50 protein-coding genes (1 of these 50 running past the window's edge) are annotated in these 57,671 nt (G+C 45.8%); 16 read left to right on the forward strand and 34 right to left on the reverse strand.

Annotated features, from left to right (window positions below; all coding sequences use genetic code 11):
- Positions 1-277: ATP-binding protein (locus BUA12_RS07350; RefSeq protein ID WP_143146108.1), on the forward strand; the 277-nt coding region annotated here is incomplete at its 5' end.
- A 214-nt stretch (positions 278-491) separates the two neighbouring features.
- On the opposite strand, the gene BUA12_RS07355 is transcribed toward BUA12_RS07350, so the two are convergent.
- The 12 genes from BUA12_RS07355 to BUA12_RS07410 form a co-directional block, all read right to left on the reverse strand.
- Positions 492-1,634 (reverse strand): glycosyltransferase family 4 protein, encoded by a 1,143-nt coding sequence (locus tag BUA12_RS07355; protein ID WP_084670017.1) that lies wholly within the window; start codon positions 1,632-1,634, stop codon positions 492-494.
- A 15-nt stretch (positions 1,635-1,649) separates the two neighbouring features.
- The gene (locus BUA12_RS07360) at positions 1,650-2,576 is read right to left on the reverse strand and encodes a methionyl-tRNA formyltransferase (RefSeq protein ID WP_072709926.1); all 927 of its coding nucleotides are present in this window, start codon (positions 2,574-2,576) and stop codon (positions 1,650-1,652) included.
- Between the two features lie 34 nt (positions 2,577-2,610).
- Complete coding sequence (locus tag BUA12_RS07365; protein ID WP_072709927.1) at positions 2,611-3,231, reverse strand: sugar transferase; 621 nt, start codon at positions 3,229-3,231, stop codon at positions 2,611-2,613.
- The gene (locus BUA12_RS07370; RefSeq protein WP_245772774.1) at positions 3,231-4,460 is read right to left on the reverse strand and encodes a DegT/DnrJ/EryC1/StrS family aminotransferase; all 1,230 of its coding nucleotides are present in this window, start codon (positions 4,458-4,460) and stop codon (positions 3,231-3,233) included. The genes BUA12_RS07365 and BUA12_RS07370 overlap by 1 nt, the downstream gene beginning before the upstream one ends.
- Positions 4,461-4,471: 11 nt before the next feature.
- Positions 4,472-5,746: a nucleotide sugar dehydrogenase gene (locus BUA12_RS07375; protein WP_072709929.1), complete on the reverse strand. Its 1,275-nt coding sequence runs from the start codon at positions 5,744-5,746 to the stop codon at positions 4,472-4,474.
- An 18-nt stretch (positions 5,747-5,764) separates the two neighbouring features.
- Complete coding sequence (locus BUA12_RS07380; RefSeq protein ID WP_072709930.1) at positions 5,765-6,775, reverse strand: NAD-dependent epimerase; 1,011 nt, start codon at positions 6,773-6,775, stop codon at positions 5,765-5,767.
- 4 nt (positions 6,776-6,779) lie between these two features.
- Positions 6,780-7,814, reverse strand: coding sequence for a glycosyltransferase (locus tag BUA12_RS07385; protein ID WP_084670019.1), 1,035 nt, complete (start codon positions 7,812-7,814; stop codon positions 6,780-6,782).
- A gap of 34 nt (positions 7,815-7,848) precedes the next feature.
- Positions 7,849-8,973 carry a glycosyltransferase family 4 protein gene (locus tag BUA12_RS07390; protein WP_072709932.1) on the reverse strand — a complete coding sequence of 375 codons (1,125 nt, stop codon included), beginning with the start codon at positions 8,971-8,973 and terminating at the stop codon, positions 7,849-7,851.
- Positions 8,970-10,466, reverse strand: a complete 1,497-nt coding sequence (locus BUA12_RS07395) for a lipid II flippase MurJ (protein WP_072709933.1) — start codon at positions 10,464-10,466, stop codon at positions 8,970-8,972. The genes BUA12_RS07390 and BUA12_RS07395 overlap by 4 nt, the downstream gene beginning before the upstream one ends.
- Positions 10,453-11,688: an O-antigen ligase family protein gene (locus BUA12_RS07400; protein WP_072709934.1), complete on the reverse strand. Its 1,236-nt coding sequence runs from the start codon at positions 11,686-11,688 to the stop codon at positions 10,453-10,455. The genes BUA12_RS07395 and BUA12_RS07400 overlap by 14 nt, the downstream gene beginning before the upstream one ends.
- A complete protein-coding gene (locus tag BUA12_RS07405) occupies positions 11,681-13,480 on the reverse strand; it encodes a polysaccharide biosynthesis protein (protein ID WP_072709935.1) in 1,800 nt (599 codons plus the stop codon). The genes BUA12_RS07400 and BUA12_RS07405 overlap by 8 nt, the downstream gene beginning before the upstream one ends.
- A gap of 272 nt (positions 13,481-13,752) precedes the next feature.
- On the reverse strand, positions 13,753-15,270 hold the full coding sequence (locus tag BUA12_RS07410) for an SLC13 family permease (protein ID WP_072710063.1): 1,518 nt from the start codon (positions 15,268-15,270) through the stop codon (positions 13,753-13,755).
- 404 nt (positions 15,271-15,674) lie between these two features.
- Here BUA12_RS07410 and BUA12_RS07415 point away from each other — a divergent pair, with 404 nt between their 5' ends.
- Positions 15,675-16,859, forward strand: coding sequence for an amidohydrolase (locus tag BUA12_RS07415; RefSeq protein WP_072709937.1), 1,185 nt, complete (start codon positions 15,675-15,677; stop codon positions 16,857-16,859).
- 162 nt (positions 16,860-17,021) lie between these two features.
- On the opposite strand, the gene BUA12_RS07420 is transcribed toward BUA12_RS07415, so the two are convergent.
- From BUA12_RS07420 to BUA12_RS07430, 3 genes are read right to left on the reverse strand one after another with little or no spacing between them, the layout of a single operon-like run.
- On the reverse strand, positions 17,022-18,026 hold the full coding sequence (locus BUA12_RS07420; protein ID WP_072709939.1) for an LLM class flavin-dependent oxidoreductase: 1,005 nt from the start codon (positions 18,024-18,026) through the stop codon (positions 17,022-17,024).
- A 1-nt stretch (position 18,027) separates the two neighbouring features.
- Positions 18,028-18,354, reverse strand: coding sequence for a DUF3219 family protein (locus BUA12_RS07425; protein ID WP_072709941.1), 327 nt, complete (start codon positions 18,352-18,354; stop codon positions 18,028-18,030).
- Between the two features lie 17 nt (positions 18,355-18,371).
- A complete protein-coding gene (locus BUA12_RS07430; RefSeq protein WP_072709943.1) occupies positions 18,372-18,587 on the reverse strand; it encodes a hypothetical protein in 216 nt (71 codons plus the stop codon).
- Positions 18,588-18,852: 265 nt separating this feature from the next.
- Between BUA12_RS07430 and BUA12_RS07435 the strand changes: the two genes are divergently transcribed.
- From BUA12_RS07435 to BUA12_RS07445, 3 genes are all read left to right on the forward strand, one after another.
- Positions 18,853-20,886 carry a LysM peptidoglycan-binding domain-containing protein gene (locus tag BUA12_RS07435; protein ID WP_072709945.1) on the forward strand — a complete coding sequence of 678 codons (2,034 nt, stop codon included), beginning with the start codon at positions 18,853-18,855 and terminating at the stop codon, positions 20,884-20,886.
- A 132-nt stretch (positions 20,887-21,018) separates the two neighbouring features.
- Positions 21,019-21,483 carry a DUF6978 family protein gene (locus tag BUA12_RS13040; protein WP_072709947.1) on the forward strand — a complete coding sequence of 155 codons (465 nt, stop codon included), beginning with the start codon at positions 21,019-21,021 and terminating at the stop codon, positions 21,481-21,483.
- A gap of 11 nt (positions 21,484-21,494) precedes the next feature.
- Positions 21,495-22,298: a DUF1828 domain-containing protein gene (locus tag BUA12_RS07445; RefSeq protein WP_072709948.1), complete on the forward strand. Its 804-nt coding sequence runs from the start codon at positions 21,495-21,497 to the stop codon at positions 22,296-22,298.
- 174 nt (positions 22,299-22,472) lie between these two features.
- On the opposite strand, the gene BUA12_RS07450 is transcribed toward BUA12_RS07445, so the two are convergent.
- The 5 genes from BUA12_RS07450 to BUA12_RS07470 all read right to left on the reverse strand — a co-directional run bounded on the left by BUA12_RS07450 (position 22,473) and on the right by BUA12_RS07470 (position 26,816).
- Positions 22,473-23,537 carry a YkvI family membrane protein gene (locus tag BUA12_RS07450; RefSeq protein ID WP_072709949.1) on the reverse strand — a complete coding sequence of 355 codons (1,065 nt, stop codon included), beginning with the start codon at positions 23,535-23,537 and terminating at the stop codon, positions 22,473-22,475.
- 117 nt (positions 23,538-23,654) lie between these two features.
- Positions 23,655-23,987 carry a cupin domain-containing protein gene (locus BUA12_RS07455; RefSeq protein ID WP_072709950.1) on the reverse strand — a complete coding sequence of 111 codons (333 nt, stop codon included), beginning with the start codon at positions 23,985-23,987 and terminating at the stop codon, positions 23,655-23,657.
- Positions 23,988-23,997: 10 nt separating this feature from the next.
- The gene (locus BUA12_RS07460) at positions 23,998-25,281 is read right to left on the reverse strand and encodes a TRAP transporter large permease (protein WP_072709951.1); all 1,284 of its coding nucleotides are present in this window, start codon (positions 25,279-25,281) and stop codon (positions 23,998-24,000) included.
- Positions 25,278-25,748 carry a TRAP transporter small permease gene (locus BUA12_RS07465; protein WP_072709952.1) on the reverse strand — a complete coding sequence of 157 codons (471 nt, stop codon included), beginning with the start codon at positions 25,746-25,748 and terminating at the stop codon, positions 25,278-25,280. Before BUA12_RS07465 ends, BUA12_RS07460 begins: the two co-directional genes overlap by 4 nt.
- Before the next feature lie 36 nt (positions 25,749-25,784).
- Entirely contained in the window at positions 25,785-26,816 is a 1,032-nt protein-coding gene (locus BUA12_RS07470) for a DctP family TRAP transporter solute-binding subunit (RefSeq protein WP_245772775.1), read from the reverse strand.
- A 277-nt stretch (positions 26,817-27,093) separates the two neighbouring features.
- Between BUA12_RS07470 and BUA12_RS07475 the strand changes: the two genes are divergently transcribed.
- Positions 27,094-27,756: a GntR family transcriptional regulator gene (locus BUA12_RS07475; protein ID WP_072709953.1), complete on the forward strand. Its 663-nt coding sequence runs from the start codon at positions 27,094-27,096 to the stop codon at positions 27,754-27,756.
- Between the two features lie 12 nt (positions 27,757-27,768).
- Positions 27,769-29,358: a M20/M25/M40 family metallo-hydrolase gene (locus BUA12_RS07480; protein WP_072709954.1), complete on the forward strand. Its 1,590-nt coding sequence runs from the start codon at positions 27,769-27,771 to the stop codon at positions 29,356-29,358.
- A gap of 178 nt (positions 29,359-29,536) precedes the next feature.
- On the opposite strand, the gene BUA12_RS07485 is transcribed toward BUA12_RS07480, so the two are convergent.
- Positions 29,537-30,697 (reverse strand): Zn-dependent hydrolase, encoded by a 1,161-nt coding sequence (locus BUA12_RS07485; protein WP_072709955.1) that lies wholly within the window; start codon positions 30,695-30,697, stop codon positions 29,537-29,539.
- Between the two features lie 229 nt (positions 30,698-30,926).
- On the opposite strand from BUA12_RS07485, the gene BUA12_RS07490 reads away from it, so the two are divergent.
- The 4 genes from BUA12_RS07490 (at position 30,927) to BUA12_RS07505 (ending at position 33,910) form a co-directional block, all read left to right on the forward strand.
- The gene (locus BUA12_RS07490) at positions 30,927-32,027 is read left to right on the forward strand and encodes a YkvI family membrane protein (RefSeq protein WP_072709956.1); all 1,101 of its coding nucleotides are present in this window, start codon (positions 30,927-30,929) and stop codon (positions 32,025-32,027) included.
- Between the two features lie 132 nt (positions 32,028-32,159).
- Complete coding sequence (locus BUA12_RS07495; protein ID WP_072709958.1) at positions 32,160-32,510, forward strand: DoxX family protein; 351 nt, start codon at positions 32,160-32,162, stop codon at positions 32,508-32,510.
- Positions 32,511-32,640: 130 nt separating this feature from the next.
- Positions 32,641-33,447: a YsnF/AvaK domain-containing protein gene (locus BUA12_RS07500; protein WP_072709960.1), complete on the forward strand. Its 807-nt coding sequence runs from the start codon at positions 32,641-32,643 to the stop codon at positions 33,445-33,447.
- Positions 33,448-33,595: 148 nt separating this feature from the next.
- A complete protein-coding gene (locus BUA12_RS07505; RefSeq protein ID WP_072709962.1) occupies positions 33,596-33,910 on the forward strand; it encodes a general stress protein in 315 nt (104 codons plus the stop codon).
- Between the two features lie 180 nt (positions 33,911-34,090).
- On the opposite strand, the gene BUA12_RS07510 is transcribed toward BUA12_RS07505, so the two are convergent.
- Complete coding sequence (locus BUA12_RS07510) at positions 34,091-34,825, reverse strand: MBL fold metallo-hydrolase (protein WP_072709964.1); 735 nt, start codon at positions 34,823-34,825, stop codon at positions 34,091-34,093.
- A 142-nt stretch (positions 34,826-34,967) separates the two neighbouring features.
- Here BUA12_RS07510 and BUA12_RS07515 point away from each other — a divergent pair, with 142 nt between their 5' ends.
- Entirely contained in the window at positions 34,968-38,198 is a 3,231-nt protein-coding gene (locus tag BUA12_RS07515; protein WP_084670027.1) for a DEAD/DEAH box helicase, read from the forward strand.
- A 348-nt stretch (positions 38,199-38,546) separates the two neighbouring features.
- Here the strand turns inward: BUA12_RS07515 and BUA12_RS07520 are convergent, their stop codons facing one another.
- Positions 38,547-40,286 (reverse strand): DUF2207 domain-containing protein, encoded by a 1,740-nt coding sequence (locus BUA12_RS07520; RefSeq protein ID WP_084670029.1) that lies wholly within the window; start codon positions 40,284-40,286, stop codon positions 38,547-38,549.
- A gap of 140 nt (positions 40,287-40,426) precedes the next feature.
- A complete protein-coding gene (locus BUA12_RS13045) occupies positions 40,427-44,260 on the reverse strand; it encodes an LPXTG cell wall anchor domain-containing protein (protein WP_072709968.1) in 3,834 nt (1,277 codons plus the stop codon).
- Between the two features lie 174 nt (positions 44,261-44,434).
- On the opposite strand from BUA12_RS13045, the gene BUA12_RS07530 reads away from it, so the two are divergent.
- On the forward strand, positions 44,435-44,617 hold the full coding sequence (locus BUA12_RS07530) for a hypothetical protein (RefSeq protein WP_143146109.1): 183 nt from the start codon (positions 44,435-44,437) through the stop codon (positions 44,615-44,617).
- 54 nt (positions 44,618-44,671) lie between these two features.
- Here the strand turns inward: BUA12_RS07530 and BUA12_RS07535 are convergent, their stop codons facing one another.
- On the reverse strand, positions 44,672-45,622 hold the full coding sequence (locus BUA12_RS07535) for an LLM class oxidoreductase (RefSeq protein ID WP_331463072.1): 951 nt from the start codon (positions 45,620-45,622) through the stop codon (positions 44,672-44,674).
- A 140-nt stretch (positions 45,623-45,762) separates the two neighbouring features.
- Between BUA12_RS07535 and BUA12_RS07540 the strand changes: the two genes are divergently transcribed.
- Positions 45,763-46,191, forward strand: a complete 429-nt coding sequence (locus BUA12_RS07540) for a GNAT family N-acetyltransferase (RefSeq protein ID WP_072709973.1) — start codon at positions 45,763-45,765, stop codon at positions 46,189-46,191.
- A gap of 78 nt (positions 46,192-46,269) precedes the next feature.
- On the opposite strand, the gene BUA12_RS07545 is transcribed toward BUA12_RS07540, so the two are convergent.
- The 9 genes from BUA12_RS07545 to BUA12_RS07585 all read right to left on the reverse strand — a co-directional run bounded on the left by BUA12_RS07545 (position 46,270) and on the right by BUA12_RS07585 (position 55,362).
- Positions 46,270-46,782, reverse strand: coding sequence for a hypothetical protein (locus tag BUA12_RS07545; RefSeq protein WP_072709975.1), 513 nt, complete (start codon positions 46,780-46,782; stop codon positions 46,270-46,272).
- Positions 46,772-47,446 carry a hypothetical protein gene (locus BUA12_RS07550; RefSeq protein WP_072709976.1) on the reverse strand — a complete coding sequence of 225 codons (675 nt, stop codon included), beginning with the start codon at positions 47,444-47,446 and terminating at the stop codon, positions 46,772-46,774. Before BUA12_RS07550 ends, BUA12_RS07545 begins: the two co-directional genes overlap by 11 nt.
- Positions 47,447-47,588: 142 nt before the next feature.
- The gene (locus tag BUA12_RS07555; RefSeq protein ID WP_072709978.1) at positions 47,589-48,335 is read right to left on the reverse strand and encodes a sulfite exporter TauE/SafE family protein; all 747 of its coding nucleotides are present in this window, start codon (positions 48,333-48,335) and stop codon (positions 47,589-47,591) included.
- Between the two features lie 114 nt (positions 48,336-48,449).
- Complete coding sequence (locus BUA12_RS07560) at positions 48,450-48,881, reverse strand: pyridoxamine 5'-phosphate oxidase family protein (RefSeq protein WP_072709980.1); 432 nt, start codon at positions 48,879-48,881, stop codon at positions 48,450-48,452.
- A gap of 486 nt (positions 48,882-49,367) precedes the next feature.
- Positions 49,368-50,375: an LLM class flavin-dependent oxidoreductase gene (locus tag BUA12_RS07565; protein WP_072709981.1), complete on the reverse strand. Its 1,008-nt coding sequence runs from the start codon at positions 50,373-50,375 to the stop codon at positions 49,368-49,370.
- A 293-nt stretch (positions 50,376-50,668) separates the two neighbouring features.
- Positions 50,669-52,105 (reverse strand): sodium:solute symporter family protein, encoded by a 1,437-nt coding sequence (locus BUA12_RS07570; RefSeq protein WP_245772776.1) that lies wholly within the window; start codon positions 52,103-52,105, stop codon positions 50,669-50,671.
- Positions 52,106-52,287: 182 nt separating this feature from the next.
- Complete coding sequence (locus tag BUA12_RS07575) at positions 52,288-52,776, reverse strand: hypothetical protein (protein ID WP_072709983.1); 489 nt, start codon at positions 52,774-52,776, stop codon at positions 52,288-52,290.
- Between the two features lie 3 nt (positions 52,777-52,779).
- Complete coding sequence (locus BUA12_RS07580) at positions 52,780-53,868, reverse strand: zinc-binding dehydrogenase (RefSeq protein WP_072709984.1); 1,089 nt, start codon at positions 53,866-53,868, stop codon at positions 52,780-52,782.
- 51 nt (positions 53,869-53,919) lie between these two features.
- A complete protein-coding gene (locus tag BUA12_RS07585) occupies positions 53,920-55,362 on the reverse strand; it encodes an aldehyde dehydrogenase family protein (RefSeq protein ID WP_072709985.1) in 1,443 nt (480 codons plus the stop codon).
- A 289-nt stretch (positions 55,363-55,651) separates the two neighbouring features.
- On the opposite strand from BUA12_RS07585, the gene BUA12_RS07590 reads away from it, so the two are divergent.
- Both BUA12_RS07590 and BUA12_RS07595 read left to right on the forward strand, forming a co-directional pair.
- Positions 55,652-57,085: a sodium:solute symporter family protein gene (locus tag BUA12_RS07590; protein ID WP_072709986.1), complete on the forward strand. Its 1,434-nt coding sequence runs from the start codon at positions 55,652-55,654 to the stop codon at positions 57,083-57,085.
- On the forward strand, positions 57,085-57,671 hold the start of the coding sequence (locus BUA12_RS07595; protein ID WP_072709987.1) for an amidohydrolase. 1,030 nt of this gene lie beyond the right edge of the window; 587 of the gene's 1,617 nt are visible here — the first part of the coding sequence; the start codon lies at positions 57,085-57,087; the stop codon falls past the right edge of the window. Before BUA12_RS07590 ends, BUA12_RS07595 begins: the two co-directional genes overlap by 1 nt.

The following is a 57,671-nucleotide window of genomic DNA, read 5'->3' on the forward strand; positions in this document are numbered from 1 at the left end:
CCTGATCATCATCGACGACTTAATGTATATGGCCATGGACCAGAATGAAGCCAATCTCTTTTTTCATCTGGTGAACCATCTTTACGAAAGGAGTGCTGTCATACTCACCTCAAACAAAGGACCTGAGGAGTGGGGAGAATTACTGGGAGATCAGGGGATTACGACCGCGATTTTAGATCGCCTGCTCCATCGCTCTGAAGTCCTTCACTTGGACGGCGACAGTCATAGAATCAAACATCGAAAAACATTGTTTCAAGCAAAAAGTGTTCAGAATTAATGAGCGGAAAGTGTTCAGAACCACTTGACGGTTACAAGTGGGCTTTGAAAATAAAAACCGTATCCTCATAAAATCACTCCGAAGCCAGAAAGTCCTCGCTCATGCAAACCGAAATGTAAGTTATTGATGAAGCTGATTCTCTCCTTATTGGGGGGAAGAACTTCTTCTTATAATGATTTATTCACTTTTATAATACTTTTAAAAATAAACAGGACTATACTTCTCTCATTCTACTTTTAGTAATAATTCCTAAAATCTGTTTATTGACTTTATTAACATCAAACTTTTCCAAAGCAATTCTATGGGATTCGTCACCCATATCTTTTACTTTTTCTGCATTTTGCAGAAAGAATACCATCTTTTCTTTTAAAGTTTCTACATTTTGTATTGGGACTAAGAACCCATTTTTATTATCTATAACAGTTTCTCTACATCCCGGTGCGTCCGTAGTAATGATTGGTCTTCCTACAGCCATTGCCTCCAGGCTTGTTCTTGGCGTGCCTTCATGGTAAGAAGGAAGAACAAATACTGCTGCTTCTTTATAAAAAGGAAATACATCTTTTTGTCTACCCATATACTCTATAATACCTGCTTTTGCCCACTCATCTATTTCTTCTTCATTAACTGAAGTAGGATTATCATCATACCCGCCGACAATTGTAAATTTTGCGTATTGATATTCCTGTTTAATCAGCTTAGCAGCTTCCACATACTCATAAATGCCTTTATCTTTAAGCAATCTGCCAACAAATAAAAAATTATGAGTATTTTCAGGTGGAGAATGAGGGAATTTTTCCACGTTAACACCTGAACCATTAACAATATGAGTTTTTCTTTCATCTACAATATCTTTAGCAGTTAGTGTCCTTAAATCATCATTGTTTTGAAATAATACACCATGAGATTTTGATAAAGACTTTTTGAATAAAACTGTCATTACACTTTTGATTATAGAGTTTTTAAATCCCGAACCTCTGTAAATAGACCCTAATCCATTAATCATGCAATAATTCTTTCTTACTTTTTCTTTATGAGCTGCTAGAGTCAAGTAGATTGCTGCTTTTGCACCTCCAAAAGCATACGTGGTAGAAGGTTTTTCTTTCTTGATGATTTTTCTCAATTGATTAATAGTTTTTAAATCATTAATAGGATTTAAACCTGTTCTTTTAAGATCTATTTGATAATATTTTATTTTATCATGTGTTAAAAGTTCTTTAGGAATTTCAGATGTAGAATCGGGTGACACCATAATAACTGTATAGTTTAATTTTAAAAACTCTTCTATTAACTCATGTCGTGATTTATAAATTGCTTCTGCTATTACAGAGCACATTAGAATTTTCTTTTCAGATCTCAATGGTATTCCTCGCTTTTATGATAGTGTACCTCTTACACTAGTAATAATTTTATCTGCTGATATCTTATTATCTGAGTTTTCAAGCATTACATCTTTAATTAAGAGAGAACCTTTTCCACACAACACAACTACACCTTTGTTCTTAATTATTTTCACTACTCTTCCTTCTACACGTCCGATATAGTTACCTTCATTATATTCTTCAGATGAGAGGATAGTTAATTTGGATCCTTTATAATATGTGAATGCGCCGGGAAAAGGATTTGTTAAAGCTCTAATTAAGTTATAGATTATAAAGGAACTTTGATTCCAATTTATTTTGCCGTCTTCTGGCGTTCTAGCACATGTATAAGAAGCTTTCGAGTTATCTTGTTTGATTGCTTTGAAACTATTGTTTTCAAGTTGGGGAATTACTTCTATTAAAGTCTTCTTAAATGATTTTAAACATCTTTCAAATAAGGTGTTTATATCATCCTCGTACTTGATTTCTACACTTTCTGTGGCTATTATATCGCCATTGTCAACTTCTTTATCTAAATAGAATAGATTAACCGCAGTTTCGGACTCGCCATTAATCAGTAACCAGTTTAACGGAGCAAAACCTCTATACTGAGGAAGTGGAGAAAAATGTGTGCCTAATGCTGCGACTTTAGCCATTTTAACTATTTCATCAGGTATCATTCTTCTATAGCCAAATGACATAATATAATCAATTGTAAAATCAACACTATATAAAAGTTCACTAATTTCCTTAATACTAGCGTTGACAGAACAAGAAATTTCATGATTATCACAAATTTCTATAGCTTCTTTATAGTATTTTCTCAATTCATGTTCATGCTCTTTTTCAATGAACACTTGTTTTATATTTATCTTCTCTTGGAGCAATATCATTAAAGACTCTAAACCAAGTCTACTACTGATAAACAATATATAGTTCATTAAAGTTCCTCCCTTTTAAAATAAATCTACTAACCTATTTCAGGTCAGTAGATTTATTATCTTGCTCTTGGTTTGTAAAAACATTTTCTCGACTAATCACTGTTAATATAGTTTTAAAGATAATTATTAGATCAAGCATGAAAGTAAGCTTATCAATGTAATATATATCGTTCTTTATTCTTTGTTTCCAAGGAATCGTGTTTCTGAAATAAGCCTGATTGTAACCAGTAACTCCTGGCCTTACCTCAAGTTTCCTCTTCTCATTACCCTCATACAATTTATACTGTTCAGGTAAATCTGGTCTTGGTCCTACAAAACTCATATCACCCTTAATTATATTTAAGAGTTGTGGAGTCTCATCAATGCTAGTTTTTCTAATAAATTTACCAATATTAGTTAATCTTGGATCATCTTCAGCATTAAATGTAGAACCATCTTCATTTCTTAAATCTGGTGCGTCTACTTTCATTGACCGGAACTTATACATTTTGAAAATTTTTCCATTCATCCCCAGCCTATTTGCATTATAAAATATTGGTCCTTTATCTTGGCTATAAATCATCAGGCCAAAAATTATAACGATAGGGATGAATACGGGTAATAATAATAGTGAAAAAATAAAATCCAAAACTCTTTTAAAATAAGATTTATACATTATAATAAGCCTCTTTTGTATTCAATTAACACAGATTTGAAAGTGTTGACAATATACTTAAGATCTTCATCTTCGAGCATAGTATGCAAAGGTAACGTAATCTCATTTTGATACTGTTTATACGAGTTTGGATAATTTTTAATATTAAAACCCAGATTTTTATAAGCCGTTAAAAGTGGCAGCGGTTTGTAATGAACGTTACAACTTATGCCTTTCTCAGACATCCTATCAATGATATTATTTCTAGATTTCTCATCAAGGCCTGGTAACCTTGTTAAGTATAAGTGTCCGGAAGAATAAGAGTTATCGTTGTAGTGCTCTAAAAATTCTACATCAGTTGTTGCTAATGCTTGGTTGTAAAATTCAATAATTTCTTTTCTTCGTTTTAAAAGTCCATCGTATCTTTCTAGCTGAGCCAATCCAATACTTGCCATAATATCTGTCATATTGCATTTATAACCAGGAAAAGCTATATCGTATTCCCATGAACCAAATTTAGTCTTTTCCAAAGCATCTTTCGATTGACCATGTAAACTTAACATCATGAATTGTTTATATAGATCCTCACTATCAATTCCCACGATGTCTTTCCATACAACCGCTCCACCTTCTGCAGTGGTTAGATTTTTTACAGCATGAAAGGAGAAACAAGTAAAGTCAGCTATGGAACCCGCTTTTTGACCATTCTGCTCTGCACCAAAAGCATGTGCAGCATCAGCTAAAATAATCACCCTATTAAATGATTCTTGAATGTCATTAGCAGGTTTAAAATAATTCTTCTTAGCTTCTACTATTTCGAATATTTTGTTATAGTCACATATTTTACCTGCGATATCTACTGGCATAATTACTTTAGTTTTCTCACTTATTTTTTCTTCCAGTTGTTTATAATCCATTTCATAAGAATCTTTAGCTGTATCTACTAAAACTATACTAGCTCCTACATGATGAATTACTGCTGCTGTCGCTGTGTAAGTGTAAGGAGTTGTTATCACTTCGTCTCCTGGTCCAACACCTAGTAGACGCAATGTCATTTCCATACTGGCTGTTGCTGAATTGAGACATACTGCATTACCGGCACCAACATAATCTCCTATAAGATTTTCCAGTTCTTTAGTTTTTGGTCCAGTTGTAATCCACCCTGACTCTAAAACTTCTAATACTTTCTGGATTTCTTTCTCGGTTATGTCTGGAGGTGAAAATGGTATGTTCCTTAAACTTGTTTCCACATAATTCTCCTTTACAAACTCCATAATGTTTGGTTTTCTTTGATATCTTCTTTAGAAAATATACCTTTTATATCAATGAGAATACCGTTTTCATTTAGTTTTTCTAGATATTTCTTTTTATCAATAACGTAGTCTTCATGAGGCACTGCCAATATTAAGACTTCCGACATTTCCATTTCTTCAATATCAATTAAATCCAAATTATAAAAATTCTTTGCTTCATTTTTATCTGCCAAGATATCATTGATATTCACTTTTAATTGATACTCTTCCAATTCTTTAATAATATCGATAACCCTTGTATTTCTCAAATCTGGAGTGTTTTCCTTAAATGTAAGACCTAATATATTTATATTACTATTATTCATATTCAGTCCTTTTTTCAACATCTCCTTAATGACAGTAGACGCAATAAATGCCCCCATACCGTCATTAATTCTTCTTCCAGAAAGTATAATTTCAGGATGATAACCTAACTCTTGAGCTTTGTGAGTGAGATAATAAGGATCTACCCCAATACAATGACCGCCCACTAAGCCAGGGGAAAACTTTAAGAAATTCCACTTGGTGCCTGCCGCCTCTAATACATCCTTTGTGTTAATACCTGCTTTGTCGAAAATTAAAGCAAGTTCATTCATTAGCGCTATATTAACATCTCTTTGAGTATTTTCTATTACTTTTGCAGCCTCTGCTACTTCAATTGTCGGAGCTTTGTGTACCCCGGCTTTTACAACTGAACTGTAAACTTTAGCAATAACATCTAAAACTTCAGGAGTCTGACCACTAACTACCTTTGTAATTGTTTCGAATGTATGTATCTTATCTCCCGGGTTAATGCGCTCCGGAGAATAACCTACAAAGAAGTCTTCACCACTTTTTAAATTAGAGAATTCTTCAAGGACCGGAACACATTTATCCATTGTTGCTCCTGGAAACACAGTTGATTCATAAACTACAATTGTTCCTTCTTTTAAAACAGAACCTACAGTTTCACTGGCCTTAATAAGCGGTGTTAAATCAGGTTGTTTATTTTCATTAATAGGGGTTGGAACTGCTACTATTATAAAATCTGCTTTACTTAGTTCATCTCTATTAGACGTAAAGTTAATTTTTGTAATTTTTAATTTATCTGTTGTAACTTCATTTGTACGGTCATAATGTCTTTTTAATTCTTCTATACGATTTTCATTTATATCAAACCCTATTACTTCCTGAGTAACACCAAATGAAACTGCAACAGGCAAACCGACATAACCTAAACCAACTACTGCAATATTCCTATTCATCATCTATTCCACCAATCCTTATAGCTTTATATTGTAATATTTCAGGTACCAATCTATAAAATTATTTACTCCATCTTGAATTTTAGTTTCTGGCTTAAAGTCAATATTATTATATAAATCATCTACGTTTGCATAAGTTTCAGGAACATCTCCTGGTTGTAAATCCATATAATTTTTCTTTGCTTTTTTCCCAAGTCTATTTTCAATTGCTTCAATGAACTCCATAAGTCTTACTGGTGAATTATTACCTATATTATAAACTTTATAGGGGGCATAGCTGGACGACGGATCAGGGTTACTCCCTGTCCAATTCGAGTCTGGCTGAGCGGGTTTTACCACCAATCTGGTAATCGCTTCTACAATATCATCGATATAAGTAAAATCTCTCATCATATTACCGTGATTATATACGTCAATTGGATCATCATTCACTATTGCTTTAGTGAATTTAAACAAAGCCATATCCGGTCTTCCCCAAGGTCCATATACAGTAAAGAACCTGAGTCCAGTTGTTGGTAGATTATATAAATGACTATAGGTATGAGCCATTAACTCGTTAGCTTTTTTTGTAGCCGCATAGAGACTGAGGGGATGATCAATGTTATCAGTAGTGGAGAAAGGTTTAGAAGTGTTCGCTCCATAAACTGAGCTAGAAGAAGCATAAATTAAGTTCTTTACATCATAATGCCTACATCCTTCTAGAATACTTGTAAAACCATTTATATTGCTAGTTATATAAGCATGTGGGTTCTCTAGGCTATATCTAACACCAGCTTGAGCTGCTAAATTTATAACCACATCAGGCCTTTCTTTTTCAAATACAGACATGACCTTTTCTGAGTTTTCTAAATCTATCTTATAAACATTAATCTTATCATCTAACAACAAATTTAACCGATCTTTTTTTAATTGCACGGAGTAGTAATCATTAATATTATCTATACCACTTACTAGATGACCATCTTCTAACAATCTCTTTGATAAATGTGAGCCTATAAACCCAGCAGTTCCTGTAATTAATACTTTCATTTCTTTACCCTCCAGTAATATATCTATAAAAAGTTTGATATTCTTTAACGGTGTCTTTTATGTCAAACTTCTCTTCAACCCTTTTACGTGATTTTCTTCCTTTTTCAATCAATAATTGCCTATTCATATAAATTTCATTCAACACTTTAAGTAGACTTTCTTTATCATGAATCTTAAAACCATTTTCACCGATGATTTTAAAGCTTTCACCAGCATCAGTAGAAATAACAGGTATACCATAACTCATAGCTTCTCCTATGACATTTGGAAAACCCTCACTGTCAGAAGATAAGATAAATATATCAATGTTATTATAAAACTTTTCAGTTTCCTTAATTTCTCCCATTAATTTTATTTTACTATCAGGAATATCTTTTAGATTAAGATTTTCACCATTAAGATTTTTACCAGCAAGATATAAAAGTGTTTTTTTGTCTCCGCAAAACTCCCGAAATGCATCGATAATTAATTGTTGGTTTTTAATATTGTGAAACCTACCCATATGCCCTATTCTTAGAGTATCGTTAATAAGTTCATTACTATAAGTTGGTATCTCAAAACCATTTTTGATAATTTGGCAATTTGATAATTTGATCCCAACTTTTTTTCTTTCTTTTAAGGCTGATTCTGAAACAAAAATATGAGCATCAAAACGATTAAAAAAAAGATTATATAAAATTATTAAAAACTTATTGTGAGTTCCATAATATCCATTTCTATAATTCGAAACAACTTTAGAGTTGTTAAAAAAGCTTAAGAATGGACCATAAAAATTAGCTTTGGACCAAGTTTGAATTATATCCGGCTTTAAATTTTTAACATATTTATACAACTTAAATATTAATAAAAATTTACTTCTTAACCCATTTTTTAATTTAAGATCTATAATTTTAACATTTTCAAATTCATAATGAATGTTCATATCTAGTAAACTTATTATTATATGTTCATTAGTATGGTCATATTTTGTTAACTTGCTTATCATTCTTTCAGCACCTCCTCCTGCTAAAGAAGGTGTTATATGTAGTATCCTCAGCATTCTCAACCTCTTTTCTATTAAAATTTAAGTTTTTTCATTCTAATATCTCTTCATATAACTCCATGTATTGATTTTTAACTACTTCAAACGAATAATTGTTTTCTATATAATTAAAAGCATTCTTTATATAAAGTTGTTTTTCCTCTTGCGTTAATTGAGAACTTTTTATAATAGTTTCATGAAGTTGCATAATATTCTCTTTTTCAAAAACGAATCCATTATGGTTATTTTTAATTATATCTGTGTTACCTCCAGCGTCTGAACAGATAATTAAGTTTTTATTTTTTATAGCTTCAAGTAGAGCATTTGATATACCTTCATATCTTGAAGGTAAAACGAATATATTATTTTCAATCAAATATTCTTCAACATTAGTTACTTCTCCAATTAAAATTATACTATCATCTCTAATTAAATTTTTAACATCTATACTTCCCTTGCCTAGAAGTAATAGTTTATTTTTCTTTCTAAATTCTTGAGAAGTCAGGTACCATGATTCAATTAATACATCGATTCCTTTAATCTTTTCAAACCTACCAGCATATACATATATATTATATTTTTTTGATAAGTTTTCTATTGTTGGGAGCTTTTTTGTATAAGTATTAGTATCTATACCATTATTAATTCTTATTTTCTGATTCTTTGAAAACCCTACGGTATTTAAATCCTTATAAATGTCTTCACTTATAGCAATTACCTTATCAATATTTTTCAATAGATAGTTAAGTCTATATTTAGTTAACCAATCTGCATACATCATATTTACCGGCTCACTTCCTTTAGCACTTCCTCCTCCAGCAATTTTTGACACTGAAGGCTTTTTGAATATTTTTCCAAAAAGTGCTACTGCGTACCCACCGAAACTTAGTGAATGAGCATGGAATAAATCATAATCTCTATGATGCAAAAGCAGATATATAAAACAACTCCAGAGGAAGGTAATTGGCTTAATTTTACCTGGACCTATTGCTTTTAATCTTACTACTTTTATTCCATTTATTTCTTCCTTCTTTTTGAGTCCTTTATAATGTCTAGTCAATATAGTTATTCGATCAATCATCTGATCTTCTAATAATTTCTCGGATAATCTTTCAGCTTGTTTTTCTGCTCCACCTATTAATGGACGAAAACTATTTATAATCATGAGTATATTCATTTTTCCCAACCTTTATATTTAAATGAAAAGTATAACAAAGCACTGTAAATCATTGCGGTTATCGTAAGGCTAAGAGCTACTTGAATAAAATCATTAAATCTTACCAGAAAATATGTATCTAGAAGACTTACAAGGCAAAAGGTAATTATAGCAATCAACGCTAACTTGATAATAAATTTAAAATGCTGGCGCGTGTATACTTTAAAGATTTGAGTTTGAAATAGATATGTTATAAGTATTGCACTCATAAATATTGATATTGAAGTTGCAAGTGCAATACCTACATGCCCCCAGAAATAGCCTAAAATTAAATTAAGTACTGTGTTCATTATTAAAGAACAAATTGTTACTTTAAAAGGGAGGCTTTTATTTCCGACGACATAGGAGGCTTTAATAAATACATCTTTAGTCCCCCACAAAATCAATCCAAAACTATAAGCTATTAATGCAGAACTAATCATAATCACTCCGTTATTATCAAAGCTCCCCCGATTAAATAAAAGGTTCACAATGTTACTAGCATTAATAATTATAAAAATTATAATAGGCATTATGAACATTAGAATTTTTTCTGTTTGATTAATAATGCTCTCTTTGAGTACTTTTTCTCCCTGCTTGAAATCTAAAGTCAAATTAGTGAAAAATATATTAGTAATAACCATTAAAACCATAGTTAAGGGGAGATTATTTATAGTATTAGCATAGTGTAAGGCTGTAATAGAACCTACAGCAAAGAATGAGGCAAAGAATTTATCTAATAATATAGTTGCTTGAGAGAGTGCTCCGCCATAAATTATTAGTCTATTATCGGAAATAAATTTTTTTAAAGAGTGAAGATTTACTTTATATTTTTCATAACTATTATTAATCTCAACCGATTGACTAAATTTATATTTAATAAATATATACTGAAAAAATGATCCTAATACTATAGCAAGAATAATTGCATGAATTCCAACTCTGTCAAATAGAGTGGCTATTATAATTATAAATACTATATTGTTTATAATACTGATATATTGTTCGCTTCCATATATTTTTATGGACTGTAAAAAACCATTATATATATTCACTAACCCTATAAATATTAGAGAAAATATAGACCATCTTAAAAGATATATAGATAATTCTCTTGTTTCCGATGTTATCCCAGGTACTAAAACAGAAATTAACACTTCTGGAAATAAAAACACAGTTATACTAATTAAAACAAATAATATCACTAAATTATTTTTCAGCATAAAAAAATGGTTAGTTGCTTTTTGTGGATTTTCTACATATTGATTTGTAAACATAGGGCGAAATGTATTTTTGATAACAGTATTAAATATTGAAAACATTAGTAAAATTATAGGCAAAACAATAAAGATGGCATCCGTTACATAATTAAAACCTATTTGATAAGTGATCAGAATATCTCTAACCAGACCTAAGCCTTTTGCTAGTGAGGCTAATAATATTATAAAAACTATATATAACTTACCTTGTTTCATTTATATCTTGTCCCATTTTTAATTCAAAATAACTAAGAGCAAAACCGAAGTAAATAAGGTAATTAGTTAATAAGTTATGAGTGAAAAATGATACTCCAACTATTATCGGCAGGAAAAAAAATGTGAAATTTCTCCTTTTCTTAAACGATATTATCCAAGCATATATAATATACACCATTATCAATATTAATAAGATTAAGCCAGTTACTCCTACTTCTGAAAGAATATGAATAAAGTTATTATGTGATGAAAGTCCTAAATAGTTATTAGCAGTATTACCTATTCCTACTCCAAAGAACGAATCTACAAAATTCTCCATTCCTACATACAGTGCTTCAATCCTTGAGTTCGACCCAATACCAAAACGCTCAAAGTAATTTTCATCAAAGTTAACAAAAATAATAATACTTAATATTACTACTGAAATAAAAGATAAAATCTTTGTATAAATGTTAAAACCCTTACTTAATAATACAAATAAAAGTATGATGCCTAAGAAAATTAATAAGCTTCCTCGTGATTGAGTTAGAATAATTGTAGTGAATGTTAATAGAAGAACAGATATAGAAAAGAATTTATAATTTTTTAGTTCTTTAAAAACTGCAGGTGTAAGTAATAGTAAATTTTGCGCTAATATATTAGGGTTCCCAAAAACCCCAGAAGCTCTATGAAAATTGTTTACCTCTCCTACTGGAATATCTAAGAATAACCACTGGTTAAAGGTTATTAGGCACATAGATATTATACTTATAATCGTTACCTCAATCATTCCATTAAACGTGCTTTTATTAATTACCAACGTTAACCCTATAACAAATATTAAAATTGAAAGAAAGTAAGAAGTTAAATTTAAAACACTTTGATAGTCTCCCTTAATTCCTCCAAATATCAAATAAATAAAAAAGAATAAGAAGAGTATTATTACGAATATCAAATTATTTTTATTTAATGCTTTTTTCATGAAAAGGAGAATATAAATAAAGTATATAATCGCTAAGATAACTTGGGCAAAAGGTATACCAAAGGTTTCTAAAAGTATCCTACCATTCCCAGATATTATTAAGTATAACAAACTATAAAAAAGACCTAGCTTGAGGTTAAATTTTATAATGAATAAGAAGAGTGGAAGAACCATTAGAAGGTACTGACTATTAGGAACGACCAAAGAGAAAATTAAAGATAGAGTTAAAATTAAAATTGTAGTAAAATTTTTTTCAAACATTGGAATTCTTCCCTAATTTAATTATTTCATCATAAAGCTTAGAGGACAGGGCCCTTTCTAGCTCATTAATATTTATCATCTTTTTTGCTTTACCAATATAAATCTTGTCATATACTTGTTCAGGGTGTATTTCATTTTCATTTAATAACTCCTCATAAAGTTTCTCTCCTGGTCTTATACCTGATATATTTATATCGATTTCATTTTCTCTATATCCACTAAACTTAATCATATTGCGTGCTAAGTCTATTATTTTTACTGGTTCTCCCATATCTAGAACGAAAACCTCTCCACCATTCGCAAGTGAGCCTGCTTGTATAACTAATCTCGACGCTTCAGGAATAGTCATAAAATATCTTGTCATTCTTTCGTCTGTAATTGTAATTGGGCCACCATTTTCGATTTGCTTTCTGAATTTTGGGATAACAGAGCCTCTACTACCTAGAACATTCCCAAATCTTACAGCTACTAACGTTGTTTCTTCTGTCTTCGCATCTAAAGCTTGAACTACCATCTCTGCAACTTTTTTTGTTGCACCCATAACATTCGGTGGATTAACTGCTTTATCCGTTGATATTAATACAAATTTTTCTGCTTTATATTTAATGGATGCTTCTGCAGTGTTTTTAGTGCCTATAATATTGTTTTTTACTGCTTCTTGAGAATTCACTTCCATTAAAGGAACATGTTTATGCGCAGCGGCATGATATACGATATTCGGCTTATATGTTTCGAATACTTCCAACATTCTTTCCTTGTCCTGTACATCCGCTATGATTGGAATATGCTCCACACTATTTCTATAAGAATGTACCTCTTCCAGAATCGTATAAATGCTGTTCTCTCCGTGACCAACGAGAACAATCTTGCGCGGATGAAATTTTGTTATCTGTCTAACGATTTCAGATCCAATGCTACCTCCTGCACCTGTGACGAGTATTACTTTATCTCTCACCTGCTCCTCAATACCTTCAGTGTCCAATTCAACAGGTTCTCGTCCAAGCAAATCTTCCACTTGGACTTTCTTAAGATCATTGACTTTCACACTACCTGACATCACATCATCAATATTCGGCATAATCATCACTTCAACATCTTCTGCGACAGATAGACTGTGAATCTCATTCAATTCACTTTTGCTTAATGAAGGAATCGCGATAACCACTTTTTCTACTTCATATTTTTTTATTAAACGTTGGATGTCATTTCTGTCACCTTCTACCCTTACTCTAGGTGCGAGTTCCATCCTTTGTTTCGCCGGCTCATCATCCACTGCTACAATGGGAATCATATCCATCTGAGGCGTATCCAGCATCTGTTTCACTAACATGGCTCCGCCACGTCCAGCGCCCACAATCATCGTCCGTTTTTTATTCTTATATCTATCTTTTTCTTCTTTGCCGATTATATTACTTCTAGTCACACGCCATGACAGCCTTGAACCACCTATCAACAGGAGATGCATCATCCATGTGATGATCATTAACCTTGTAAATGACGTTTGGAAAAATATCATCGTCAATATGTATGTAACTATTATTGATGCAGTCACCGCCTTGGTGATAGACATCATTTCCCTGACACTCGCATACTCCCAGGCCCTATGATATAAGTTAAAAACGTAAGCAAATACATGATGACTAATAAGGAGAGTAATGGAGACACCGACCAGCACCGGCCATGTATAATCCAAGAAAAACGGAGCCAAAATATAATAACCTAAAAATACAGAAAAAGTCACTATCAGCGAGTCAATCGCCAACAGTAATATGTAACGTCCTCTTGCGCCCAATCCACAAACCTTCTTTCTAGAATCTTCGGATAATATTACCATCCAGTAGTTTTAATTCATTTTTTCATTTAGTCTTTACTATAACATAATATTTGTAAGATATTACCGGAATCTTAAAATTTTATCACACTCTTAACATAAGAATTTTCTTAAAACGTTTACACCTTTTATCTAAATTATATAAACAACTAGGTATTCAGAATATCTTTTTTCAGAAAAGAAAATGGTACAGTCCTTTTTGACTGTACCATTTATACTACTCTCATTGAACACTAGAATGGAAAGCTATTCAAATCAATACCGTAAACCACCGGCAGTGCCAGGTAGGTGAAGCCGACAATGATGATCAATGCAATGATGTTCAAAGCGAAACCGGTCTTCGCCATCTCCTGGATAGAGATTTTCCCTGTACCAAAGACGATTGCGTTAGGCGGTGTACCGACCGGCAGCATGAACGCACAGTTCGCAGCCATCGCAGCTGGAAGCATCAACGCCAACGGATGGACATCTACCGCCATCGAAAGACCTGCCAATACTGGAAGGATCATCGTTGCTGTTGCCGTGTTCGAAGTGAACTCTGTCAGGAACAGAATCATCAGTGCAACAATACCGATCATGATTATGATAGGCATACCTTCGATATTCGCAAGCAGCTCACCAAGCCATGCATCCACACCCGTTTCAACAATTGCCGCAGCAAGTGCCAAACCGCCACCGAAGAGTAACAGCACACCCCAAGGCAGGTCTTTTGAAACCGACCAGTCGAGTATACGGCCGTTCTGTCTTCTTGTTGGGATAAGGAACAGAAGCACGGCTGCGATCATCGCAATCGATCCGTCCGTCAGCAGCTCCAAAAATGCAAAGTGTTCGAAGACGAATCCGCGCAGTATCCACATCGATGCCGCAAACAGGAATATCGCAAGCACCCATTTTTCTTCTTTCGTCGTCTTACCAAGCGCTTCATATTCCTGGTTGATGATCTTCTTGCCACCCGGCAGTTCCTTCAGATCATGTTTGAATGCGAAATAAGTCATATAGACCCATGCAATCGCAAGCAGGATGATGACCGTCGGTACACCAATCAGCATATACTGTGCAAAACTCATATCATAGCCGAACAGTTCGTTCATCTGTCCTGCAAGTATGATGAGCGGCGGCGTACCGATTAGTGTACCGAGGCCGCCGATGGTGCCTGCGTAACCGATTCCAAGAACGAGCTGCTTTTCGAACTTCGTCACATCACCGCCATGCTCCTCGGTTGTTAACGCATGCGCCTCCTTGATGATCGCAAGACCGATTGGAATCATGATCATCACCGCTGCAGTGTTCGATACAAACATTGAAAGAAGCGCCGTCGCAATCATAAATCCAAGCATAATCGTGGCAGATGTCGTGCCGATCGCACGGATGATGGTCAGTGCAACCCTTGTATGTAAGTTCCATTTCTCCATCGCAACTGCGAGCAGGAAACCGCCGAGGAACAGGAATATGATGTCTGCTCCGTATGAACTGGACACCGTCCCGCTGTCCATTACGCCGCCCATCGGGAACAGGAACAACGGCAGGAGTGAAGTTGCCGGGATCGGTATGGCTTCGGTCATCCACCATGTCGCAATCCATAACGCGGATGCAACGACGAAGACGCCGTTTTGATCAAGCCCTTCCGTATCGAGGAACAACAATGTCAATATGAACAACAGCGGACCAAGAATCAGTCCGGTCATCTGGAGTTTATTGTATGATGGGTAGCCGGAATACTCTTCCTCTTTGTCCCCCACCGCCTTCTTCATATCCTCCGAACTGAAGAACTTCAAAAGTGACTTCGTACGCCGGGATTCCCGCCATATATTGTCATAACTTTTCTTAACAAAAGACGAATCTTTTTCGCTGAATTTTCTGAAATTTGAATCATGTTTGCGCTTACTCAAAACCGTTTCCTCCCTTATCAATAAAAGTATAATGAGATGAATTTAACATATACAGAATATTTAAGCTATAGTCTTTTTTACTCTTTAATATGTCTCTTTTACACCTTTGGAGTTTTGGGTATAAGACTTGTATTAGCTGTAGGTTGATTCAATCTTCCACATCAGTGCGGCATGCATCTTTCTTTTGTATATATCCATGCACAATCTGATAAAATGGCAGTGAGATTGAATTTGAAATAGTCAAATATCAGGAGGTTGATTTCGTAATGGAAATATTATTCAAAGCATTGGAAGAGGAATTCGATAATATGGTGGATTTCCGTCGGGATATGCATATGTACCCGGAACTCTCCCACCACGAGGAGAAGACACCCGAAAAGATTGCACAGTTCTACAAAGATCTCGGTCTTGAGGACGTACGGACGAAAGTCGGCGGACGCGGTGTCGTCGCGACACTCGAAGGCGGCAAACCCGGCAAGACGGTTGCACTCCGTGCAGACTTCGATGCCCTGCCGATTCAGGACGCAAAGGATGTCGAGTACAAATCCAAAATCGACGGCGTAATGCATGCATGCGGACACGACGTCCATACATCGACACTGCTCCACGTCGCAAAAGTGTTGCTCCAGAACAAGGATGAGGTGCCGGGCAAGGTCGTCTTCCTGCACCAGTTTGCGGAAGAAGTGATTCCAGGCGGTGCAAAATTCATGATTGAGGACGGCTGCCTTGACGGCGTCGATGCCGTATTCGGTGCACACGTCATCTCCACCATGCCTTTCGGTAAAGTCGGTGCACTGCCGGGCGCATTCATGGCAAGCGGGGACACTTTTGAAATCACCATACAGGGCAAGGGCGGACATGCCGGCATGCCGCAGCACAACAAAGATCCGCTGACTGTCGCGACCACCCTCTTCCAAAGCCTGCAGACGATCGTGAGTCGTGATACCGATCCGCTCAACTCCGGTGTGGTCTCCGTCACGACGTTCAACACCGGCCAGCCGAACTTCAACGTCATCCCGGACAAAGTCGAACTGAAGGGCACCGTCCGTACGCTTGATGATGAGACGCGCGATAATGCTGAGGAACGGATCAAGCAGCTCACGAAAGGCATCGCCGATGCGTACGGTATGAGTGCCGACATCAATTACACACGCGGCTACCCTGTCGTCGTGAATGACGATGATGAGACCGTCCGCATTTTGGAAGTGCAGAGACAGGTCATGGGCGAGGAGAACGTCATCGACATCAAGCCACAGACCAGCATGGAGGACTTCGGATATTACCTGCAGGAACGTCCAGGCAGCTTCTTCATCGTCGGCGGAGCCCTCGAGGACAAGGCCGACGTCTACCCGCACCACCATCCGAACTTCGATGTGGATGAGCGCGCCATGATCAATATCGGCAAACTCTTCATCGCCACAGTGTTTGATTACAACGGCGAAGAACAATAAATCTTTTAAAACTGATAAGTAATCAATATTAAAAAGAAACCCGTACACCTGCTTTCCTGGGGCGTCGCGTGAGCTTGTAATCTCACGCTGACGCTTTTCCCCAAGGAGTCAGATGTACGGGTTTAGTGTTTATCATTTTATACTTTCTTTAATTATACATACTTAAACTTCGTCCATTGCTTTCTTCAACAGTTCGAATGACTTGAGCTTGTCTTCAATCGAGTACGTGTTCGTGGAGATCATGATTTCGTCCGCTTCCGCTTCAGCCGCAAGACTTTTCAGCCGGGCGGCGATATCACCCCCGGTGCCGACGAACATGTTTTGAAGCCGCTTCTCCACATTGTCACGTTCTTCTGCAGTCAATTCGAAGCGCTTCGCATCCTCCACACTCGGGAGACCGTCATTCTCGCCGCTTTCACCGAATGACCGCTCCCTCTCGATGCCCCAGACGATTGAACTCATCGCAATATCACGGGCACGCGCCTCGCTTTCCGCGGTGAACGCGGTGACGGTCACCATCACTTGCGGTTTCTGCCCTTCTTTCCGAGGTGTGAAGCTGTTCCTGTACGTATCCAGCACTTCACGCATATCACCGGCATTCGACATGAAGTAGCCGAAGCAGTAATTCATGCCGAGCTTCCCTGCCAGTTCCGCACTCTTCACACTTGTGCCGAGCATCCACACTTCAGGCGGCGGATCCGCAAGCGGACTCATCTTGAGCTTACTGGTGTGGTTGTCATGGTGAATGTAGCCCATGAGTTCTGCAACCCGGTCTTCGTTCGCGAACACGTTCTTCAAATACTCCTTGTTCAACGCTTCCGTCGCTTCCGCCGGGCCGCCGGGCGCGCGTCCGATGCCAAGATCCACCCTGCCCGGGAAAAGCGTCCCCAAAGTATGGTAGTTCTCCGCCACCTTATACGGACTGTAGTACGGGATGAGCGTCGCACCGGAACCTATCCTGATATTATCCGTCCGGCTGCCGATGGCGGCAAGCGTCACTTCCGGTGTACTCGAGGCAAACCCGAGCATCGCGTGATGCTCGGCAAGCCAGAATCTCTCGTAACCGAGTGACTCACCAGTCTGAGCAAGACGGACTGCATCCTGCAGCGCATCACCTGCCGTACTCCCTTTTGAGATGGGCGCCTGATCCAATATGCCGAGCTTCATATCATGCACCGATATTTCCGACGTTCTTGAACGTCACCGTATACTCATCCGCTTCCGTCTCATCCGCTTCATACAGATTGATGATGCCACTGTAGAAATTGATGATTTCACCGCGGAACGAAAGACCGCGCCCCGGCACTTCCACATCCAGCACACGCTCATACAGGAGTCCGGCCGTCTCACTGTAGACGTCCTTCGTCACGGGGAATGTCACCGTGATCTCCTCCACATCCTGTGCACCGGATCCGACACCTTCTGCGAAAATCGGTTTTTCCTTGTAATCGCTGAGGCTGATTTCCTTGCCATTCAACACCAAAATCTCTTCCATCAATGCTCTACACTCTCCTAATATTGTCTGTTCTCGATTTCCTGGATCGACACGCTCGTCACAAGGTTCGGATTGATCAGGAGCGTCTTCCCTTCATCCAGCTCCACATGGATGAACTGCGTCGTATCGATCTTCCTTGAAAACACCCCGATCAGGTTCTCCACCGCATCCGGCTGGACGATTTCCGTCGAATCCCCGCGTACATTATAGATGGTGATCATTTTCTTGGCCATGGTTCCGCCTCCTTCATATTCCTTCTACTATTCATAATACACTGTGGGAGGCCATACGAAACTTGAAGGGCCTTTTTGGGTGTAAAGATTCTCAATTAGTAAATTATTGATGATTTTTTTACAATTGTTTTAGTTGCATTACAGTTGTGTTACAAAGGACCTTTTTCATATTTTATCTGATAATATAGGTGCTGTTGATAATTAATTGCGAATTCTTCCGACAATTCGAAAATTTCATAAAAAACTTCAGGAGGTACTCCCTTATATGAAAAAGGTCATCACGGCATTAACAGCCACAGCAGCGATTTCAACTTATGGTCTCACGCAGGATGCATCAGCGGACACAAGCAGTGTCCATCCCATAGTCAGCGGCGATACGCTTTGGAGCATCGCGAAGTCGAATGGCCTCACGGTCGATCAGCTCAAGGACTTCAACAACCTGTCATCGGACCTGATCCGTGCGGGCAGCCAGTTGAACCTATCCAATACATCATCCACGACGGCTGCACCATCCACATACACCGTCAAAGCGGGCGACACACTATGGGGCATCGGCAACAGGCATAACGTTTCTGTCGCGGACTTGAAGAAATGGAACAACTTATCCAGTGACCTCATCCTCGTCAATCAGACATTGACTTTAAAGGATGGCGCTGAGAAAGCTGAACCGAAGAAAACAGTCAAAGTTGAAACAGAAGAGACGGAAGCTGTTGTTGAAGAGGTTCAGGAGAGCGCGGATACATATACCGTAAAACCGGGTGATACACTCTACCGCATCGCCACTGAACACGGCATGACATACCGCACATTGATGGCAATCAATGGTCTGACCGACTATGTGATCTACCCGGGAGATGTGCTTAAGCTCAAAGGCGGAGCACAAACTGAAGTGGTTGCAGAAGATGAAGCACCGGCTGACGAGGCAGCTCCGGTCGAGGAAATTGATGTTGTTGAAGAAGAAACTGCAACAGAAGAGCCGGCAGCTGTAGAAGCGCCTGTTGAAGAAACAGTCGTGGAAGAAGTTGAGGCTGAAGCACCTGTTCAGGAAGAAGTCGACACTGTCGTTGAAGGGGGAGCTCCAGCGGAAACACCTGCAGAAGAAGCTGTGACAGAGGAAGTCGAAGAGCCGGCAGCTGTAGAAGCACCTGTTGAAGAAACAGTCGTGGAAGCAGAAGAACCAGCTGTAGAAGAGGCTGAAGAAGCACCTGCAGTTGAAGAAGAAGTTGAGGCTGAGACACCTGTAATTGAAGAAGCACCGACTGAAGAGACTGTCGTAGAAGAAGATGAAGAACCGGCAGTTGAAGAGGCGCCTGCAGTTGAGGAAGAGGTTGAGGTTGAAGCACCTGTAGCTGAGGAAGTACCTGTCCAAGAGGAAGAAGCTGCAGTCGAGGAAGAACCAGCTGTAGAAGAAGTTGAAGCTGAGGAACCTGCAGTTGAAGAGGAACCTGCTCAAGAGGAAGAGGTTGAAGCAGAAGAACCTGCGGCCGAAGAAGCACCTGAAGAAGTTGTTGAGGAAGAAGCACCGTCAGTCGAAGAAGAATCTGCTCAAGAGGAAGTTGAAGAGACGCCTGCAGTTGAGGAAGAGCCGGCTGCTGAGCCTGCACCTTCCAACATCACCGGTGATTCCTACACGGTTCAAAGCGGCGACACACTGGCAAGCATCGCGAAGAGAGCCGGCATGAACTACAACGACATCATGGCCTACAACGAAATGGATTCAGTACTGATCTACCCAGGTCTCACCCTTGACCTGGTCGACAACCGTCCGGCTGAACCAGTACAGGAAGAGGTTTCTGCACCGGTTGAGGAAGAAGCAGTTGAAGAAACTCCAGAGGTGGTTCAGCCTGAACCGGCACCTGAACCTGAAGTGGAAGAGGTTGTTGAATCTGAACCTGTCGTCGAAGAAGTCCAGGAGCCTGAAGTACAGGCACCTGCCAACCCGTCAGCTTCATACGGCACGAACTGGTATCCGCACGGTGAATGTACATGGTACGCTTTCGAACGCCGCAAGCAGCTCGGCAAGCCGGCAAGCGGCAGCTGGGGCAATGCCTATAACTGGGCAAACGCAGCTCGTTCCCAGGGTCTCGCTGTAAACAACACACCATCCGTCGGTGCCATCATCCAGTCGAATGCTTGGTCCAACGGTGCATACAGCTTCGGGCACGTGGGTGTCGTCGAGCAGGTGAATCCGGACGGCTCGATCATGATCTCCGAGATGAACTGGAGCAACGGTCTGGGCGGCAAATCATTCAGGACACTGTCTGCATCACAAGCGGCGAATCATAATTTCATTCATTAATCCCCCTTAATATAGATCGTCCCGCTTACTCCTAAGCGGGATTTTTTATTTTTAATGATTTAGCTCACTCCAGTGGAATGTAAAGCGCTTACATTATATAATGGATAAAATATAACATATAGTGGTGATAATATGACTATTCATTTGACTGATGATGACGTTCAAGATTTGATTGCTTTAACGAAAAATTTATTAAGAAAACACAATGTTAGTTTATCTAAGCCAAGTAGAGGCAAACTCTCCATTACTTCCACCACCGATCAAAGCAAATTTTGTTTAGATTATTTTATCCGTCCCGGCAAAGCAAGTTTGAATTTTCGTGAATTAGTCTATAATTACTGTATAATAAGAATAAATTTGAATGAAGGTTTTCATAAAAATGCTGATGATAAAAAAGTTTTCGGTAACAGAATCAATATCTTTTCAGCAGATGAATTTCATGATAAAGGAGATAGCAAAACATATATGAAAGCTTTTTCTTTACCATATTCAAGCTTTAAAGACTCTTCTGACCCGGAAGTTCAGCTTATACAGTTATTGGATTTTACTAATACTTACTACCAAGGTAAACTTACCATCAGTCCACATTTATTTTAGGGGGTGTCTCGATGTACACGGAGGAAATTAAAGATATAAGCGAAAATTATTACAATTGGCTAAAAAATAATCACCAATTCATTTCTTTAGAGGACGAAAGCATGGAAATATACTCTCCAATGTTAGACTTTTTTGGTGACTCTATTTCGGTAAATGTTTCTAAAAGTGGAGACAGATATTATCTTTCTGATTTTGGAGAAACATTATGGAATTTGGAAATAGCAGGAGTAGACTTGATTAGTGATAAAAAATCAAAGAAGTACCAATTATTCAGGAACATCATTACTTACGATGATTTAAATTTTGATGAAACTAATCATGAAATAAATAAGTTGACTACCAAAGCCAATTTATCTCAAACACTTCATGATTTTATCCTGGCACTAGCAAATGTCAGTAATTTAGCCATCACAAGAAGAGAAACAACCATCAGTTTGTTCAAAGATGAAGTCATGAATTATTTCCTAGAAAATCGGGATAAACTTTATCCTCAGGTGTTCCCCGATGTCAGTGTTCAAGGGAAATCAAAACTTATTCACAAATTTGACCTGACCTTTCCTGGCAGACGAACCGAGTACATCAAAATTATGAAAAGCCTCAACAATAATAATGCAAAAAATATTCTTTTTGATTGGCAGGATGTAGAAGAATACAGAAACATGACTTATAATACCGATTCCCGATTAAATATCATTCATCAAGATTTAGAATCGATCCCATCCTCTGTCCTCACCATGATGGAAGAGTACGGGGTGGAAATATTCTCTTTTGAAGAAAAGAATAAAATTGAAAATAAATTCAGTAAAACAGCATAAAGGGTTTAGGATCAAAACTCATAAAAAAATATAGATTAAATTACAGATAGTAAAATCCGTACGTTTTACTCCCGGGGGACAGCATCGCGCAAGACTACAGGCTTGCGCGATGCCCCAGGAAAGCAAATGTACGGATTTATTTTTCATATAAAACTCTGTCCCGGCCTCTTTTATTTACAGCAACTCTTTCCTTGAGCTTTTGTTCATGAACCAGCGGCTGGTGAGGCCGAGGCCGATCAGGAGACCGAGTATCCCGAATGCGGGATAGACGATGCCGACGAGTTCGACGAAGCCGACGAAGCTCAGGAAGTATCCGACGACCGCCGCAATGATGAGGATCGTGTAGTACTTTTTCGTGTACGGCTCACTGTAGCGTTTCAGGAACGGATACAGGACACCGACGCCGGTGTTGTAGATGACCAGCAGCATGACGATCGCCAGTGTGAGCTGCAGTGCCGGGTGGATGTTCGCAGCGAGTGCGAGCGTCGGCAGTGCGATGTCGTTCACCACATCCATATTCGAGATGAGTGCCGCATTGATCAGCAGCATGAGCACCGTGATGACCACACCGCCGAGCAGTCCGCCGCGTGCCGCCGCCTTGTGGCTGGATGCATTCGCGCCCATGATGGACAGGAAGCTGAATGCCGTTGCGAGTGTGAAGCCTGCATACATCGCGCCGTCCAGGAACCAGACACCGCTCGGTGTGCGTGACGCATCAGCCAGTGCATCGACGGTATCGAGCGGCACCTGCGGATTGAAGATGTTCAGCATCGCAATGATGACGACGACCGCAATCAGGAACGGCGTCACGACCCCGAGTGCCGCGACGATCTTATCGAAATCGAGCATCAGCGTGATGACGATGAAGCACACCATGATGAGCGTCCCGAGCCATGTAGGCAGACCGAAGCTCTCATTGAAGGCAGAGCCTGCGCCGGCAAACATGATGACGGCGATGCCGTACAGGAAGAAGACGAATAAGTAATCGATGATCGTACCTGTGACTTTTCCGAACATCGTGAATATCGGTGCCTTATGTGAATCCGCCTGGATGCGGTATCCGAATTTCGTCGCCTGCCGTCCGATGAACAGCACCATGAGGCCGGACAATAATATGGCCGCATAGCTGTAGAGCCCGTGGTTCGTGAAGAACTGGAGGATCTCCTGTCCGGTCGAGAACCCGGCACCGACGATGACGCCGGTATAGGCGAACGCTATTTTCCAAATTTCCCTGTTCATTTTCAAACCCCTTTTATGCAAGATAAGTCTCCATTATACCGACTTTTCTGATTAATGTAAAATTTGAGTCTTTGCGTTTTGGTTGCATGAAAAAAGCAGGCCGGCGGCCTGCTTTTTTCATTTCATCACGACGGCGAAGATCGTCATTTTCCCGCTGCCTGTATTGTCGATGCCGTGGGAACCGCCTTCATCGATCAGGCAGAAATCCCCTGCGGAAACTTCCGAACTGCCCGAATTCTCATGGAATCGGCCGGTTCCTTCCATTATATAGTAGCCTTCGTAGTCTTCCTCATGTTTGTGGAAGCCGATGGTGGCACCGGGCGGCACCGTCACTTTGACGACCGCCTTGAAGGCATGATGGCCGTCGGTGCTGCACTTTTCAATCGTGACGACCCCGCTGCCGCCGTGGAGGTTTTCGATTTGCATCTTTTCATCAGTACGGTAGATCATCTCATCCCTCCTATCCGCCCACCAGGTCCGGCAGGAATGTCGATATGGCAGGGAACAGGATAATCAGCAGCACCATCACGCCGATGATCGCGAGGACATGGAGGATGTACGGCAGTGTATCTTCGATGCCCATCTTTCGGTCGGTGATGCTGCAGCCTGCGATGAGGGACAGCCCGACCGGCGGTGTGATGTTCGCGAGTGCGAAGTTCATGATCATCACCATGCCGAAGTGCACCGGATCGATGCCGTACTGCTGTGCGATCGGCATGAAGATCGGGCTCAGCAGCACGATCAGCGACGTCACTTCCGTCAGCGTGCCGAGTATCAGCAGTATGAGCGAGACGATCAGCAGGAACATGAGCGGCGAGTCCGCGAACTCCAGGAAGAAGTTCGATATCTCCGCCGGGATCCTGTTCGCCGTGAGCACATACGTGAACCCGCTGGCGAGCGATATGATGATGAGGATCGTCGCCGACGTCACGGCCGAATTCTGCATGATCTTGATGAACTTTTTGATCGACAGTTCCCCGTAGAACATCGCGAGGATGAACCCGTAGGCCACCGCGATGACCGCCGCTTCGGTCGCCGTCGCAAACCCGGAGAATATGCTGCCGAGGATGAATATCGGCGCGAGCAGCGGCAGAATCGCCTGCCTCGTGATCGTGAACATCTCCCGACCGCCGACCTTCTCATGCTCTGCAGCGCCGAAGCCTTCCTTCTTCGCCATGAACGCCACATAGACGCACATGATGACGGTCAGTATGACACCCGGGATGATGCCCGCAAGGAACAAATCCCCGATGGAGATGTTCGCGGTGATGCCGAGGATGACCATCGTGATGCTCGGCGGGATGATCAAACCGAGCACCCCCGCCGGCCCGATGACGCTTGCGATGAAGGAATTTGAGTACTTCTCCTCCTTCAGCTTCGGCACGAGCACCGAACCGACCGCATACGTCGTCGCGACGGTCGAACCGGACACCGAGCCGAACAAGGCCGTAGTCACGACGGTCGTGACAGCCGTGCCGCCCGGCAGCTTGCCGAGCAGCGCCTTCGCAAAGCGCATCAGGCGCGTCGTGAGACCACCCTCGCCCATGATGTTGCCGGCAAGTATGAACAACGGGATCGCAAGGTACGAGAAGTTGTCCACACCGGAAAACATCCGCTGCACGAGTATTTCATTCGACACACCCGTCGAGAACAGTGCGACCACCGTGACGATCCCGAGTATGTAAGCGATCGGCACACCGAGGAACAATAGGAGGAAGAATGAAATCAATATCATGATGATCATACATTCGCCCCCTCTTCATTTTCCACCGGATTCTCAAAGATGCCTGAGATGATGAAAAAGATCGCGAAGATTCCGCTGACCGGTATCGCCATGTAGAAGGCCGACATCGGAATCTGCAGCGTCGATGAAGTCGATCCCAGCGCCGTGATGGACAGCAGTGTGCCGTAATAGATGACGATGAGGTAGAACGTGATGATCAGCACGTTCACCGCCGCCTGAAGGTATTTCCTCGCGCCCGGCTTGAATTTACGCACAAAGAACGTCACGGCGAGGTGCATCTTTTCATAAAACGCGAGACTGCTCCCGAGAAATGTCAGCCAGACGATCATCAGCCGTGAAAATTCTTCAGTGCCCGGCATCGAATAGCCGATGCCCCGCGTGATGACCTGCAGCAGCACCGTGCCCGTCAACAAGGTCATGATGATGACGACTGCCGCGGCAACTATGGTTGCGACTACTTTTTTCATCTTCCGAGCCTCCCTCTTGAAAAAGAAAGGGAAGAGTTACTCTTCCCATCCTGATGCCTCACGATATATATCCATCATCTCTTCGCCGAATACATCCTCTTCCCATTCTTCATAGACGGGGAGCATCGCTTCCCTGAATGCTTCAGTGTTGACGTTGTCATTGATTTCCATGCCGTTTTCCTCAAGTTCAGCCAGGTATTCCCCTTCCATTTCATCGTTTTCATTCTGGACGACTTCGGAAGCCTCATCGAATTCCTCGATGATCACCTGCTGGTCCTCTTCGGATATATCGTCCCAGATGTCGCTCTCAGCGACGACCATGACCGTATTATAGAAATGGCCCGTCAGTGAAAGGTAATCCTGGACTTCGTAGAATCTCGGTGCAACGATGTTCGCGAGCGGGTTCTCCTGGGCATCGAGTGCGCCCTGCTGGAGTGCGCCGTATACTTCACTGAATGCCATGACCGTCGGCAGCGCGCCGACCTGTTCGAAAGCATCCACACGCAGTGCAGTTTCAGCCACACGTATGTTCATGCCTTCAAGATCTTCCGGCTCGACGATCGGACGGTCGTTGTTCGTGATGTGCCTGAAGCCCCACTCGAGATAACCGATCTGTGTCATACCCTGTTCGTCCATGATGCCTGCAAGCTCTTCACCGAACTCGCCCCTGTAGGCTTCCCTCGCATTTTCGATGTCCGCCCACATGTATGGCAGATCTTCGATCGCCATCCTGTTGTCCAGCGTCTGCATGCTGCCGACCATGATGGCACCGGCCTGCATGCTGCCGACCTGGATCTGCTCGAGCATCTCAGTTTCGGAACCGAGCTGGCTGTCCGGATAGATATCCAGTTCCACGCGCCCGTCCGTCCTTTCAGCCACATTCTCAGCGACCGCATCTATCTGATCGGCAGCCGGTGTGCCCGGTGACAGTGCATGCCCGAGCTGCAGCGTCACGCTTTCGCCGGAACCGCTCTCTTCACCGTTGCCCTCTCCGTCTTCTTCTCCGTTGCCGCATGCGGCCATAGCCAGCACCATGAGTGATAAAACACCCGTCTTCATAAGTTTCATATTAACTCCCCCTAATTGAAATCGCTTGCAAGTATACTGTATACTAAAAGATACAGGAATCCTTTTTTCCAGTCAACTCATATTTACAATTTTAAGAATATTCTTTGATATGGATGGCGTTTCAACATTAAAATGGTGTGCATTTCTATAAATGAGGTCAAATTTCTTTGGATATTTGGAAATGAAAGTGCTATCATAAAAATCAGTATACTGTATACCGAACGTTTCATCCTGCTTTTCAGACCGCCGCAATGAAGACTACCCAGGAGGTATGCATATGAAGAAGATCCACAGGACCGTCCGATTGTCCGACCAGGCGTACGACATCATCAAGGCATCCATACTGACCGGGGAGCTGTCGGCCGGGGATGCCCTGCCGGAGGAACGGTATGCCAGACAGCTCGGCATCAGCCGCACCCCTTTCAGGGATACGCTCGCGCGGCTCGCAGCCGAGGGGCTCGTCGTGCAGCAGAGCGGTGCACCCGCAGTCGTCGCAGAATTCACGAAGGATAAGTCGCTTGAATTCCTCGAACTCAGGTATGTGCTCGAAGTCTACAATTTGGAGAAGGTGCTGCCGAAAGTGGATGATGCCGTCATCAGCCTGCTGCGGGACAACCTCGCACAGCAGGCGGCAGCCATCAAGGCGGACAATTATTCCGATTTCATGACATATGACAGGGCATTCCACGCCATCTTCATCGACTTGAACCCTAATGAGGAACTGAAGAAGGTGGTCGAAAGATACAATAATGACTTGAGCCGGGCATTCCTCCTGCTGTCGAGCACGGTGCCGGCCAGTGCGGGCGATGCGCTGTCTGAACACCGGGACATTCTCACGGCCATCGAGGATAAGAGCCACATCACGGCACGGAATAAGATGATCCTGCATTTAAGCAACGTGGAACAGCGTTTCATGAAATTTTACGAAAACCAGAAGTAAGGGGCACATGATATGAATTGGCAATCTGAATCTCAACTTGAAGACCTCATCAAAATGTTGGTGAGATGGGACAGCCGCTCGGGCACGCAGGGGGAGATCGACTTCCCGCATAAACTGAAAGCGGAAATGGAAGCGACGCTGCCCCGGGAGCATTTGAACATCGACCTGATCGACAGCGGCCGCGCGAGGCATGCCCTCACCGCCGCCTATATGAAGGAGGCGAATGCAGACACGGTCATACTGATCAGCCATTTCGACACGGTGCACACCGATGAGTTCGGCAAGAATGAACATATGGCATTCGATGTCGACGCACTGACCCGGCATTACGAGGCGCACAGGGCCGGCTTCAAACCCGACGTCGTAAAGGATATCGCAAGCGGCGAGTACTTGTTCGGCCGGGGGATCATGGATATGAAGATGGGACTCGCGCTTCATATGAACATACTCGAAAGAGCAATCCATGAGTCATGGGCGGTCAACGTCATCGTGCTCACGGTCCCGGATGAGGAAGTCGATTCCGCCGGCATGCGCCATGCGGTGGCGCACCTCAATGCATTCAGGGAAACGCACGGACTCACCTACAGCCTCATCCTCAACAGCGAACCGAGCTTCAGCCTGCATCCGGATGATGACAAGTACTACATCTATACGGGCTCCATCGGCAAGATCATGCCGGCCACGCTGTTCTACGGCGTGGAGACGCATGCCGGTGAACCGCTGAAGGGCCTGAATGCCTTATACATGAGTGCGTATCTGACCAAAAATCTGGAGTTTTCGGATGTCTTCAGGGAAGAGGACATGAATGAATCCACACCGCCGCCCATCACGCTGAAGACGATGGATCTGAAAAATGATTATTCGACGCAGACGACGAACCATGTCGCCAGCCTCTCGAACGTCTTCACGCTGAAGCAGCAGGCCGATGAGATATTCGGCAAATACGAAGGGCTGGTCAATGACTCGATGGCCGAGCTCCAGAGGGATTATGAACGGATCATGGAAACGAACGCCGTCAGCCGACCGTTCGAAGTCACCGTCATGTCCTACACCGAACTCTCCCGTTACGCGGTTGAGAAGCTCGGAGAAGCGCGGGTGCGTGAGATCATGGATCTGTACACGGGCAACGACTTCCTCGATGATCGGGTGAGGAGCACGATGATCATCGATGATTTGATGGAGGAATGCCGGGAGCTCGCCCCGGTGGCGGTCAATTATTTCGCCCCGCCCTACTATCCGCCGGTCAACAACACCGGGGACCCGCTGATCCAAAGCATCACGGACTATACCGAGGAGACGCTCGGCAGCCGGGATATCGACGTCAGCGTCATCAATTACTTCAACGGCATATCCGACCTCAGCTATGTCGCCTACCAGGGCGATGCCGAGAGCTGGAAGAGCTATGAAGCGAACACCCCTGTATGGGGTGAGACGTACACCATACCGTTTAAGGATATGGAGGCGCTCGATACGCCGTTCATCAACATCGGCCCCTTCGGCAAAGATCCGCACAAACTGACCGAGCGGCTGCATAAGGAGAGCGCCTTCAAAACCACACCCACCCTGCTGCAGGACATCATACGCCACTTCTTCAAGGCATAGAAAATTGGGGCTGGGACAGAATTTTATATGAAAAAATAAATCCGTACGGTTGCTTTCCTGGGGCATCGCGCAAGCCTGTAGTCTTGCGCAGATGCTGTTCCCCCAGGAGTCAAACGTACGGATTTTTCGTCTCTTTCATTCAATTCATACTTTTTTCAGGACTGATGTGCCATCCCCTTTATGCGTCCAGCAGTCTCCTGACGGTGCCGAGCATCACTTCGGCGCCCTTCTGTATATCTTCATCCGAAGAGTATTCCGCCGGATTGTGGCTGATGCCATCCTTGCTCGGGATGAAGATCATGCCGGCATTCATGCGCCGCGAGAGCGGATTGGCATCATGGTTCGCCCCGCTCGTCATGACGTCATATCCGGCGCCGGCCGCTTCGCATGCCGCCTTGATGTGGTCCATGATGTCATCCGACATGTGTGCCGGCGCCTTCGCCGGCGTTTCGGCGATGTCCACATTGTAGTTGGTCTCCGCAAATGTTTTGAAGCGCGCCTTGATTTCATTCAGCGTCTCCATATCATCGCCGCGCAGGTCGATGGAGAAGCGGACCCTGCCCGGGATGACGTTCGGCGATGCCGGGGACACTTCAAGCGTCCCGACCGTGCCGACGAACGGCGGCCCGTATGATTGGACGATGTTTTCGAACGCGTTGAGTATCTTCGCCGTATGCATCAGCGCATCATCCCGCTCCGCCATGCCGATCGTGCCGGCATGACCCGCTTCCCCGTGGACGTCGACGATCATGCGGTGCAGGCTCGCAATCGAGTTGACGATGCCGATGTTCAGATCCTTCGACTCGAGATGTTTGCCCTGCTCGATATGGAGCTCCAGATAATCCGTGTAGTCCGCGTAGCCGATCGAATCATCGACGGCCGCCACGGTCCGGTTCATTTCCGCGAGCCTCTCCTCAAAATCGTCACCCCGCTCGAGTGTGTCCGTGAAGACGCTGCTGCCGACGAGGCCGACCTCCTCCGCCCTGAAGGCGACGACCGTCATCGGTTTTTCAAGCTCAACCCCGCTTTCGAGCAGCACCGCCGCCGTCTCGAGTGCGGTGATGACCCCGAGTGCACCGTCGTATTCCCCGCCGTTGTTGACCGTATCCAGGTGGGACCCTGCGAGCACCCCCCGCCCTTCCGGCCCGATCGTCCCGAAGCTGTTGCCGAAGGCATCCTGGTGGGTGCGGAGCCCGAGTGCCCTGCACTTCCCGATGAACCATTCATGGGCCCGGTCTTCAAAATCGGAGAACGCAGGGCGCGTCATCCCCTCCCCGTCGTCCGTGATCGAATTCAGCTCTTCCAGCATACTCATCAGGCGTTCCATGTTCATTTCCATAAAAATTCTCCTTCCCTCATGCCTGCTGTGTTGTAACCGCTTCAAATCCCGGCAGAACGGGATGCAGTTTTGACAAAGCAGTGTCATGTATGTTTACAATGATACTTGTGTTCCAAAATTCACATTAATTTCCCCAAATCCCCTGAATGCTTCCAATCCTCTGATACCACAAACATATTTGAACGATTCGTAAAACAATTATAACAAAATACTTAGGAGATGATCATTTTTGAGTTCAGCAAATAAGAACGCGATTAAAATAGGATTCGCCTATGTAGGGGTCGTCCTCGGCGCAGGTTTCTCGACCGGGCAGGAAATCCTACAATTCTTCACCAATTATGGATTGATGAGTTATGCAGCGGTGATACTGTCGGCCGTCGTCATCATGTTCATCGGCAGGCAGGCGGCGAAACTCGGCCATAGGCTCGACGCAGACTCGCACCTCGGGCCCATCAAGATGTTGTTCGGGGAAAGGCTCGGCACTATCGTCGATTATATACTGGTATTCTTCTTATATGGTGTGATGATCATCATGCTTGCAGGCGGCGGTTCTGCATTCAATGAAAGTTTCGGCCTGCCGGCATGGCTCGGTTCACTGATCATGGCATTCGCCGTGCTGATCACACTGACCATGGGCTTCGATAAAATATTGACGACGCTCGGCGCGGTCACACCGGCACTGATCGTCATCGTGATGATCATCGCAGCATTCAGCCTGTTCAACCCGTCCGTACCGCTATCGGAAGTCGGACAGTATACGGACACGGCAAAGACGCCGACGGGCATCTGGTGGCTTGAAGCGATTACATACAGCGGCATCGTGCTCGCGATGGCATTCAGCATCCTGTCCATCGTCGGATCGCAGTCCACCATGAAAGTCGCAAAACGCGGCGGATTATACGGCGGCATCATACTTTTGATACTCATGCTGCTGATGAACGGCGGACTGCTTGCGAAGATTGATGTGACATCCACGGCGGACCTGCCGACACTCGTGCTGGCAGCGGAGATCCATCCGACACTGTCACTCGCACTCACCATCGTCATGCTGCTGATCATTTACAATACGGCGGTCGGCATGCTGTATCCGTTCCTGACGAGATTCTGGACGCCGTACTCGAGGCGCTATAAGACGGCGCTCACCGCGAGCGTCACAGCCGGGTATTTCTTAAGCCTCGTCGGCTTCGTGGATCTCGTGAACTTCTTCTATCCGATCCTCGGCTACCTCGGCATCGCGATAGCAGTGCTTTTGACCGGATTATGGGTGAAGAGCAAAGTGACGGGCGAATTCATCGTCAAGCGCAAAGCGAAGGCACCGAAGCAGATATAGTATTTTTATGATTTGGGGAAGCAGCCACCGGAAAATTTTCCGGTGGCTTTTTGTGTGGTGCGGGAGTATCATTGTAATTATTTTATGGCAGGCTTATACTTATGAAATCAAACGAGGTTGGAGTGTTGAAAAATGAAAAGGATGATCATGGGTACTGTTTTCACTGTGGCCGGAATAGCCCACTTTCTCACACCCGAGCGGTTTGCGAACATCATACCGGGGTTCGTCCCCTTCAAGAAGTTCCTTGCGCTGTTCACCGGAGTGCTGGAGCTGATTTTCGGCCTGATGCTGTTGTTCAATAAGTATAGAAATTGGCACATCACTTCCATGCAGGCATTTTTATGGGCGGTGTATCCGGCAAACATCTACATGCTGACGCACCGGTCGAAGATCGGCCTCTCCCATGTGCCCCGGTGGATACTGATTTTGAGGCTCCCGCTGCAGTGGGTGATGTCGGATAGTCTCGAAAAACTGAAGAAATGAAGATGACGCCGGGGGACTTTCAAAGTGCCCCGGGTTTTTATTTCCTGAATCATTTAAGCTTACTGTTTCAAGTCATACCGGACGGGGAATAATTCTATAGATTGATGTAAATGATATGGAGGCTGAAAATATGGGCAGAATTGAATCTTTTACAACCGAGAGCGCAATGTTGGACAGGGTGGAGCAGCTTAGATCCGACGGACTCGCAGAAGACCGGATGACCGTGATATCCAAATACGGTGTTGAGGACGTCAGTCCGAGGTTTGCGGGTTTGAATCAAAGAACCACGGAGACGGATACATGGGGCAGCATCGTCTCATGGTTCCAGGGCGATGACCCCAATAATAAGGTGATGGATACGCTTGAACTGACCGGGCGTGAGAAGGAAGAGTATGAGAATCACCTGGAAGCGGGCCGCCTGCTCCTCTACATCGATTATGACGACCATTCGTTCTACCGCTTCACGGATGGAAATGAATCGTATGATTATCAGGATCCGGAACGGCCGCGCCGTCCGGCGGAGGGTGATGAGGAAAGCATCCAGCTCCGGAAGGAGGAGCTGGTCGTCGATAAGGAGCGCCAGCAGGTCGGTGAGGTCGTCGTCAACAAGCGCACCGATTCGGAAGTGCAGGAGTTCGATGTGCCGGTCGACCGCGAGGAAGTGACCGTCGAACGCCGTCCGATCGAGGGCGAGCCGTTATTCGAGGAGTACAGCTATGACGATCCGGGCGATGACGTGGATGTCATCCGCATCCCGATCACCAAGGAACGGATCAAGATCGTGAAGGAACATGTGGTCACTGAAGAAGTGATCATCCGGAAGAAGATCGTCACGGAGAACAAGCATATCTCCGAAGTGGTCCACCATGAGGACATCGATGTCACGGAAAAGGTGGACCGGGGCGAAGAACGTAGCAACCTGGATAAGCGGTTATAAATTAAGTATGGAGTACAGGCCGGGCCTGTGCTCCTTTTTCATTTATGGCCAAAATCCGAACTTTGTCCGTCCGGGACACGCCGGGCCGTCATTTCAGTAATGATTCTGTTAAGATGAAATTATTGAAAATACGCTGCAGGAGGACAAAATGGGCAAAATCGAATCATTTCCAAGTGAAATGCTATTGATGAAACAGATAGATCGCTTACTCAAAGATGGCATAAAGGAACCCCAGATGACGGTCATCGCAAATTCGGCCCTCTCCACCACGAAGTCGACATTCACCGGCATCCACTATCAGGCGGAGGAGATGGGCCCGTGGAAGAAATTCAAGTCCATGATGGCGGTGAAGAGCCGGGAAGAAAAGGCGATCGATACACTCGACTTGACCGAACATGAGCAGTTCGTCTACAGGAAAGCACTGGAAGAGGATCAGATCGTGCTGTATGTTGAGGATGCATGAAGAACGGTATTGGACAGAATTTTAAATGAAAAATAAATCCGTACGTCTGCTTTCCCGGGGCATCGCGCAAGCCTGTAGTCTTGCGCAGATGCTGTTCCCCCGGGAGTCAGACGGACGGATTTTTCGTCTCTTTCATTCAATCAATACTTTTTTTGAGGACTGATGTCCGAGTCCCGTCTTTCATATGTTGATGACCATGCCTGTTTCAGCGAGTTTGACGTCTTCGACTCCTGCAGATTGTACAGTTTGGAGCAGCTCTTCTGTGTTACCGTAGTGCGGCAGGTGGGAGAGGATGGTCTTTTTCGCACCGGACTTTTCTGCCAACATGGCCGCTTCTTCCGCGTTCATATGGCCGAGCCGCTCCGCATCCTCCCCTTCATAATGGCTGCATTCGGTGATGAGGACATCGGCGCCTTCCGCAAATTCGGCGAGGCTGTCCTGATAGCTCGTATCCGCGGTGTAGATGAGCGTTTTGCCCGTGTCATCAATGATTTTCATCGCATACGTCTCGACCGGATGGGTGTTCTTGTGGAATGTCACCGTGAACGGCCCGACGTTGAAGCTGCTGTTCTTGTCGTACGGGTGGAACGTATTGAACTGCGTATCCTCCACCTGCTTTCTGATGTCTGCATCCTCCGGCCCGTAGATGTTGAGCGCCCCTTCCGCCTGGTCGATGTACGTGCCGATCATGCGGCCGAACATGAAGGCGCCGAGGTCGACCGAGTGGTCATAGTGGTAATGGGAGAGGAACAGATGATCCACTTCGTTCAGTTCGATGTAGCTCTGCACGTGGGCCGCCACCCCGCTGCCTGCATCGAGCACGATCGCGAAACCGTCCTTTTCGATCAGATAGCCGGACGTCGGTGCATCCTTTTTCGGGAAGCCGCCCCACATGCCGACGATTGTACATTTCATTGCATACACCCCTGACTTTTAAAAGTTGATGTAAATCCATCATATCATGGTATCATTAAGGGATCGTGGTTTTTATTATAAAAAGCATCTAATGGTGTAGTGGCTTAAGGCGTGACGACTATTTTAGAACGGGGTGTGTGACATGCAAGTGACTGAGAATTTCATCCGGTATCTGCATACGGAGAGGGTTTATAAAAAGGGCAGGATGTACTATGTGGAGGGCCGGGTGAAGGGCCTGAGGCATGATGCCGGGACGGATACATGGCGGGCGGTGGTCACGGGGAGCCGTGATTACAATGTGCACATCGTGGTCCATACCACGTTCGTCAGCAGCTACTGTGACTGTCCGGCGTATCCCGCGAGCAACAAGTGCAAGCATACTTGCGCCGTGCTGTTTGCGGTGTCACATGCACAGGTCGCGGCGGAGGATGGTGCGCGTGAGCCCCGTCCCGTGGCCGATAAAAGGACCGGAGCCCCGAAATACAACCCTGCTGCCAACCTGATGCGGTTCTTCAACGGGATCCAGACAGAGGCGCAGGGGTCGCCCGGCGGACAGGGCCTGCTCAAGGTGGAATTCACGCTCAGGACGTTCATGCCGGGGTACTATTTCCGGCTGAAGGAGACGTTCAACATCCAGATGCGCATCGGTGAGGAGCGGCTGTATGTCGTGAAGGATATACGCGATTTCCTGCATGCGGTCACGCACAACAATGCCCTCATGTTCGGGAAGAATTTCACATTCGATCCGGAGTTCCACCATTTCTCGCCGGCGGACCGGGCGGTGATCGATAAACTGCTTGAGATCAGGCGGACGGAAATCTTTTATGAGAACAGCGCAGATATCAGACCTGCGCGGAAGAAAGGGAAAGAGATGCTCCTCCCTGCGAATGCCGCAGATGATTTGATCTTGAAGCTCCAGCATGTCGACTGCAAATTTGAAAATGAAGATTTGACCTACGGCCGGGTGAAGATCGGCACCGGGGATCTGCCGTTCGCTTTCGCCCTCGATGCGGCGGAGGATGAGGATTACGTCCTGAAGATCGTCGATCATGCCGGCGGTTTTCATTACGATACGTACGGCTGGTATGCAGCGGACGGTGTGCTTCATAAATTGACGGACGCCCAGAACCGGGCGCTGCAGCCGTTCACGGAATATTTGGAGGAAGGCACTTCACCCGATATTCCGATATCCACGGATCAGATCGGCACCTTCATCTCCGGCACGCTGCCGAAGCTTGAGAAAATCAGTGAAGTGAAGATGGCTGAGCAGATATCCGAAAACGTGGCGGACCCTGATCTAGACGCCCGCATTTATGTGGACGGCACGGATTACAGCCTCGCGGTGCATATCGAGTACCATTACGGTGATGTCATCATCAACCCTTTCACGGGGACTACGGAAAATTATGATGCTGAAGATAAAATACTGATCCGCGATGGTGAGCGTGAAGCGCACATCATGGCGATACTGGAAAATTCGGGCCTCAAAGTGAGCCACGGCCGGCTGCATGCGGATCATGAAGACGAGATATTCGAATTCCTGCATGAGACGCTGCCGGTGCTTGAAGGACTCGCTGAAATCTACACCGCATCTGCCGTGAAATCGATGATACTCCCTGAAGCACCGAAAGGTACGGTGGAAGTGGATGCGCCGGGCGGGAACTTCCTGGAAGTGAGCTTCAACTTCGAAGGCATCGGTCAGGATGAGATCTCGGCAGTCCTCGAGGCAGTCAGGGAGAAGAAGAAATATGTCCGTCTGCCGGGCGGTGCCTTCGTATCGCTGGATGATGAGAGCCTCGCTGAAGTCGCCGGGGTCCACCGGTCGCTTGCGGATAAATCCACCGTCAATGGCGATGGCACGATGACCCTCCCCCTCCATCACGGCATGCTTGTTGAAGACCGGATGGCGGGCCTCGAGTTCAATACGCCGGCGTTCGGTGATAATTTCAGGCGATTCATCGAAGCGTTGAGGCACCCGGAAGCGCGTCCGGTTGCGCTGCCTGCGGGCCTGGATGCGGATTTGAGGGATTATCAGGAGACCGGCTTCAAATGGATGAAGTCACTGTCAAGGTACGGCCTCGGCGGCATTTTGGCCGATGATATGGGGCTCGGCAAGACCATCCAGTGCATCACGTATATATTGTCGGAGATCGATGAGGGTGCGGATGCGCCCTTCCTGATCGTCGCGCCCGCGTCGCTCGTCTATAACTGGCGGAACGAAGTCTCGAATTTCGCACCGGATCTGCGTGTGGCGATAGCGGCCGGTGCGCGGAATGAAAGACGTGAAGTGCTTGAAGGCGACGTGCCGGATGTCTACATCACCTCCTACCATACTCTGCGCCAGGATATCGAATGGTACGAGGCGCGCACGTTCCATACGCTGATTTTGGATGAAGCCCAGGCGATCAAGAACTACCGGACCAAGATTGCGCAGGCCGTGAGGCAGATTACGGCGCCGAAGCGGTTTGCTTTGTCCGGGACGCCGGTTGAGAATTCGATGGATGAATTATGGGCAGTGTTCCAGGCGGTGATGCCGGGGTTTTTATTCGACCAGAAGACGTTCCGGAGTCAGGAAGCAGGGACGATTGCACGGCTGATCAAGCCCTTTATTCTCAGAAGGCTCAAGGAAGATGTGCTGACCGAGCTGCCGGAAAGAATCGAGACCGTGCATTATTCCGAGATGAATAAAGACCAGAAGAAGCTGTACCTCGCCTATTTGAACAAGATTCAGGCGGAGGCGGCGGAATCGCTGGCAACGGAAGGGCTGCATAAGGGCCGGCTGAAGATTCTGGCCGGGCTGACGCGCCTCCGGCAGCTGTGCTGCCACCCTTCATTGTTCGTGGATGATTATGCCGGCGGGTCCGGCAAGCTTGATGCGCTGTTGGAGATCATCGAAAATGCGCAGGCCAACGGGCAGCGGATGCTGATATTTTCCCAATTCCCGAGCATGCTGAAGATCATCCGGGAGCAGCTCGATGCGGCCGGGCGGCAGAGTTATTATCTCGACGGGCAGACGCCGGGCGGCGAACGGGTGCGCCTCGTTGAGGCGTTCAATGAAGGCGGCGGGGATATATTCCTGATTTCGCTGAAGGCCGGCGGCACGGGGCTGAATCTGACCGGCGCCGATACGGTGGTGCTGTACGATTTGTGGTGGAATCCGGCGATCGAGGAGCAGGCCATCGGGCGCGCCCACCGGATGGGACAGAAAAATGTGGTCCAGGTCATCCGGATGATTGCGCAGGGCACGATCGAGGAGAAGATCAACGCCATGCAGCAGGAGAAGAAGGAAATGATCGACAGCATCATCCAGCCCGGCGAAATGCAGCTCTCCTCCATGTCGGAGGAGGATATCCGCGAGATACTGTCGATATAGGGATGGGCTGGCGGCGGAATCAGATTTCACTTGGCCGATGGGGGTGGGCTAGCGCTCATTCAGCTTTCCCAGTGAGCGACAGGCGGCCTCTAGCGCTCATTCAACTGGCCCAGTGAGCGACAGGCGGACTCTAGCGCTCATTCAACTAACCCAGTGAGCGATAGGCGGGGTCTACCGCTCGTTCAGCTTTCCCAGTGAGCGACAGGTGGCCTCTATCGCTCATTCACCGTTCCCAGTGAGCGATGGGCGGACTCTAGCGCTCATTCAGCGTTCCCAGTGAGCGGTAGAGACAAAATAAAAAGCGCCTGGAGCTCACAAGAGTCCAGGCGCTTTTTATTTTCATCAATTCTAGCGGGCGCCGCCGCCACCACCGCCTCCGGCACCGGCGCCTCCGCCCATGCCGGTTGATCCTCCGCCGCCTGAAGCGGCTGAAGAGTTGGCTGAGTTGAAGCCGCCATGGCCGAGGCCTTTCGACCAGCTCTGGGATGCGAGGAGTGGTCCGTAATAATAATGCATCACTTGCGGATAGAGTTCATTCCCCTCCTCTTCCGGTGTCAGTTTCGACAGATGTTTCCTGACGTCGTCGCCTTCTCCGACGAGTATGCTCCAGATGATGTGGGTCCTGTAAGTGCCCTCATCTTCATAAATGCGCCTTGGATCCGCGTTCAGATAATTCTTGTATTGCGAAAGCTGATCGAGCAGCATCCCGCCTTTTTCAGTCGGCGATTCGATCGGCACTGCGACACCCCATACTTTATCTTTCTTGAAATTGAAGTAGCCGTGCGCCTCGAGCCAGCGCTTCGAATACTCGACGATTTCATCCGCGACCGTGCCGACTGACTTCGCATTTTTCCTCGCCCATTTCCTTAAAGACTTTTCATCAATAAAGCCCCGCTCGTCCGCCGCATCGAGCAGCATGCGCCACAGCAGCGGTTCATAGCTGCCTTCCAGGTCATTATCCTTCAGGTGGTCGCTCACTTCCTTGAATGAATATGAATAACCTTCCATCGCTTTCTTATAGTCATGGATGATGATTTCGGGCGTCCCCTTCTCGAGCTTCTGGCCTTCCTTCCGGTCGATTTCAATCGAAATCCTGCCTTCATCCGTCCACTTCATCAAGTACGCCTGGAAGATATCTTCAAAGTACCCCATGTTCAAGTGCTTCAGTACATATGCAAGCCCGGCGTAATCATCGATTTCAGGCGGACTCCCGGTTTCCTGCCCTTTATTCCTCTTTTTAATCGAAGCACCTGAATCAATATGTCCGCCCCGCGCCTGCCGTTTCGTATATTGGGTGAAGAAGGCGATCAAAGCAGCGATGGCCGCAGCGATCGGTGCGAGGATGGCGGCGATCGCCCCGCCGCTCATGCTGCCGTCATCGTAGATCGAGCCGTCCATGGCCGCTGCCGCCTCTTCCTCCAAAGTACCCTCGCCCGTGGCATCCGTATCATACGTCCCTTCGGGAAAATGCATGAGCAGGACGGCATCATTGCCGCTCGACAACGTCTCGCCTGCGGTCCAGCGGATGCCGTCATCCACCGCAACGATATCCCCTTCGAAGCCGAAGCCCCAGAAGCGGATGTCGTCATCATTCAGCGGGACGTCCGACGTCACTTCCATCACAAAATTATCCGTCGGCAGTTCGGTGAACGTATCGAAGTTCCAGTACAGCGACTGTCCGTCCTCCAGATTGCGCACGGCATTCTCCAGAGTATAGTTCACGACATACGTCTGCTCGCCATACTCGCCGATGCCCCAGACAAGTTCGGTGCCGTCATCGGTATCGACCACGCCGTACCGCCCGGCCTTCTCTTCAAGGCCGGCATCGAGGTCCCAGTCCTCTTCCTCAGTGAACCCCTCGACGGAGAAATCCGTGACCTCGACTTCGCCCATATCGTCATCTTCGAACACCATGTAATTTTCCGTGCCCTCGGACATATCCGCCTCGCGCGTCTCCGTGACCGTCACCGAACCATCCTCATTGATTTCGACATCCATCTGCATGTTCGTGATCTCGTTGGCCTGAGCGTTCACACTGAGCATCAATACGAGAGCGGTCGTGAACATCATCCCCATAATATATTTCATGATTTACCCCTTTCGTGATATGTACCTTCAATGGTAATTTTACCATGAAATAAGAGAATCTTTTAAAAGATAACCGCTAAATACAGATTTTCATAAAATCAACCCTCCGGAGCTTATGCCCTGGAGGGTTCCTTCAATCATTATTTCCCTGTCGGTTTTCTTCTCTTCACAAGGAAGCCGAGGCCGAGTGCGGCAAGGATTGTAGCGAATATCGTCGTACTCTGCTGCGCCACACCTGTGTCCGGCAGCATTTCAGTTTCTGATTCCTCCTGCTTTTCAGGGTCAACCTGTTCTGCCGCCTCATCAGCTGGGGCTGCCTCTCCACCTGTCTCTTCAGATGCAGATTCAGTTGACGTTTCAGCGCCCACAGTTCCTTTATTGACATAAACCGGGGTTGCTGTCGTGTTGTCCGCGCCAGCGTCACCGTAAACCACCGCATACTGGCTGAAGTCGGATACTTCAAACACGGCGTAGCCGTCTTCTGTGGTGAAATCGACCGCTTCAAGCGTCTCACCGATATCACCCAGGTAATAGACGTTGGAGACATAGCCGTCAGCCGGCAGGTAGACCGTGACCGGGTTCTCCAGGCTGTACAGCGAACCGTCCTCGTTGAGGATCTGGATGTCGTACAGGTCATGATCGGCACTGATTGCTTCAGACGCGCCGAGCACCGTCACCACCAGTGACTTGTCATCAAGTTCGTCAGACGCACTGACGATCCTCACGCCAGTTTCAGGATCTTCGAGGGCGGAATAAACTTCCCCGTCATCAATGGTTTCAGTGTCGGCCGTGCTTTCATCTTCATCGGAAACGTCGCCTTCAGTCTCCGCATCGGACGCGTCATCAGAACCATCTTCATCTTCAGGTTCTTCATCTGTGTCCTCGGAGTCTTCATCGGAGCCGTCTTCTACTTCATCTTCTTGCTCTTCGTCAGTGTCTTCAGACTCCTCATCGGAATCGTCTTCTATTTCATCTTCTGGCTCTTCTTCTGTTTCTTCGGAGTCCTCATCGGAATCGTCTTCAATTTCGTCTTCCGGCTCTTCGTCTGTGTCTTCGGAATCTTCATCGGAACCGTCTTCTACTTCATCTTCTGGCTCTTCGTCAGTGTCTCCGGACTCCTCATCAAAGCCGTCTTCGACTTCGTCTTCAGGCTCTTCATCTGTGTCTTCGGAATCTGCTTCGGAACCGTCTTCTATGTCATCTTCTGATTCTTCTTCAGTGTCTTCGGACTCCTCATCAGAGCCGTCTTCAACGTCATCTCCTGATTCATTTTCAGTATCTTCGGACTCTTCATCGGAACCGTCTTCCACGTCGTCTTCTGAATCATCTTCTGTATCTTCGGACTCTTCGTCGGAACCGTCTTCCACGTCGTCTTCTGAATCATCCTCAGTATCTTCGGAGTCTTCGTCGGAACCGTCTTCAACGTCGTCTTCTGAATCATCCTCAGTATCTTCGGAGTCTTCATCAGAACCGTCTTCAACGTCATCCTCTGATTCATCTTCAGTATCCTCGGACTCTTCATCGGAATCGTCTTCCACGTCGTCTTCTACGTCATCTTCAGCATCTTCGGAGTCTTCGTCGGAACCGTCTTCCACGTCGTCTTCTGGTTCATCCTCAGTATCTTCAGAGTCTTCGTCGGAATCATCTTCCACGTCATCTTCTGAATCATCTTCTGTATCTTCGGAGTCTTCATCAGAACCGTCTTCAACGTCGTTTTCTAATTCATCTTCTGTTTCCTCGGAATCCTCGTCGGAACCGTCTTCCACGTCGTCTTCAGTATCATCCTCAGTATCTTCGGAATCCTCGTCGGAATCGTCTTCAACGTCATCTTCTGAATCATCTTCAGCATCTTCGGCCTCTTCATCATAACCATCTTCCACGTCGTCTTCGGAATCATCTTCCGGTTCTGTCGGTTCTTCTTCATCTTCCTCCGGTTCCGGAACATAATCTGAGATCAAAAGATCGCCTTCATGCATCCAGCCGAGTGCCACGCCGTCTTCATTTTCAAGCAGGTAGTAATCGTCATAGTTGTATGTGGCGGTTCTGTCCACATGGAATGTCTGGCCTGCAAGGTCTCCTGCATCCGAAGTCCTGACATCGGTGACGCTTGCATACAAGCCTCTGTTGCTTTCATTAACCTGAGCTAGAACATCGGTTGTGCCTTCCTCGATCGGCATGGTTATGCTTGGCGCAGTGCGGTGATGGTACATGTCGTCATAACGTTCACCGATCAGATCGATGACATCATTGTATTCATAACCGAAACGTGCAAAGTATTCATACGGATCGGGTGAGTTCGTGCCGCCAAGGTGTTCGGACACTGCAGCGTGGGACCAGAGGGTGCCTTCTCCCGTATCTTCCGCACTCACTACTGGGAGCTTGTATTTATAAAGCAGGTTCGCAATGTAATCTGCATAGTTGTTGATTGAACGCGCAAAGTCATGGGCGTTGTCATGCCTCACCAGTTCCACATGCATATGCAGCTGGTTGGACACCGGGCCGCCCCCGTATACAAGATAATCCGTATCCGCTATCTGGATGATATGATCCGCATCCACGAAGGCATGGACGAATGCGTTCTCCCAGTTTTCAGACATATAGCTGATTTCACCATGGATGGTGGACGTGTCATTACCGACGTCATGCAGTACGACACCTTCCGGTTTGCCGACTTCCCCATTTTCAGGCTCCCAGCCGTAATTGGAGTGGTAAGCATATTGCGGCAGGTGGTCTAATATATTGTACTGGATCGGCGCGACTTCAAAGTTGTTCACCGCGATATATGCATTGATATCGTCAATCGCCTGCGACATTGACATCGTGCTCATCGTGCTCGCCGAAAAAACCTCAGCAGCTTCAGCTTCGATGCCGTAGTCCTGTGCCAGTGCATCCGTCAGTTCATTCATCGTCTCCGCATCGACTTCAATGTCATCTGCATTTTCTTCTAAAAATGCTGCACGCTCTTCTTCAGAAAGATCTTCAAGTTCCTGCTGCAGGGATTCAGAATCATATTCATATGTAGATTCTTCAGCTTCCGTCTCATCTTCTGCCGGAGCTTCTTCCTGTACAGTGTCTTCTTCAGAAGAGATCTCTTCCACTTCATTCACTTCTTCAGGTTCTTCTGCAGGTTCAGGGATTTCCTCATCTGCTTCAGGAACCATGTCTTCTGCTTCCTCAACCGGGGCTTCTTCGACATCGACAGCACCCTCTGCTTCAATGACACTATCGGATGCCGGTTCTTGTTCTTCGTCAGTTTCATCAACTGAGTCGTCGGCTGTTGCCTCCTCAGCTTCAGTTTCTGCAGGAACTTCTTCAACGATCTCTTCAGTGGCTTCTTCGGACTCTATGCCCTGTTCTTCATCAGAAGCGAGTTCTTCAGATTCAGGCTCTGCAGTTTCAGCTGCGTCCTCTTCCACTTCTTCCTCGACTGTTTCATCGACTTCTGGTGCTTCCACCTCTTCTTCCGGATCTTCATCCGCTTCAGTTGCTTCATCTTCGATTTCTTCAGCTTCCGTATCAGAAATTTCGTCTGCGTCCTCTTCCGCTTCTTCGATGGCTGTTTCCTCGTCGTCCGTCGCTTCCACCTCTGCTTCCGGATCTTCATCCGCTTCAGTTGTTTCGTCTACGACAGTGCCGTCATCCTGAGCTTCGGGATCTTCTTCTATGTCTTCTGTCTCTTCTATATTTTCTTCATCATCTTCTGTGGCTGATTCATACTCTTCATCAGAGTCTTCCGACTCATCTTCAGTCTCTTCGTCTTCATCGCTGTCTTCCGGAGGTGCTTCTTCGTCTTCATCTTCTTCGATAAAATCCAAATCCGTTGCTGATGTCTCATCATCCATTGCATATTCTTGCGTATCTTGCTGCAGATGCTGTTCCTCATGCTCCATTTCTTCTGCACTGACCGCGATCGTCGATGCCAGCAGACCTGTGGAAACCAGTGTGGGAACAATTAAACGATTTTTGTATTTCATAGTTGACCTCCATTAAAAATTTGTACCATTTCATTGTAGTCGTTTTATATATAAAATTGTTGGAATTTACTAAATTTAATATGTTTGTAACATTTAGCTGGCATTCGTATGTTTAATCTGCCCGGAAACGTTTAAATGTACAGTGAGGTCACTTTCCGGGGGGAGGCCATGAAAATGAGTACAAAAACGGTTCTGAACTTAAGCCTTACACTGTTGCTGATTGCCGCGGCAGGGTTTCTTGTCATGTACTTCTACGTTCCTGCCCTCCAGACGACGGGCTTCCTGATATCATTCCTTTTAGGGATCGGTGCCATCATCATTCTGTTGATCATGAACAACCGGAAAAAAGTTGAATAATTAGAAAATATAATCAGACGCTGCATTTGATATGTTTCAAATGCAGCGTCTGATTTACGCTTTGATGATTTCTTCCCCAATTTCCTGTATCACTTCATCCACCGGCCGTCTTGAAAACTTTGTACCGATCATGACATGGTCGATGCCCATGTCTTCGAGTGTCTGCAGATGTTGCTTCAAATGATTGATGCCCATCCTGAGCCCGAGATGGAGATGTTCCGGCTCATGATCGGGGTCTTCATGAAGGTCCAGTGACAGCGACTGTATGAACGGCTTGTATATTTCGCTCCCGCTGCGCCACCTCCGGATGAAGATGTCCTGCATGTCCCGGGCCCTCGGGTAGGTCATCCAGCCGTCGCCGTTTTGTGCGATCCATTCGTGTGTCTGTCCGCTGCTGCCGGTGACGAATGTCGGGATGCGCCGCAGTGCAGGCTTCGGCAGCATGTCGCCTGTCCACATATCCACCCGCCCGGTGGAGATCCGTGGCTCGTCTTCTCTCCAAAGCCGTCTGACGACCTCCAGCGTCTCCCTGAAGATTTCCGCCCGCACCGATTGATCCACTTTATATGCATCGAACTCGATCGGCCTGTCCCCGGTCGCAAGCCCGAGCAGCAGCCTCGACCCTGAAATCCGGTCCAGGGAGGCTGCGTATTTCGCGATGTCGAGCGGATGCCTGAACGTGGTGATGATGCTCCCCATGCCGAGCGCGACCTCACTCGTATGTGCCGCGATATGACTCTGGAATATCCACGGGTCATACATCTGACCGGCATCGCCGAAATTGACCGTGTCATTCAGCGGGATGTCACGCGCCCACAATGCGGTGAATCCATAGTCTTCCGCAAGACGCGCCCTTTTAATCTGAGTCTCCATGTCCATTTCCGGCACACTCTTCCTGTAGCCTTCCAGCGGGAAAGCGAGCCCGAGCGTCATCCTCCCCTGCCCGAATGCGTTCTGGAAGCCTTTATGATTTTCAAATTGATGCTTCATATCCCGTCTCGTCACATTAATTCAGCTCCTGTGCAGTTTATTCATGAAACCATCGTAACATGGTCTGTATGTATACAGATGCATAAAATTCATATCATCAGGGTGGGAATATGTTAAACTGGATTTATGCTAATTTCATTAACGGAGGTCATTGTATGTGGTATGTGAAGCAGTATGATGAATTGGAGCTTGATGAGTTAGAGGAAATTTTAGGTTTGAGGCAGGACATCTTCATCATGGAGCAGGAGAGTTTCTTCCGGGATATCGACGGCCGCGACCAGGGCGCGATCCACGTTTTCCATAAAAAGGACGGCACCATCAAAGCCTACTGCCGGATGGAAGAGACCGATCATGTGTACATAGGCCGTGTGATCGTGAACCCTGAATTCAGGGGTGAGGGTTTCGGCAGGGAGATTTTCCGCTACGGTGTGGAACTTGCGAAGGAAAGGCATCCGGGTAAAGTCATCCGCATCACGGCGATGTCCTACCTGACAGACTTCTATAAATCCTTCGGCTTCACGGCCATTTCCGAAGAATACGATATCGCCGGGCACGACCATATCGATATGGAACTCACGCCGTAAGCATAAAAATGACAAGCACCGGTGAAGTGGACTCGACACTTACGGCGCTTGTCATTTTTATTATAGTAGTAAATTTCATTAATTCTTTTCTATCAAACCTTCTTTAATAATCCATCGCAAAAGCTTGTAATATAATATAATATTCCTATTACTTTTATGGGTAATATCCCCCATTGTATAATATTTAACCAAACCAAGTAATTGGTTCTGTTCATCAAATTTTGTGTGATAATCACAAATTATCTGAGCTGCTACATTAATATTAAATTCGTCTTTCAATAATTCTTTGGCCATGGCTTTATTATCTTTATCACGACAATATAATCTAGCAGTGCTTATTTTAATTTGGCCTATACCTAAGCTCAAATCTAATTGAACAGCCTTGGATATAAGAAATTTAACCGCACATCTTTCTATTATTTTTGTTAATAGCTTTCCACGATTGATATGTTCTATTAATAGTATTCCATATAATTCTTCTCTGTTTATTTCATTCATTTTCGAGTACTTATCGATTAACGATAATCTTTTATCAATAAATGCTTTATTAATTAATATCTTATGCTTATAGTACTCAAGCTTATCTATCATCTATCCTCTCTTCCTCAGCTAGTTCATATGCGTATTCTTCCAATTCATCATCATCATCTTCTTCGTATTCCATTTCATATTCTTCAGCTTCATTGTAATCTTGGGACTGAGTAAAGCTGACCTTTTCCGATAATCGGTTCTGTATATAATTATAAAACCATCTAAAGCCTATCACTAGAATTAACCAGAAGAGCGAATCTCCTATAATTCCTATCATTCGCTCACTATCAAAATTATTGAAGTAAACCCAAGCTATTTCTTGAACCAAATTATATATAATGACAGAAAGCTTCGCAGAAAAGAATGTTATCAAAATAAATACCAGCAGAAAAGCACGAAGTAAAAATTTGTGTTTCAAAAATTTGGGTTTAATATTCTCATCATTTATAAAAACTGGCCACACAATAAGAAAAGTACCCAAAGTCATTCCATAAACGATAAGTTCAGAGCTATCTATGAAAAAGCCTAAAGCTACACCATACAATATAATTATACATATTCTAATAAGGATTGCCCTTCTATCAGGTTGTTCATCTTCAATTTCAGAAAGAATCCCACTTGTAGCGAAATAAGTACCAGGAGAAATTTCTCTCTGTAATTTAAACAAGAAAATCAATCCTATACCAATGAGAAAGCAAACAAGTATATCTAATAAAGAATACATTATAGAACCTCCTTCCTTACTCTTATTTGCCACTTGAAACCCAAGACTCTAAAAGTGTTCAAGGATGGCTCCCTCAGCATAGATGTATCAGTCTTAATATCAACTTTCGAACTAAAACACTTACGGCGCTTGTCATTTTTATTTATCTTACCAGCAGCAGCACGGCAAAGAATATGATGGCGGTGATCAGAAGCTTCTCAAGCAGCTTGTCCGGCATGATGCTTGCATATTTGCCGCCGAGGAATCCGCCGGTGGCCGAGCCGATGGATAAGGCGATCGCAAAATCCCAGCTGATGAGGTCGTTCGCTATGAAGACGAATGTGGAGATGGATATGTAGATCGTGACGACGAGCACTTTGAGTCCGTGCATCTCCGCCATCGGTATCTTCGGCACGAGTGCCAGCAGCGTCAGCATGATGAAGAACCCGACCCCTGCCTGCAGGGCGCCGCCGTATATACCGATGAAGATGAAGGCGATGAACAGCAGTATCAGGGATGTCTTAATATTGAACTTCCCTTTGATGAACCGCTGCGGCTTGATGATCAGGAGCACTGCGAAGATGATCATGAATGTCGCGAGCAGGTTGTCGAAGGTGCTGTCGGCGATGTCCACGGCAAGCTGCGCCCCGTAGATCGAGGCGATCGTCGTCGGCACCGACAGGGCGAGCCCGAGCTTCCAGTTCAGATGGCCGTTCTTGTGGAACTGGTACATCGCGAAGATGTTCTGGAACATGATCGCAATCCTGTTCGTCCCGTTCGCAACCGTCGACGGCAGCCCGAAGAAGATCAGCAGCGGCAGCGTCAGCATCGATCCGCCGGCGGAGATGATGTTGATGAAGCCGACCATGATGCCGACGAGGAGCACTGCGATTAAAGGTAGTATATCCATATGATTACTTCTTTCCATAATGTTTGTCTTTAATCATATCAGTTAACCCGGTCGATTTCATCAGGCTTTTCAAATGAAAAAAGCCCCGGCGCCGTGCCGGGACTGTCATGGTCTTTATTTTGTGAAATCCACCGTCTCGGGTGAATCGAGATTTTCCTTGTCGTTCATCACCTTGATGGATTCGGGTTTTATTCTTAAAACGGTGAAATCCGGGTCGCTCTTCGAATCGAAGTACGACTTATCCTGATTCTGCCACAACCAGTCGAGCGTCTCCTGATCTTCGACGATTTCGACTTTGCCGTCAATTTCGAGGAAGCTGTCGTTCGACGTCTCCTCATAACCGAGCAGCACATGCGTGTGCGGGTTTGCCTCGATCTCCTCGACTTTCAGCGTATCCTTCGCCGTCTTCGTGTAGAGTGTATGGCCGTCGTTGTAGAAGATCATGTAACGGCTGTTCGGCCTCTCGCCGGAAATCGTCGACATCACGCCGACCCGTGATATATTCAGTATATTTTCAATCTCTTCGATCACTTTTTCTTGTTCCATCTAAAATCACCTCAACCGTAGTATTCCACTGAAGGCTGGAGGGTAAACATCCGGTACGGAGAGGGTGGAGGATAGTCTGGACCGATTAAGTCCTCTGGAAGCCATGAGATAATCGAAAAGTGACCCCGTAATCGATTAAGTCCCCTGGAATCCGAAAGATAATCGAAAAGTGACCCCGTAATCGATTAAGTCCCCTGGAATCCGAAAGATAATCGAAATGCGATCCCGGAATCGATTAAGTCCCCTGGAATCCGAAAGATAATCGAAAAGTGACCCCGTAATCGATTAAGTCCCCTGGAATTCATGAGATAATCGAAATGCGATCCCGTAATCGATTAAGTCCCCTGGGAATCCGAAAGATAATCGAAAAGCAATCCCGGAATCGATTAAGTCCTCCGGAATTCAGAAGATAATCGAAATGCATCCTGCTTAACTCCGCCTCTATTGTGGCAGAGGTGGCTCGAGGACATTGAGCGCTTTATTCCATCAGTCCTCAAACCACAAATCCGCAAGCAGTTCCATCGACTGCTTCCGCTTCTCTGGGTCATGGGTGTATGTCACGATGATCAGTTCATCTGCGCCGGTGTCTTCTGCGAATGCTTCGAGCTGCTTCTTGACCGTTTCAGGAGAGCCGACGGCCTTGATGCTGAACATGCCGTCCATCATGGCCCGCTCTTCCGCGGTGCCAAGTTCATCCGGGTCCATTGGTGGCTGGAGCGGGCGCTGCCTGCCGGTCTGCATGTCGGCAATCATCTGCTGACTTGTCGTCCACAGCTTTTCCGCCTCCTCGTCCGTCGGTGCGACGATGACGTTGATGCCCGCCATGACATAAGGGGCGTCGATTTGCGCGGTCGGTGAGTCGGTCGAAAATGCCGAGCGGTAGATGTCGATCTTCTCCTTGTAGTCGTCCGGCGTGAAGTGCGTTGCGATTGAGTAAGGCAGACCGAGCTGGCCGGCGATGGATGCACCGTTCACACTTGAGCCGAGCACCCAAATCGGTATGTGCGTCCCCGTCCCGACGGTTGAAGTGACCGGCACACTCTTGCCCATGCCGTCGTCACTGAACCAGCCGATCATATCATAGATCGAGTTCGCGAAGTTCTGGGCATCACTGTTCGAGCGCGTGATGAGCTGGGAGGTGCGGGAATCCGTGCCCGGTGCGCGCCCGAGTCCGAGATCCACCCGGTCCGGATGCATCTGTGCGATCGTGCCGAAATTCTCAGCCACCTGAAGCGGTGAGTGGTTCGGCAGCATGATGCCGCCCGAGCCGACGCGGATGTTCTCCGTACGGTCCGCCGCCATGCCGATCAGCTGCGCCGTTGCGGCGGATGCCAGGCTCCTCGTATTATGGTGTTCGGCGAACCAGAGCCGTTTGAAACCGAGCTGATCGATAAGTTCAGCATTCTCCATTGCCGCTTCGATTGCTTCCCTCACCGCCTGACCTTCGGATATCCCAACAAGCTCCAATAAATTGAGTGGTACACGTTTCGTCATTTGCTTCAATACTCCTTCATGTATCAATTCTATTGAACACCGTACCATTATCAGGAAGCCCGCTCAAATGATTGAGATTGTAACAGCCTCATCACCACTATGCATAACCGTTATCCACTTTCATACCCTGCATCCGCCGCCAATAAAATTGAGTGCACTGACCAGTTCACTCTAAAATGATCTCAGCGGGTGCCTATAAACAATTGAAGCATCAATCAGGGTCGAGGCCCATCAAATAAAAGGAGGCCATATCAAAAGCTCTGGATTTATTGCAATCCAGAGCTCTTTTAAGTTTAACCGTTGTCTGATACCACTTGATTTTTCTTATTGTTGCCGGTCATGAGACTGACTACGAACATTACCAGAATGCTCACCATGACCGCAATGCCCGAGGCACCGAAAGGATTCGTGAAACCGATGCCAATCGGCAGATAGACTATCCAGTAAACCACGTTACCTACCAGGAGTGATACAATGGCACCGGTTCTCGTCGCTTTCTTCCACAGCGCCCCCATCAGGATCGGTCCGGCTGTTGCAGCCATTATACCGCCGATGCCGATCCATAGGAAGACGGCCAGAGATTCAGGCGGGTTCCATGCGAACAGCACTGCTAATACGATGACGACGATGGTGCTGTACCGGCTGAGACCCAGTTCCCAGTTGGCTGCCCTCATCTCAGACATATTGATTCTCGGTACGATCGTTTTTCTGAATAAATCATTGGCCACGATTTGCGACAGTGATACTATCAGCCCATCTGAAGTCGACATTATGGCTGAAAGTACAGCAACAGCCAGAAAGGCTGCTATTATTGGAGGGAATAACTCACTGAACAGTACTGGAATGATGGAGTCGGGATGTATTCCTGCATCCCCGCCGACCACCGCTATACCCAGCATGCCACCTAAGGCCATGACTGGAAGGAAAGTGGCGAATATGGTCGTATACATCAGCAGTTTTTTCATATCCTTACCATCTTTCACCGCCATGAATTTGTTTCCTAAATGTGGCTGTATGGAAAATGGTAGATGGGCGATGAACAACAGGGCGACAAGCCAAAAAGCGCCATATGTCATATCCCCCGGAAGGAAGAAAGAATTGAAGTCGCCTTCAGGCCTCTCCTGTGAAATGGCATCCATCATCCCACTGAAACCACCTTCTACCCCAAAGCCCGTAAAAAATGATACAAAGATGATCATTGCGATGCATAGCATCAGGAAACCCTGTACTGCATCGGTGATGATATCTGAATGGGAACCGCCAAGGAAAACATAGATTCCTAGTACTATTCCGGTAATTATGAGACCTGTTCCATATTCCACACCCAGCATCGTCTGGAACATCGTACCGGCGGCCACGAATTGAGATATCACGTAGAAAATAAGTAAAATTGAAATGATGCTCAGTGCAATCCTTAAAAATTCACTGTTGTATCTTTCCCCTATGAATTCCGGAATGGTCCTGGTGCCGAAGTTATCCCCATACTTCTTAATCACCTTGGCTACGAACATCATTCCGATAACAGTGGCTATGGGATATAAAAGTGGGTACCATAGTGAAGGCGTCCCGATACTGTAAGCAAGACCAGGTATCCCCATGAAAGTCGATCCACTGGCAATACCAGCAGCTATGACCAAAGCCATCGTCAACGGGCTGTAGCTTGAACGTGCAGTTGCAAAATCATCAGCGTCTTTAGTCCTTTTCATACCTACAAAACCTAATGCAATCATACCCCCTATGAATACAACCACAAAAATCCATGAATATAAAACGATTTCAGAATTCATATTATCCCCCTCGCACTACGTTTATTATTTATCATCTTCGTCTTCCAGCAATGGTGTCTTGAAAAGTACGAGAGCGACGCCTATCCACGTACCTAGAATCAGTATGCCGCCGATTAAAAGAAAGTTCATACTTTTATTTCCCCTTCCCCTAAAACAAAACTTTTGATTACTTTATGTTTTTTCAACTCTTCATACATATTGGATAAAGGTTCATACAAATAATATTTGGTATCCCCCGACTTGGTGGTCCTCTCTTCCACTTGATAAGGTACAAAGAAGGAATCTACATAATCGCATTCAATCTTCGGTATCTTCCAAACCCTCCGCTTGTATATAAAGTACTTCCTCAGAGCTTCCCTGCTTTTTTCATGAAAAGCATCATCGGAAATCCCTCTTGGAATCACTTTTGCCTCATCTGCTTCCATGGAGGAAACATCAGGCACGTCAACGACAATCCCGATGTTTCCAGTAACGGCGTCTCCATAAGTCACGACCAGTTCTTTCCGAGTAAAGAGGAGTGTCCTGAATGTAACCTTCCATACTGCAAGCTGGTTAGGGTAATAATACGTTTCCAGATCATCTTTCAATGTCGCTTCAACACATTTAATATCCATAACTCATTCCTCAAAAGTGATGGAGGCCCTGTTCACTTTCCTTGCTGCCGACTGGTCAAGGGCTTCCTGTATATTCTTAAAATCGAATTCTCCGTCGATCATGTCTTCAAAAGGATATTTTTCTATATTTTGTTCCAGAAAATCCAATGATTTCTTCAAGAACCATGGATGATATCGTACTATGGGATAGATTGTTATACTCTTCCTCGTCATCAGGCCGGGATCGAACTCCGTCATCTGACCCGGTGATATATTTCCGATGCTCACATATCTCCCGCCACTGGCCACAAGATGGATACCTTCCTGGAAGGCCGCCGGGACCCCGGATAACTCCATCCCCACATCTGCACCTTCACCGTCAGTCAGCTCTTTCACTCTTTCCGCACGTTCTTCCGGTGTGGAATATTCATTCATATCTATTACATGGTCTGCACCGAATTTTTTGGCATTTTCTAGTCGTGGGGCCACGCCGTCTATTACAATCACTATCGCACCTTTCTCTTTTGCCACTGCAGCTGCATTTAGCCCCAGCCCTCCGGCGCCCTGGATCACGACTGATTCACCATATTTCAAATCAGCCCTCTCCAAGCCGAAGTATACTTGTGATAATGCACAATTTGCGCTCGCCGCCACTTTATCAGGTATATTGTCAGGCACTTTATAGAAGTAGACATCCGGATGGACGTAATAATGAGAGGCAAAGCTTCCATGGAAATGTGGTGCTTCGGCTGCAGGTTTGTTCCAAAATTCATATGCATTTTCACATAAATTGAATGCACCTTTCCTGCACATCGCACATTTTCTGCATGTCTGGAAATATGTAGATGTAATGCGATCACCTACTTTAATTTCTTCCCCGCTGAAATCGGTCAGTGTCCCTTCACCAAGTTCAGCAATTTCCCCGACCATCTCATGACCGAGGACCCCTTGTTTCTTGGTCGGGTGATGGCCTTTCCATATGTGTATTTCAGATCCACATACATTAGTCCTGCGTACTTTAAGCAGCATTGCACCCTTTTCAGGTCTCGGTAAGTCATAGTTTTCAACTTCCATTTTTTCCGGCTGCTTCATCTCAGCTACTTTTCCTTTCATAATCAAAACTCCTTTTCACAATTTTTGTATACGCTTACAAATTCGTCAAAATTATCTGCTGATTTTTATGGCAACATTCTTTACTTGAGTATAATGTTTCAATGATTCAAGACCTTTTTCCCTGCCGAAGCCACTTTTACCCTGGCCGCCGAACGGCATCTCGACACCGCCGCCTGCACCGTAGTTATTCACGAACACCTGACCCGACCTTACTCTTTGGGATAACCACAATGCTGTGTTGATATTGCTTGTCCAAATCCCGGTCACAAGCCCATAATCTGTCGAGTTGGCAAGTTCAAGTGCTTCCTCAAGTGTTTCAAATTCGAACGCTGCCACCACAGGTCCGAAAAGCTCTTCCTGTGCAAGTCTGCTGTCCTTGGATTTCGGAATGACCAAAGTCGGCTCAAAGAATAATCCACTCGTCATACCCTCTATGGACTTCCCTCCCCTGATGATTTCAGTTCCTTCTTCATCGGCAACTTTCATGTAGTTGACCAGAGTGTCCATTTGCTTTTCAGAAACGACAGGCCCCATCTGCTTGTCTTCAATTCCTGGCCCTATAGTCACCCGACTCATGATTCCGGTCACTTTCTCCAGAAACTCATCCTTGATGCTTTTCTCAACCAGCAACCGGCTGCCCGCAGTACATGTTTGACCCGTATTTTGAATCAAAGTGCGTACAACCCAATCCGCTGCTTCCTCTAAATTTGCATCGGCAAATACAATATTGGGTGATTTGCCACCCAGCTCGAGTGTCAGGGATTTGATATGCTTTGCTGCGTTCTTCATCACTGACGTGCCTGTCGGAACGGATCCGGTAAAGGTGATGTGATCGATATCGGGGTGTGACGACAACGCATCACCCGCTTCATACCCATAACCGGTCACAACGTTGAAGACCCCTGTTGGAAGATCTGTCTGCTTGATCAATTCTGCAATCTTCAAAGTTGTGATGGATGTGTCTTCTGCAGGCTTTACGACGACAGTATTCCCTGCTGCTAGTGCTGGAGCGACACTCCTTGCCGTCATCTGCAGTGGATAATTCCAAGGAACGATATGAGCAGTCACACCAAAAGGCTCACGGACTGTATAATCCAACATCTCACTGTTGATCGGTATGGTCTCACCCAGAATCTTATCCGCTGCCCCGCCAAAATATTCAAAATACCTGGCTGCCACTTCTACATCCGCATAAGCCTGTGTCAATGGTTTACCCATATCCAAAGTCTCAAGCTCAGCCAGTTCATCCTTGTTCTCCCTTATTACACTTGCGATTTTAAATAATATCCTCGACCTTTCTGCCGGTATGATTTCCCGCCCTTCTGTTGCTTCGAAAGCTTCTCTTGCAGCTTGTACCGCCTTATCCACATCTGTTGCGGTGGCTCTCGGAAACTTTGCCAAAACTTCCATGTTGGCGGGGTTTTTCGTTTCTATCATCTTTCCACTACTGCTCTCCACCCATTTGTTGCCTATGAACATCTTGAAAGATTTCATTTTGTCCCCCTTTTTATGATAATTCACTAATCAGGATATTGTATCCAATTTAAATAATATTACAACAAGTAAGCGCTGTCAATAATTTATCTGATTTTTCTAAAACATTAAGTTTTTCAATCATATTAGTCATTTTCATGCTTTATAGATTCCATTACTTATAAAATGCTATGACATATTTCTGTGAATTAATCTACCCGCCAACTTATTTTCAAAATCGAATGCAGATATCATACTTTTTATGTATAATATGAATCATTAAAAATTTGTAATTCTAAGGGGCTAATTTATGAGTTGGTATATCGGGTATTTCATCATATATTTCATTTTCATGCTGGGGGTGGCGTTCTGGTATTCAAGGAGGATCCATACGTATGAAGATTACCTGATCAGCGGATGGAACACGGGGTTCTGGAAAATCACCGGCACGGTCATCAGCACATTCTGCGGGGCAGCGGTGTTCATCGGCTGGATGGGGCTTGGCTTCACAGTCGGCCTTTCCGGCTACTGGAAGTTCGCATTCGTCGCCATCGTATTTTCATTGATACTGATACTCGGATTCGCCAGACCGCTCAGGCGCCAGAGGCTGATCACGCTCGCGGATCTTTTCACGGTGCGGTTCGGCGGCAGTGCGGGGCTCATCCCGTCGGTGCTCTCGGCCTTCATATATTCCGTGCCGACGACGGCGCTGCAGCTTGTGGGGATGTCGACGGTATTCAACATCACGCTTGACATCAGCCTGCCCGTCGGCATTTTCATATCGTTCATCGTCATCCTGATCTTCGCCGTCATCGGCGGACTGCCTGCAACCATCCTCACGGATGCGATACAGTCGGTGATCATCATCATCGGTGTCGTCGTACTTGCGATCGTGACAATCAACCATGTCGGCGGACTCGGTACGCTGTTTGAAAACAGCGCGCCTGAATACATCAACTTCACAGGCCCCGACGGCCTTGGAGAGATACTACTTTATGCATTATCCGTCGGCCCGTTCTATCTCGTATGGCAGTCGACATGGCAGCGCATTTTCGCAGCCAAAGATGAAAAGACCGCCGTCAATGCGAATGCACTCGGCTTCATCATCGCAGGTGTCATTGCATTCCTGCCGTTCCTGATCGGCCTTGCGGCACGCCAGTTTGTACCGCTCGACATGCATCCCGACCTTGTGTTCTCCTATGTGACGGATACACTGATGGCGAGCCCGATCGGCGGCATCGTCTTCCTCGGCCTGCTCGCGGCACTCATGACAGGTGCGACGTCATTCATCCTGCAGGGCTCTAGCAACTTGACGGTCGACATATATAAGACTTTCATCAACAGGGATGCAAGTCCGAAAAGGATGCTCGCGTCCTCCAGAATTTCGGTCGTCATCATCACCGCCCTGGCATGTCTGTTCGCATATACGATCGAGGACATCGCGACCACCTACCAGTGGGCGCTGCGGTTATCGGCGACCATCATGGTGTTCCCGTTCCTCGCAGTGATGTTCTGGAAGCGCGTGACCAAGACCGGCCTGCTCACCAGCATGATCGGCACCGCGGTGCTCGTGCTCGCCTACCCGTTCCTGCCGATCGGCATGGACCATGCACTGTTCGGCTTCACCGTGTCATTCGTACTGCTCGTCGGGGTCAGCCTGATGACACAGCATGCGGAAAGTGAAACAGTGCAGGCCGCATACTTTGAAAAACTTGAAAATCCCAATTTGAAGGAGCGATCTTAATGGATAATGTAAAGCTGATCATAAATGCGAAAGTACTTGACCTCATCAACGGCACACATGAATTATCATCAGTGGAAATAAAGGACGGAAGGATTGCGGCCATCGAACCGCAGAAGAATTACCGCGTGGATGAGGGGGAAGGGATTCTGGACCTCTCAGGCAAGTTCCTCTCCCCCGGGTTCATCGACACGCACAGCCACCTTGTGATGTACTCGAACTTCAGGCGCCAGCTGGACTGCTCGCCTGAAAACGTCTCAAGCATTGAAGAAATGGTTGAAAAATTCAAAGCGGAACAAGACGTGATACTCCGTGACGGCTGGCTCAGGGGGTACGGCTACAATGAGTTCGAACTCGCAGAAAAGCGTCATCCGAACCGCTTCGACCTGGACAGGATATCAACGGAGATTCCGATCTATGTCCAGCACAGCTCGGCCCATATGGGCGCTGTGAACACGAAGGCACTCGAGCTGATGGGGGTCGGGCTGGATGATGCGGATCCGGAAGGTGGCAGGTTCGAGCGTGATGAAAACGGCCAGGTCAATGGTGTTTTATTCGAATTCCCGGCACTGGATAAGGCGAAGGCCGT

Source organism: Lacicoccus alkaliphilus DSM 16010, from assembly GCF_900142805.1.
Lineage (GTDB): Bacteria > Bacillota > Bacilli > Staphylococcales > Salinicoccaceae > Lacicoccus > Lacicoccus alkaliphilus.

Bases quoted from the DNA above. Each gene is read 5' to 3' on its own strand.
- BUA12_RS07375 (WP_072709929.1), bottom strand. From the start codon at position 5,746: ATGAATAGGAATATTGCAGTAGTTGGTTTAGGTTATGTCGGTTTGCCT.
- BUA12_RS07380 (WP_072709930.1), bottom strand. From the start codon at position 6,775: ATGAAAGTATTAATTACAGGAACTGCTGGGTTTATAGGCTCACATTTA.
- BUA12_RS07460 (WP_072709951.1), bottom strand. From the start codon at position 25,281: ATGATCATCATGATATTGATTTCATTCTTCCTCCTATTGTTCCTCGGT.
- BUA12_RS07520 (WP_084670029.1), bottom strand. From the start codon at position 40,286: ATGAAATATATTATGGGGATGATGTTCACGACCGCTCTCGTATTGATG.
- BUA12_RS07400 (WP_072709934.1), bottom strand. From the start codon at position 11,688: ATGTTTGAAAAAAATTTTACTACAATTTTAATTTTAACTCTATCTTTA.
- BUA12_RS07590 (WP_072709986.1), top strand. From the start codon at position 55,652: ATGAGTTGGTATATCGGGTATTTCATCATATATTTCATTTTCATGCTG.
- BUA12_RS07580 (WP_072709984.1), bottom strand. From the start codon at position 53,868: ATGAAAGGAAAAGTAGCTGAGATGAAGCAGCCGGAAAAAATGGAAGTT.
- BUA12_RS07360 (WP_072709926.1), bottom strand. From the start codon at position 2,576: ATGAACTATATATTGTTTATCAGTAGTAGACTTGGTTTAGAGTCTTTA.
- BUA12_RS07435 (WP_072709945.1), top strand. From the start codon at position 18,853: ATGAAAAAGGTCATCACGGCATTAACAGCCACAGCAGCGATTTCAACT.
- BUA12_RS07390 (WP_072709932.1), bottom strand. From the start codon at position 8,973: ATGAATATACTCATGATTATAAATAGTTTTCGTCCATTAATAGGTGGA.
- BUA12_RS07445 (WP_072709948.1), top strand. From the start codon at position 21,495: ATGTACACGGAGGAAATTAAAGATATAAGCGAAAATTATTACAATTGG.
- BUA12_RS07560 (WP_072709980.1), bottom strand. From the start codon at position 48,881: ATGGAACAAGAAAAAGTGATCGAAGAGATTGAAAATATACTGAATATA.
- BUA12_RS07485 (WP_072709955.1), bottom strand. From the start codon at position 30,697: ATGGAAATGAACATGGAACGCCTGATGAGTATGCTGGAAGAGCTGAAT.
- BUA12_RS07495 (WP_072709958.1), top strand. From the start codon at position 32,160: ATGAAAAGGATGATCATGGGTACTGTTTTCACTGTGGCCGGAATAGCC.
- BUA12_RS07585 (WP_072709985.1), bottom strand. From the start codon at position 55,362: ATGAAATCTTTCAAGATGTTCATAGGCAACAAATGGGTGGAGAGCAGT.
- BUA12_RS07385 (WP_084670019.1), bottom strand. From the start codon at position 7,814: ATGCTGAGGATACTACATATAACACCTTCTTTAGCAGGAGGAGGTGCT.
- BUA12_RS07570 (WP_245772776.1), bottom strand. From the start codon at position 52,105: ATGATTGCATTAGGTTTTGTAGGTATGAAAAGGACTAAAGACGCTGAT.
- BUA12_RS07510 (WP_072709964.1), bottom strand. From the start codon at position 34,825: ATGAAATGTACAATCGTCGGCATGTGGGGCGGCTTCCCGAAAAAGGAT.
- BUA12_RS07415 (WP_072709937.1), top strand. From the start codon at position 15,675: ATGGAAATATTATTCAAAGCATTGGAAGAGGAATTCGATAATATGGTG.
- BUA12_RS07410 (WP_072710063.1), bottom strand. From the start codon at position 15,270: ATGAAGAAGGCGGTGGGGGACAAAGAGGAAGAGTATTCCGGCTACCCA.
- BUA12_RS07500 (WP_072709960.1), top strand. From the start codon at position 32,641: ATGGGCAGAATTGAATCTTTTACAACCGAGAGCGCAATGTTGGACAGG.
- BUA12_RS07430 (WP_072709943.1), bottom strand. From the start codon at position 18,587: ATGGCCAAGAAAATGATCACCATCTATAATGTACGCGGGGATTCGACG.
- BUA12_RS07555 (WP_072709978.1), bottom strand. From the start codon at position 48,335: ATGGATATACTACCTTTAATCGCAGTGCTCCTCGTCGGCATCATGGTC.
- BUA12_RS07420 (WP_072709939.1), bottom strand. From the start codon at position 18,026: ATGAAGCTCGGCATATTGGATCAGGCGCCCATCTCAAAAGGGAGTACG.
- BUA12_RS13045 (WP_072709968.1), bottom strand. From the start codon at position 44,260: ATGAAATACAAAAATCGTTTAATTGTTCCCACACTGGTTTCCACAGGT.
- BUA12_RS07550 (WP_072709976.1), bottom strand. From the start codon at position 47,446: ATGTATTCTTTATTAGATATACTTGTTTGCTTTCTCATTGGTATAGGA.
- BUA12_RS13040 (WP_072709947.1), top strand. From the start codon at position 21,019: ATGACTATTCATTTGACTGATGATGACGTTCAAGATTTGATTGCTTTA.
- BUA12_RS07530 (WP_143146109.1), top strand. From the start codon at position 44,435: ATGAGTACAAAAACGGTTCTGAACTTAAGCCTTACACTGTTGCTGATT.
- BUA12_RS07480 (WP_072709954.1), top strand. From the start codon at position 27,769: ATGAATTGGCAATCTGAATCTCAACTTGAAGACCTCATCAAAATGTTG.
- BUA12_RS07455 (WP_072709950.1), bottom strand. From the start codon at position 23,987: ATGATCTACCGTACTGATGAAAAGATGCAAATCGAAAACCTCCACGGC.
- BUA12_RS07425 (WP_072709941.1), bottom strand. From the start codon at position 18,354: ATGGAAGAGATTTTGGTGTTGAATGGCAAGGAAATCAGCCTCAGCGAT.
- BUA12_RS07565 (WP_072709981.1), bottom strand. From the start codon at position 50,375: ATGACGAAACGTGTACCACTCAATTTATTGGAGCTTGTTGGGATATCC.
- BUA12_RS07575 (WP_072709983.1), bottom strand. From the start codon at position 52,776: ATGGATATTAAATGTGTTGAAGCGACATTGAAAGATGATCTGGAAACG.
- BUA12_RS07515 (WP_084670027.1), top strand. From the start codon at position 34,968: ATGCAAGTGACTGAGAATTTCATCCGGTATCTGCATACGGAGAGGGTT.
- BUA12_RS07365 (WP_072709927.1), bottom strand. From the start codon at position 3,231: ATGTATAAATCTTATTTTAAAAGAGTTTTGGATTTTATTTTTTCACTA.
- BUA12_RS07450 (WP_072709949.1), bottom strand. From the start codon at position 23,537: ATGAACAGGGAAATTTGGAAAATAGCGTTCGCCTATACCGGCGTCATC.
- BUA12_RS07545 (WP_072709975.1), bottom strand. From the start codon at position 46,782: ATGATAGATAAGCTTGAGTACTATAAGCATAAGATATTAATTAATAAA.
- BUA12_RS07475 (WP_072709953.1), top strand. From the start codon at position 27,094: ATGAAGAAGATCCACAGGACCGTCCGATTGTCCGACCAGGCGTACGAC.
- BUA12_RS07465 (WP_072709952.1), bottom strand. From the start codon at position 25,748: ATGAAAAAAGTAGTCGCAACCATAGTTGCCGCGGCAGTCGTCATCATC.
- BUA12_RS07540 (WP_072709973.1), top strand. From the start codon at position 45,763: ATGTGGTATGTGAAGCAGTATGATGAATTGGAGCTTGATGAGTTAGAG.
- BUA12_RS07395 (WP_072709933.1), bottom strand. From the start codon at position 10,466: ATGAAACAAGGTAAGTTATATATAGTTTTTATAATATTATTAGCCTCA.
- BUA12_RS07505 (WP_072709962.1), top strand. From the start codon at position 33,596: ATGGGCAAAATCGAATCATTTCCAAGTGAAATGCTATTGATGAAACAG.
- BUA12_RS07470 (WP_245772775.1), bottom strand. From the start codon at position 26,816: ATGAAACTTATGAAGACGGGTGTTTTATCACTCATGGTGCTGGCTATG.